We start from the raw sequence: 57,671 nt of genomic DNA on the forward strand, positions 1-57,671 counted from the left end.
GAGCTATCTCCACGAGAAGGAAAAGATCGAGAAGCGCTGGCCCGCGGCCGTGAACTTCATCCGCGAGCATGGGCTCAACGAGTTCTTCGGGCCGGAGTCGGCCGATGTGGGCATCCTCGTCCAGGGCGGCATGTACAACGGCGTGATCCGCGCGCTGGAACGCCTGGGCCTCGCGAACGCCTACGGCGACACCGACGTGCCGCTGTACGTGATGAACGTCACGTATCCCGTGGTGGACGCGGAGATCGTCCGCTTCTGCGACGGCAAGCGCGCCGTGCTGATGGTGGAGGAAGGCCAGCCGGACTTTCTCGAGCAGAATCTGCACGCCGTTCTGCGCAAGGCCGGCGTGACGACGGACGTGCACGGCAAGGACGTGCTGCCCATGGCCGGCGAGTACACGGGGGCGGTGATGGAATCCGGCGTGCGACGCTTTCTGGAGCTGGCTGCCCCGGCGATGCTGCACGCGGCATCCATCAAGCCCGCCCCTGCACCGGCGCCCGCCGTGGCGCCCGCGGAACTCGCGGCGCAGGTGCATCCGCGTCCGCCCTCGTTCTGCACCGGTTGCCCCGAGCGGCCGGTCTTCGCCGCGATGAAGCTGGTGGAGCGCGAGCTGGGGCCGCATCACGTGAGCTGCGACATCGGCTGCCACCTCTTCTCCATCCTGCCGCCGTTCAACATCGGCGCCTCGACGATGGGCTACGGCCTCGGCTGGGCAGGTGCCTCGGCGCTCAACACCAAGGCCACGGCCAGGCGCACCATCAGCATGATGGGCGACGGCGGCTTCTGGCACAACGGACTCACGAGCGGCGTCGGCAACGCCGTCTTCAACAAGACGGACAACGTGCTGCTTGTGGTGGACAACAGCTACACGGCGGCCACGGGCGGACAGGACGTGCTCTCCTCCAAGGCGGAGAATCCCGATCGCGCCACACGCAACCCCATCGAGAACGCCGTGCGCGGCGTGGGCGTGCAGTGGGTCAGGACAGTCACGCACACCTACAGCGTGGCGCAGATGCGAGACACACTGCGCGAAGCGCTCACCACCAAGACAGCGGGACCCAAGGTGGTCATCGCCCAGAGCGAATGCATGCTGAACCGCCAGCGGCGCGAGAAGCCGCTGATGCGCAAGGCCATGAAGGCCGGCAACCGCATGGTGCGCGAGCGTTTCGGTGTGGACCCCGATACCTGCACCGGCGACCACTCCTGCATCCGCCTGTCCGGCTGCCCTTCCCTGACCATCAAGCCCAATCCCGATCCGCTGCGGCGGGATCCCGTCGCGGCGGTGCTCGACAGCTGCGTGGGCTGCGGCCTGTGCGGGGAGGTATCGCACGCCGCCGTGCTGTGCCCGTCGTTCTACCGCGCGGAGATCGTGAACAACCCCACGGGCTGGGACCGCTTCAAGGCGCGGGTCCGCGGCGCCGTGATCGGCTGGCTGCAGAACCGCATCGACCGCCGTCTGAGCGGACTCGCGGCATGACGGCCGCGCCGGGACGTTCCCTGCGCATCGCGATCCTGGCGATGGGCGGCGAAGGCGGCGGCGTGCTCGCCGACTGGCTGGTGGACATGGCCGAGCACGCGGGATGGCACGCGCAGACGACCTCCGTGCCGGGCGTGGCGCAGCGCACCGGCGCGACGATCTACTACGTCGAGATCCTGCCCGATCCCGAACCGGGCCGGCTTCCGGTGCTCGCACTCATGCCCTTCCCCGGCGACGTGGACGTGGTGATTGCCTCGGAACTCATGGAAGCCGGGCGCGCGGTGCAGCGCGGGCTGGTGACGCCCGACCGCACGACCTTCATCGCGTCTTCGCATCGCGTCTACTCCATGACCGAGAAGACCGCCATGGGCGACGGCCGCGTGGACGCAGGCAAGCTGCTCGACGCCTGCAAGGCGAGCGCGAAGACCTGGATCTGCGGCGACTTCGCCGAAGCGGCGGAGCGCGCGGGGAGCGTGGTGAGTTCTGCGCTGCTCGGCGCTCTGGCGGGCAGTAAGGCGTTGCCGTGGCCCGTGGAGGCGTTCCGCGACGCCATCCGCCGCGGCGGCGTGGGCGTGGACACGAGCCTCGCCGCGTTCGACGCCGGCCTCACGCTGGCGGCCGCCCCCGTGGCACCTGCAGTCGGAATTCCGGAAGGTCCGAAGCCGGGCCCGAGGCTGCAGGCGCTCGCACAACGGATCGCCCATGGGTTCCCGCAGGAGGTCCGCCCGACGCTGGAGGCCGGCATCGTGCGCCTGGCGGACTACCAGGACATCGACTACGCCATGGAGTACCTCGACCGCCTTGCGGCCCTGGCCAAGCAGTTGTCCGCCTCGAATTCGCTGGATCCTCGCCTGTTCGAGACGACCGCCCGGCATCTCGCGTTGTGGATGACCTACGAGGACACCATCCGGGTGGCGGACCTGAAGACCCGCCGCAGCCGCTTCGCACGCGTGAGCCGGGAAGTCCGCCTGCGGGACGATCAGTTGCTGGACGTGAGCGAGTTCATGCACCCCCGCGTGGAGGAAGTCGCCGACACGCTGCCGGCCGGTCTCGGCCGCTGGCTCCTGCGCACCTCCTGGGCCCGGTCGCTGACGGGCCGCGTCTTCGGCCGCGGGCGCGTCGTGCGCACCAGTTCGCTGCGCGGCTATCTGCAGCTGTATGCCGTTGCCGCGCTGCGCCCCATGCGCCGCCGCACGCTGCGTTTCGTGGAGGAAACGCGGCGCATCGACGCCTGGCTCACCCGCATTGCGGAAGTCGCGGCCAGGGATCTCGACCTCGCCATCGCCCTCGCCGAATGCCAGCGGCTGGTCAAAGGCTACGGCGACACGCACGCGCGCGGCCTGGCCAACTTCGAGACCGTGATGTCCGCGGCGCACCGTCTGCAGGGCCGGCCCGGTGCAGGCGCGGCCGTGCGCGAGCTGCTGGAGGCAGCGCTGGCCGACGAACGGGGCGACAAGCTCGGCGAGGCCAAGGCCCGGCTCGCCGCCTGACGGACACCGCGGGCACCGGGTTTGCCCCAGGGCGGGCGTACCGGACACCGGACCCGCTCCCCTTCGAGGCCGGACCCGCGAACTCCCGTGCGGGGCGGATGTCTGGACGAGAACAGGAGTCCTCGCGGCCATGGCTACCACAGAACAGGAAATTGCCCGCTTCATCTACCTGGAAGCCCGCCTGCTCGACGAAGCACGCTTCGACGAATGGCTGGCGATGTTCACCGACGACGGCCATTACTGGATGCCGCTGTCGCCCCGGCAGACGGACCCCGAGCACGAGGAATACCTGATCTACGAGGACGTGGAGCTGCTGCGCTCCCGGATCGACCGGCTGCGCAGTCCGCCCGCGTTCTCCCAGCAGGCGATCGTGCACGGCCATCACCTGCTGCAGGTGCCCCAGCCGGAACAGCTGTCCACCGGTGGAGACGAGGTCGTCACGCGCACCCCCTTCGCCTATACCGAATCCCGCGGCGAGACCCTGCACCGGTACTGCGGCACGACCCTGCACACACTCAAAGTGGTGGATGGCCGGCTGCGGATCCGGTTGAAGCGCGTGGATCTGCTCAACTCGGACAGCGCCCTGCCCGCCTTCCATCTCATCATGTAACGCTGCCCAGCGCGCGGGCGATCAGGCGATAATCGGCCGTTCCCCGGACCCCACCGGGGAAGACGGTCGAACGCCCGGGTGCCGCCACTGCGGCGCCCCGGCAAGGCCCTGGACGGCCTTCCCCTCTGGTTCCTTGCTAAGCGGGCGTTCCTCCGACACCGATTCTACGAACCGGAGAGCGGCCGGAAGCCCTTTCCACGCACTGGAGCAGACGATGGCCGCAGCGAAGACGCCTTTCCACTGGGACGACCCCCTCCTTCTCGATCGGCAGCTGACCGAGGACGAGCGCATGGTGCGCGACTCCGCCCGCGCCTACTGCCAGGAAAAGCTCGCGCCCCGAGTGCTGGAGGCCTTCCGCCACGAACAGGCCGACGCATCGATCTTCCGCGAGATGGGCGAGATGGGCATGCTGGGCTCGACCATCCCCGAAACCTACGGCGGCGCCGGGCTCAACTACGTCTGCTACGGCCTCATCGCCCGCGAGATCGAACGGGTGGATTCGGGCTACCGCTCGATGATGAGCGTGCAGTCGTCGCTGGTGATGGTGCCCATCAACGAATTCGGCACCGAAGCGCAGAAGCGCAAGTACCTGCCCAAGCTCGCGACCGGCGAGTGGATCGGCTGCTTCGGCCTGACCGAGCCCAACCACGGCTCCGACCCCGGCTCCATGGTCACCCGCGCCAAGTCCACGGACGGCGGCTACCTGCTGACCGGCAGCAAGATGTGGATCAGCAACTCGCCCATCGCCGACGTGTTCGTCGTGTGGGCCAAGACCGACGACGGGCGCATCCGCGGCTTCGTGCTCGAGAAAGGCATGAAGGGCCTGAGCGCCCCAGCCATCCACGGCAAGTTCGGCCTGCGCGCCTCGATCACCGGCGAGATCGTGATGGACGAGGTGTTCGTGCCCGGAAGAGAACGCCTTCCCGGACGTGCGCGGCCTCAAGGGCCCGTTCACCTGCCTGAACTCCGCCCGCTACGGCATCGCCTGGGGCGCGCTGGGCGCGGCCGAGGCCTGCTGGCACGCGGCTCGCCAGTACACCCTGGACCGCAAGCAGTTCGGCCGACCGCTCGCGGCCAACCAGCTCATCCAGCGCAAGCTGGCCGACATGCAGACCGAGATCACGCTCGGCCTGCAGGGCTGCCTGCGCCTGGGCCGCATGAAGGACGAGCACATCGATTCCGTCGAGATCACCTCGATCATGAAGCGCAACTCGTGCGGCAAGTCGCTCGAGATCGCGCGGACGGCGCGCGACATGCTGGGCGGCAACGGCATCTCGGACGAATACGGCGTGATCCGCCACATGCTCAACCTCGAAGTGGTGAACACCTACGAAGGCACGCACGACATCCACGCGCTGATCCTCGGGCGCGCGCAGACCGGCATCCAGGCCTTCGCCTGAGACCGGCCCGCACGCCGACACGACGAACACACAAGACACGGGAGAGAGAAGGATGGTTCGAGCCAAGAAGCTGCTGGGCGCCCTGGCCGCGTTGTTCGCCACCGCGCCGCTGACCGCCGCCGCGGATGTGACGCTGACGGCCTCTGCCTGGGTGCCCCCCACGCACGCCATGACGACCACGCAGGCGTGGTGGTGCGGCGAGGTCGCCAAGGCGACGTCCAACCGGGTGAAGTGCAACATCCTTCCCAAGCCCGTCGCGGCGCCGCCGGCCACCTTCGATGCCGTGCGCGACGGCCTCGCCGACGTGTCCTTCGGCGTGCACGGCTATACGCCGGGCCGCTTCGTGCTGTCGCAGATGGTGGAACTGCCCTTCGGTGGCGCCAACGGCGAGATCAATTCCGTGGCGTACCAGCACGTGTACGACAAGTACCTCGCCCGACTCAACGAGCACAAGGGCGTGAAGGTGCTGGCCGTGTTCACGCACGGCGCCGGCGACATCTTCAACACCAAGCGGCCCATCCAGTCCGTCGCGGACCTGCAGGGGCTCAAGTTCCGCGTCGGCGGCGGCATCGTGAACGAGATCGGCAAGGCGCTGGGCACCACGGTGATCCTGAAGCCCGCGCCGGAGTCGTACGAACTGCTCTCCACCGGCGTGATGGACGGCGTGTTCTTCCCCGCCGAATCCATCGAGTCGTTCAAGCTGGAGAAGATCGTCAAGCACGCCACGACCTTTCCCGGCGGCCTGTACAACACGAGCTTCGCGTTCGTGATGAACGAGGACGCGTGGCGGCGCATTCCCAAGGCAGACCAGGACATCATCGCGAAGCTGACCGGCGAACCGCTCGCGCGGGCCTTCGGGCAGGCGTGGGACCGCACGGACAAGTCCGCGCACGCGCTCATGCAGACCACCGGCGTGAAGATGATGCCCGCGCCCAAGGCCTTCATGGACGAGATCCGCGCCAAGACCGCTCCGCTGGAGCAGAAGTGGATCGCGGACGCCAAGGCGAAGGGCCTCGCCAATGCCGAGCAGGTGCTGAAGGAATTCCGCGCCGAAGTCGCCAAACCCTGAGGCCCCCGGCTCTCCACAAACCCCACCCTCCGGCACACCGGCCGACCACGTGAAGACGTTCGAGCGCATCCTCGGCGTCGTCGCGGCCCTCGCGCTGTTCGCGATGATGGCGCTCACGGCGGCCGACGTGATCGCCCGCAAGGCGTTCTCGTCGTCCGTGCCCGGGGGCGTGGAGATCACCGAGCTGCTCATGCTCGCCGTGATCTTCGTCGGCATGCCGCTCGCGTCGCTCAAGGGCGAGCACATCATCTTCGACCTGCTGGATCCGATCCTGCCCGCACGGATCAAGACCTGGCAACACCGCATCGCGAACGCCCTCTGCGTCGCGGTGCTCGTCGGCTCGTCGTGGCTGGTCTACGGCCGCGCTGGACGCGCTGCCGAGTATGGCGATTCCACCGCCCAGCTCGGCCTGCCGCTCTACGGCTTCCAGTACGCCACGGCCGCGATGCTGCTGCTGGCGGCCGTGATGCACCTCTACCTGATGGTCCGCGCGACGCCCTCGTCCGACACCTTCCACCTGCCGCCCGTGGGAGGCGAGGATGTTTGAGTCGGCCGTGGGTTTTGCCGCGATGTTCGCCCTGGCGCTGCTGCGCGTGCCCATCGCCTTCAGCATGGCGATCGTGGGGGTGGTGGGCATCGGGCTGATGCGCTCCTGGCCGGCGGCGTTCTCGTCCACCGCCACCGAGATCCTCGACATCGCCAAGTACACGCTGTCCGTGCTGCCGCTGTTCGTGCTGATGGGCAACTTCGTCACGCGTGCCGGCATGTCGCAGGAGCTGTACCGAACGGCCTACCGTTTCGTCGGACACCGGCGCGGCGGGCTGGCCATCTCCATCATCCTCGCCTGCGCCGGCTTCGGCGCCATCTGCGGATCCTCCATCGCCACCACGGCCACCATGGCGAAGGTCGCCATGCCGGAGATGCGGCGGTTCAACTACCGCGAATCCTTCGCCGCCGGCGCCATCGCGGCGGGCGGCACGCTGGGCATCCTGATCCCGCCGTCGGTGATCATGGTGATCTACGGGATCATGACCGAGCAGAGCATCGGCGCGCTGTTCGCCGCGGGCATCGTGCCGGGGGTGCTCGCCACCGGTCTGTACATCACGGCCGCCATGATCGTCACCGCCCGCAACCCGGAACTCGGCCCGCCCGGAGAGAAGTCGACCTGGGGCGAACGGTTGAAGGGTCTGCGCGACATCTGGGCGGTGGCCGTGCTCTTTGCCATCGTGCTGGGCGGCCTGTACGGCGGCTGGTTTACCCCCACCGAGGCGGCGGGCGTGGGAGCGGCCGGCGGATTCGTCATCGCCCTGTTGCGAGGACGCATGAGCTTCGCGGTGATGGAGCACGTGCTGGTGGATTCCGCGCGCACCACCGCCATGCTCTTCACCATCGTGATCGGCGCATCGCTGTTCGCCAACTTCATCAACTTCACGACGCTGCCGTCGGATCTCGATGCCTTCGTGAAGCAGTTCGCCGTGAGCCCCACGCTGGTGATCCTGGCCATCTGCTTCGTCTACATCGTGCTGGGCACGGCCATGGAATCGCTGTCCATGATCCTGCTCACCGTGCCCATCTTCTTCCCGCTCGTGCAGGGGATGGGCTTCGACCCCATCTGGTTCGGCATTCTGGTGGTGTGCGTGGTCGAGATCGGCATGATCACGCCACCGGTGGGCATGAACATCTTCGTGCTGCGCAGCGTGGTGCCGGACGTGCCCACGCATGCCGTCTGGCGCGGCGTGCTGCCTTTTGTCGCGGCGGATGTCGTGCGGCTCACGCTGCTGGTGGCCTTCCCCGCCATCAGCGTGTGGCTGCCGCGCACGCTGGGACTGTGATTCTTCGAACCTCGAACGGGAGAGAGCAGATGAAAAGCAATCGAGTGCTGGTGCCGGTGGCCGCCGCCGTCGCGATGATCCTCACGAGCGGATGGGCCGCCGCCGTGGAACCGGAACAGGTCCTGAGCCGCGCCGCCAAGCGCATCCCCTCGCCGCCGTGGTCGGCAGGCGACGAGCAGGGCATGGCCAACCAGATCGGCGCCGGCACCTGGATGCGCTGCGCCTGGCATCTTTCGCAACCCAAGGCGCGCTCGTACGAGCTTTCGTACCTGCGCTCCAACACCATGCCCAAGTCGCCCTTCAGCGGCCCGTACAACCAGAAGTACAAACCCACCGGCGGCATCCCGTTCAGCGCCCACGCGTTCAACGGCGAAGAACTCGACGCCGGCGCGGAGCCGGCCGCCCAGGCCACGCAGATGGATGCCATCGGCCACTTCGCCTTTCTGCCCGAACCGTGGAAGATGCAGCCGCCCTTCCCCTCCGACACCGCCACCTACTACGGCGGATTCAAGCAGTCCGAGGTGAAGCCCACGCCCGACTCGCCGCTGCTCAAGCTGGGCATCGAGAAGGCCCCGCCGCTCATCACCTCCGCCATCCTGCTCGACGCCAAGACCCACGTCGGCGGCGGCAAGCCGCTAGAGGCCGGCCGCGGCGTGACGGCCAAGGACATCGAAGACATGCTGGCCGTGCAAGGCCTGAGCGGCCGCGGCATCCTGCCCGGCGACGTCGTCTACATCCGCACCGGCTGGGGCGACAATTGGCAGGATCCGGACGTCGACAAGGTCTACTACTTCAAGGCGCCCGGCCTCGCCTACGACGCCGCGAAGTACCTGGGCGACAAGCGCATCGTCGCCATCGGCCTGGACACACCCTTCATCGACCCCGTGCCCGAAGGCATGATGCAAGGCAAGGCCTTGCCCGCCGAAGGCACCCCGCCCGGCCTGCCCTTCGTCGTCCACCACCACATGCTCACCCAGATGGGCATCCACCACATCGAACACGCCAACCTCGCGGCCATCGCCAACGACAAAGTGTGGACGTCCTGCACGATGATCCTGCCGCTGCGGGAGAAGGGCGGTGCGGGTTCGGCGGTCAGGCCGGTGGCGATTGGGGTGCCGGGGCAGTGAGGAAGTTGAGGCACGCCGGGTGTGAATAGTTCACATTCGGCGGTGGTGGGGCGGGGGCATACTGTGGTTGAGGGGAGTGCGGGTTAGCGGCATCCGAACGGGCGGGGGCTTGGGATGCGTGGACGAGGGATTGATTCGGGAGGGCTTCGAAGCGTTCTTACATGTCATTCGACGGAAAGAATTTTGTCGAATGGGTGAGACTTGTCGTTGGGCGGCCTGAGGGACGCGCACACGCAGTAATCGCTGAAAGCGCAGGTCAGCTCAGACGAGTGGAGGGATAAGTGTTCAAGCAAAGCCGCGCTCATCGCTGTTCTCCTGGTTTCCGCTTGCGCGACGGGCTCAGCCGTGGTCACCGGCACGAAGCGGCCAGCGATCGCGCCTTCTGCCGTTCAGCTTTATTCGACACCACCGGCTGAGTACGACGTCGTTGGTATAGTCGAAGCCTCCTCAGACGCGGGGCTGACCGAACAAGGGTCCATGGACTACGCTGTAGAAGAGCTTAAGAAGCAGGCTGCCGCCATTGGCGCAAACGGTCTCCCAATAACCTCAGTCGGTGAACGCAGACTTGCTCCGGCCATCGTGGCGGAGGCGATTTGTGTCAGGAAGCAGGATGCGCCCAACGGTCCGGTTGCAGCGGACCGTTGGGCACCATGCACGAGGTCGCTACCCACTCTCACCCATGAACGAAAAGCTACTCAAGGGTACCTTGAGTACGCCAGTACCGAGGAGGCATTTGCAGTTCTCTTCGTAAAGAAGCATATCTCTCGGGCCAAGGGGCATTGGGTCGACATTGTCGACTGCGAACGCTACGAGATGTCTTCCGACAATCTGCATTTCCGATTCGTCGATGGCGGTCTGTTCAAGAGAAGGATTCAACCGCAGTATCCGCCCAGGTCCGACTACACCTTCAATGGCGAATTCAAAGAGAGAGACTACTACTTGATGACGCGCGCCATGATGGGAGACCGACACAAAGACATTGAGCAGCAAAGTCCAAGAACATTCCTCAGTCCAGTTCAAGATAACTGGTGAGTTATCCCAAGGTTCGTGGCGCGGACAACTACTTTCGAGAAGACGCGAGATAAAGGCCCTTGGCAAAGAACCTTAGGGACCGGACTAATCCTCTGTGGGATAAGGCAATGCAGTATGTCGACGAGCAAGAGTTCGTTTGCTGAGATTAGACAGCTGTCCATCGTTTAGCATGGTGCCCACCTTCCGTCAACCGGGCGCCCGGCAAGCGGCGCTTGCCGGTACCCTCCGCGCTCGCGCTCGGTCGCCGGTCACGTTGAGGCTGTAGAAAAACCCCGTTCTCCCCTTGATCGCCGATCTGGGCCTCGGCATCATCGTCGCAACAGCGTTGCTGCGGAGAAGTCGCCGATGCCGAACTTCCGATCCGTCGACAGGAACCTCAAGTTCATCGCCGTCGACTTCGACGCGCAGATCCTCCCCGGCACCTTCGAGCACGCCGTCAGTGTGCTGGTAGATCAGGAACTCGACCTCACGCCGTTCATCGAGACCTACCGCAACGACGCCACCGGCGCGCCCGCCTATCACCCCTCGGTTCTCCTCAAAGTCATCCTGTTCGGCTACAGCCGCGGCCTGATCAGCTCCCGCGCCATCGCGGCGGCCTGCCGGCAGCACGTGCAGTTCATCGCCCTGAGCGCAGACAGCCAGCCGGACTTTTCCACCCTCGCAGGCTTCGTCAGCCGGCACGCTGAGGCGATCCAGTCGCTCTTCACCCAGGTGCTGGTCATCTGCAACCGCGAAGGCCTCATCGGCCACGAGATGTTCGCCATCGACGGGGTCAAGCTCCCGAGCAATGCGGCCAAGTCCCGCAGCGGGCTGCGCGAGGACTTCGCCCGCGAGGCGCAGAAGGTGGAACACGCGGTGGAGAAGATGTTGGCCGAGCACCACCGACAGGACGCCGCGAAGGTGGAGCCGGAGCAGGAGCAGAGGAAGCGCGAGGTCGAGAAGATCGAGCGGCTTCGAACGCATGCGAAGCAGATCCGGACATGGCTGGAGAAGCACCCCAGGGACCGCCTCGGCGCGAGCGGGAAGCCGGTGCTGAGCAACCGCACCGACAACGAGTCGGCGAAGATGTCCACGGACAAGGGCGTCGTGCAGGGCTACTGCGGTGTCGCCGCCGTGGATGAGAAGCACCAGATCATCGTCGCCGCCCAGGCGCACGGGACGGGCTCGGAACAGGCACTGCTGCCGGGAATGGTGGAAGACCTGAAACCTGTTCTGACGCCCGAGAGCGTGATCGTGGCCGATGCGGGTTACCACAGCGAAGCCAACCTCGCCCACCTGGAGTCCGAGAAGGTCGAGGCCTACATCGCCGACCGTGGTTACCGGGACCGGGACGAGCGCTACGCCGGACAGGAGAGGCACAAGGCGAAGGAAGACGCGCTCTGGGACAAGAGTCCGAAGGACCGGAAGCCGAAGCAGTTCCCGCCCTCGGCCTTCACGGTTTGCGATGACCTGAGTCACTGCATCCGTGCCCTGCCGGGAAGCGCCTCTACCGGAGCGGCGGCAACTGCAACCTCGGCGGCCGCGGGCGATCGAGTTCAAGGGGACACAGACGGCGTGCGGGAGCTGCAAGCTGAGACAGCGCTGCCTGCGCAAACCGACAAGACACTCTCCGTCAGGTCGCGCTATTCCTCGGCAAGCATGAGCCCGCGCCGGAGCGACCCATCGAGCGCATGCGCCGAAAGATCGACACCGACCAAGGCCGAAGAATGATCACCCGCCGCTTCGCGACGGTCGAACCGGTGTTTGGGAACCTGCGGCACAACAAGGGGCTTGACCGATTCACGCTGCGAAGCAGGAAGAAGGTGGAGGGGCAGTGGCGGTTGTACTGCCTGGTTCACAACATCGAGAAGCTGATGAAGGCGAGGCAGGCGAGATGAAGGGCGATGTGGAAACGATGATCGAGAGAAGCGCGGCAGTAGTCGCGATCGCCGCGTGCGACAGTCGCAAACATCATGGAAAACGGTGTCCACGTATGATCGATACCGTCCGGCCGCGCAGACGGCTTTTTCTACAGCCTCGTTATGCGGCATCCCACATGGTATCGCTACCGTCCATCAACTAGTTCAAGTGCCCAGACCGGTGATGGACCAGGCTTGGTTGAAATGATGGAAGTCCGTCGGCGGAAGCTCTCGTCCGCCGTATGGATTCCACTGCGCTCCGTGGACCGGGTGGAGAGGTCGGAAGAATGGGGCACCTGGGTTATCAGAGCGAGTTCTATGGAGTGGGGACTTGGCAGTTCCTCTTTCTCAGCGAGCGGCAGCTGAAGTGCTGGGCTGGATGGATGTTGGGATATCGCATTCCCATGCTGGGGTAGTTCAAGACGGTCGTTACATTCCTGCCGATGTATACGAAGACCGGGGCGTGTCCGGATTGCATCTAGTCCTTGAGCAGCGAGGTAATAAGAAGCGATCCGCAGGAATGGCACCTTCATCAGGACCTTGTAGTAACGACCCTCGGGCTGAAGCGGGAAGGTGACAACTGAGTGCGCCCGGACGAGGATATCTCCAGTGGTGCGGCTCTACCGCAAAGCTGGTCAATCGCCTCGCCTAATCGAGATCGCGCTAGCCACTTGCGCGACTACCTGAATGCTCGAGGAGATGGCCCTCTATGTAACATCTTATCGCGATCTCACACCTTGATCGAAAGAGATGCTTCGCACATCAACTGGCCGTCGGAGCCTTATCGCAAAGAGGAGGGGCTGGACCGATGGGAGGGGCGTATCACAGCGATCGCGCCCGGTGGGATGCCATACGGAGCCAAGACCGCTGTTTTCCATGTTGCTCGCACGGATGTCGATGCAGACGAGGATGTACCGAGTTTCGACTTTCCAAAGGATGAGGACGTGACATCCGAATCTTGGGAGATCGAACACAAGGGAGAGAAGCTTTACCGCATCCAGGGCGAACTCTGGCGCAACGAATGGATTGAGCCAACCCCCACTAGTCCCATTATTCGAGGTGACAGAGGCGATCCAGGCGTGGCTTTTGTCGTCGATGCTTCCGGTGCACGGAAAAGCGAGCACGCTAGTGAGGAAGCAGATGGCTTTGGTTTCGACCCGACGTGATGCAAGCCCTTGCTCATCGGCGGGGCGGGTCGCTGAGCTGGTACACCCGCGATACGGGGAAGATAGAGGGGGCGCCAGGTTACGGCGTTACCTTCGGCGTCAACGCGATCGGACTTGTGAACGTATACGCCAAAGACATTGCGCTACTCCCGGAGTGGCTGCAGCGGGTATGGGCTGGGTACAACGTCGGACCAGATGGGAAAGTTTCAGACAATTGATTGCTTCTCAAATGCGCGCGGAGCCAGCAGATACGCAGGCCCCTGGCAGTTCCGGCGAAGGACTACCAACTGAACCACGCCGGGCAGAGCGGTTTGGGATATGGCTGCTGCGCGAGCATGAGACCCACTCAGACTTGCTTGCGCGAACCCATCGGTTTCGGGCGATAGACCAGGCCGGCCTGTATGCCCTGGCGAAGGACGTCGCAAGACTAACTGCCGATTCGTTCGATACAGACGCAATGCAAACGATCGTGAAGCCACCGTCTGGGAAGAAGTGGGGTTCGTTGAAGCGCTTGAGAATCTCGTGGCGACGTGCATACCGCCCGCTGAGGCGGCAACAATCATGGCGCCACTCTTTGGCGTCTACGACCTGCGCGTCGCCGATGCGCACCTTCCTAGTCGGGACACAGGTGAGGCGGTGCTTCGTATGGGAATTGACCCGAGCAGTCCTTTCGTCATACAAGGGTTCCAACTCCTACACCAATGTGTTGATGCAGTTTACCGGGTGATCCACCACCCAGCCACTGCTGCACCCGCCAAGCCCTCTATCTGAGCCATTAGGGTGCATCCGGGGGGGGGCAGTCTACCAGGAGGGCGATGGACAACACAGGCAAAAAAACCCCGCATGCACCTGACCGGCTACAGCGGGCTTCGCCCGCCTCCAGAATGCTGATGTGGTATTGTTCGATCACAACGATGACGGACCGTCGGAATCGAGTGGAGTGGGACGTAAGGTTTAAGGGAGGGAGTGTATCGGTAACCCAATAATCCCCAGTTGCGGTAATCGAATTCTCCCCACCCATCGATGCCAAGGAGGCACAGATGGAAGTGGAAGGACGTATTGAAGAAGGTTTGGCCTCGGGGTGCTCTGCGCCTGTCGAGAGTGGCCGCGTTACCGTGTCCGCGGGCAGTAGGGACGGGGAGAACGCGGTGTTGGGGAGTCATCAGTGGGAAGCGATTCGTGAGCGCCGCGCCAGCGGCCAGAGCGTCTCGGCGATTGCCCGGGAGTTCGGGGTGGATCGCAAGACGGTACGTCGGTGTTTGCATCAGGAGCAGTGGCAGCCGTACCGTCGGGAGCCGTCGATGTCGACGATGCTCGAGCCGCACCGGGACTGGCTGACCGAGCGTGCTCCACAGGTGCACTACTCGGCGCGGATCCTGTGGCAGGAATTGCGTCAGGATCGCGGCTTTACAGGCAGCTACGAGACGGTGAAGCTGGCGGTACGGCCGTTGCGGGCAGCGGCGAGCGTGGCAGGGTTGACCCAGCGACGCTTCGAGACGGCTCCGGGCGAACAGGCCCAGGTCGACTGGGGTCAGGCGCGAGTGAGCCTCGGAGGCATCAGGACGACGGTACACGTGTTCGTGATGACGCTGGGCTACAGCCGCAGAGCCTACGCCGAGGGCTATGCCGACGAACGCATGGGGGCGCTGCTGGCGGCTCACGAGCACGCGTTCGCCCATTTCGGCGGTTGCTGCGAGACGCTGCTCTACGACCGCATGCGCACCGTGGCCTTGGGTGAAGAACTCGATGGCAGCGGACACACTCGGGTGCGGTTCAACACGACCTTCTCGGCGTTCGCGGCGCACTGGGGTTTCACCCCGAGGGTGTGTCGCCCGTACCGGGCCAGAACCAAGGGCAAGGTCGAATCGGGCGTGAAGTACCTCAAGCGCAACTTCCTGCCCGGTCGGCGCTTCCGCGACCTGGAGGATTTCAACGCCCAACTGGCCACCTGGCAGGCCGAGATTGCCGACGTGCGCGACCATGGCACGACCCACCAGCGCCCGATCGAGCGCTTCGCCGAGGAAGCCCGTGCGCTGATTCCGACTGGCGCACAGGCCAGTTTCCTGCAGGCGATGGTTCGTACCCGGGTCGTGGCCGAAGACTGGCTCGTCTCGGTCGATGCCAACCGCTACTCCGTGCCCTTCGCCCTCATCGGTCAGAGTGTGGAGGTCGTGCGCGAGGGCGGCGTGTTCGTCATCCGCCATCGCGGCCGGATCGTCGCCACCCATCCGGTCCTGGCCGGCCGGGGGCAACTGAGCGTGTCTCCCGAACACGGACCCGGGGCGGTGCTGCGCAATGCCCGTAGTCGCTACAGCACCGCCGTCCCCGGCAGAGCGCTGCATCACGACGATCCAGCGTGCGAGGTCGAGATCCGCGATCTGGCGGTCTACGAGCATCTGCTCCCCCACCCGACGCAGGAGCACGCATGATGGCCAGGACCGCGATCCGATCGGCTGCCCCTGCAGCCATGACCACCCCGGCCCAGCTCGAACGTCTCGGCGAGCACCTGCGCAAGCTGCGTCTGCTCAAGAGCGGCGAACGCCTGGAGGCGCTGCTGCAGCATGCCGCCAGTCACGAACTGCCCTACGCCGATTTCCTCGAACAGGTCCTCGGCGAGGAGGTTGCCGCCAAGACCTCCAAGAACATCGCCATGCGTACCGCCATGGCCCGCTTCCCCTTCGTCAAACCCCTGGAGACCTTCGAGTTCGCCTACCAGCCGTCCCTCGATCGCAAGCAGGTCCTGGAACTGGCCAGCTGTCACTTCATCGAGCACGGCGACAACGTTATCGTCCTCGGCCCTCCAGGCGTGGGCAAGACCCACCTCGCGGTGTCTCTCGGCCTCAAGGCCATCGAGGCCGGATATCGCGTGCTGTTCACCAGCGCCGCTCATCTCATCGCCACCCTCACCAAGGCGCTGGCCGAAGGCCGATTGGAGGAGAAGCTCAAGCTGTTCACCACGCCCCGACTGCTCATCATCGACGAGATCGGCTACCTGCCCATCGACCGTCAGGGCGCGAACCTGTTCTTCCAGCTCATCAGTCGGCGTTACGAACGCGGTCCCATGATCCTCACCAGCAACCAGAGCTTCGGGGCCTGGGGTGAGGTCTTCGGTGATCGCGTCATCGCCACCGCCATCCTCGACCGGCTCTTGCACCATGCCGTGACTCTGAACATCCGCGGCAACTCTTACCGACTGAAGGAGAAACTCAAGGCCGGTCTGATCCGTTCTCACGATTCCGAATCCCAACCGGGTGGGGAGATTTGAATTACCACACTGGGGAATTCTGGGTTACCGTTGACAACCGAGGCCCAGACCGGCGATCAAGGGGGAGAACGGGGGGTTTTCTACAGCCTCAACGTTCCGGGCTGAGGGGTGCCGGCGCGCGCAGCCTGACGGGCAGCAACTTATTGGGCGCTCCCCTCGAGCCCGTTGTTAGGCCGCGTCAGGCATCGATTCGTGAACAGGCAGCCCTTCGCCTGGACCGGGGGGCAAGACGCGGACTTCGCACACCGGCTGCTTCTGCGCATTCCAACCATGTAGTACGGCGGATACAGTGAGGAGGGCGGTGCCCCATTGAACGTACTCCCCGACCTCAGGTATGCGAATAAACGCTACTGATCCGTTCACGAGGTAGGTGCCGGTCTTCGCGTTCCGAATTAAGGCAGATTCCATGATTACCCTTCGTTGGCTGTGCTAATAGAGAGGTGGCTTGCGCGCCTAGTACCTTATCAGCGGCACGCGAGCGCCGCCACCTATGCGTGGATTCCGCGCTGAATTCATCAGTAGCTTTGCGGATGTTGTCTGCGTGGAAGACGGGTTCAGCCGACGGCGGCGCAAGTTACGAGGTCTGACGAGGTGCGTCAGCGGCGGGCCAGCAGGAACCAGCAAAGCACGACGACGCATCCTGGCGCGTCCGCTGCCCAAACAGTTAGATACCACTTTCATGCAGGACTCCGAGTAGCTGCAATGAGCCAGCCAAGACGATTACAGCTAGTGCTCCGTAGCTCACCAGGTTCGCCATTAGTATGGACCGCCGAACCAAAGCCGCGTCAACGCGCTTCAGCATCCGCTTCCCGACCTGATACTCAGCAAACCATGAGGCGAAGAAGAATGGCACCATCAGCGTCAGGATTGCAGAGGGAATCATCCAATGACTTGCCCCTTCGTACGGAAGGAGCCAAGCCGCCTGCCAAGTGACTGCGAGGAACTTGGCCCAAGGCGTGTGAAGGCCATGAGCACCGTCACCTCCGGACCATACCTCCAGACCGAGTAGAGCGGCCCAGGTTAGTGGCATGCCGACCAACGTAGACAGAACGTTTCCGACACAAGTCACGACAGTAGCGCGACCGAATGATATTGGCAGGCTTCGCGTCACTACCATGGACTCGACCAATACCACGGGCGCTAGCGCCACAAGCATCCAGGGCAGCGTGATGAAGATCATCGGCAGACCAACGTTTGCCGATGCCGGCATAGGGATGGTCGCTAGTGCAGCAAACAGCGCAATCGAAACGTGCCTCGAACTGAAGCGCATCGAAATCTGACGGTGGCACCGATGAGTTTCAGGCGACGACGACGGCGGGCAAAGCGCGCCGTTGGCGGGCACCTGGAAACGCGGGTTGGCTATCGCTGCGTTGGTCGCCATCCTTCAATCGTCGTCGAAGTCCTGAGGACTCGAGTAGTCCTCTAATGAGGATATGGCCGTATCCCCATGTCACCTCTCACCATAATCAGGCCAGGCGTTTTCGGCGTAATCAGGCCAGCGGGATGTGGAGGGACGGGCATCTCGCGAAGGGTTAAGGATGGCCAGCTTTGGACGAGGACGCAACTGTGCGGGACTTCGGTAATGCCTTGGGTGCGCGGTAGGACTGGCCGTCGAGCACCAGGCAGTAGGCGTTGTGGCGCAGGCGGTCCAACGTGGCCGAGGCCAGAAGGCGGTTGGCGGGGAAGGCCTGGTCCCATTCGGGGAAGTCGAGGTTGCTGGTGACGATCGTTGCGGCGGTTTCATAGCGCTCGGCGATCAGATCGTGCAGATCCTCGTCAGCGGGGGGGCGCAGGGGTTTGAGACCGAAGTCGTCGATGATCAGAAGGGGCACGCGAGCGAGCTGAGCGAGCTTGCGTTCGAAGCCACCGGTGGCGCGAGCGGCATTGAGGCTCTGAGTCAGACCGGTGCAGGTGGTGAAAATCACATCCACGCCCTGCCGGACGGCACAGTGGCCCAGCGCCTGGGCCAGATGACTCTTGCCCGTACCACAGGGGCCCACGCACGGTCAGATCGTGTGACCTTCTCTCCACGCCTTACACCCCACGTTCGCGGCAAGCGGACAAGCCAGCGGAGCTGGCGCAGGTACGCTTGACCAAAAGGTTAGAACTCATTGGCCGAACCTCCGAAATGCGTTGAGCGAGCCGCCACCGACACGTAACGGCAAAAGTAACGCAAGACCAAGGCGCGCCGCCAAGTAGCCGACGAAAACGACCATCAGCCAGACCCAGGACGATCTGAGGACAAGCAAGCCAAACAACACGAACAAAACAGACACAATGGCGGCGATCGGCGACAGCCAAGGATTTGCAACAAGCCGCACGCCGCAAAGCGAGCAAGGCACGTACTCGCGGAGATGCAGCAATGCCCGCCCCACCAGCGGGATTCCGTGTCCGTCGCATGCCGGGCAAGTGAGCATGAGTTCTAACGTCGCAGCTGGCGGGCCGCCCGGCGCCGAAGTAGGCGGGGAACCGGCAATCAAAGCTTGCCTGCGGTCCCCTCGTGCGTAGGGTTGGGCCACATTAGTCGGATATCCACGTGTGCCTCCACCTGCGATGGACGTAACAATGGGCGACGCCAGACGATTCCAATGTCCCGAAGATCGCGGCAGAGTTGGGGCAAGACATTACCTCCAATTCGCCCGGCTGCATTGGGCCATCGAGCGCCTTGAACCGCCTGTACACGCCAGACTCACCAGCCTCAACGTAAAGCCGATGCCGCTCTCCGGGAAACCTACCCAGAGTCTTGAACTGCCAGCGGTTGCCACGCGCTAGGGCGACAACTACAAGTCTGCCTGACCCACGGAGCGCAGTAAGGCCAAGCAGACTGTCCTTCTTTCCATCTCCGTCAAAGTCTCCACTGGCGACGCCGAGACAGCCACTCTTCCTTTCTTTGAGATACCACTCGATGTCCTTTTCCAGAACAACGGGGTAGGGTCTTGCAATCCAGCGCTTAACCGACCTATTCGAAGTTCGCGCGGAGCTCTCCCTGAGTCGGTGTCCTTCGGAGCTCGTACGCGGCTGTCACCGCGAGAAGTGCCGTTATAGCGACCACTGGTGAGCTCGATGCGGAGAGGGCGGGACATGGGCGGATTCTGGTTGAGGGAATGTGTTACTGCAAGACCGGACCCCATCGTGCGCCACGGGGCCCCTCTCTTCGTGTCCTGGAAGACTGAGCCACCTCTCGTTGTGCCTACTCGTTTCGATCCCTGGTGTCTCGCGCACCAATGAGAAAAATCAACATTCCCAATATAAATCCCAGCAACAGGTACCCCGAATCGGCCAACCAATCGATCCAAACAAACGCGTTCGCCACTAGAACCCCAAGTAGGGCCACAAGGCGACCCCGAACTTGGGGACGCGAAACAACGCTCAGAAACATCTGCAGTTGAACGTATAGGTTTCGCAACCATCCTCTCCTGTGGAAAACCCAGCGCCCGCGCCTGGATAGTCGGGGCCGGGTCTTGAAGTCCAGCACTTAACCGGCCTATCGAAAGTTCGCGCGGAATTCTCCATAAGTCGGTGTCCTTCGGAGCACGTACGCGGCTGTCACGGCGAAAAGTGCCGTTATAGAGACCACTGGCGAGCTCGATGCGGAGAGAGCGAGACATGGACGGATGCTGCGTCGGGGCATGTGCTAGTGCGAAACCGGACCCCATCCTCGGCGCAGACTCAGTCTGAGCGTACGTGCGTGTACGCAGTGCACGGCGCTCTTTGCTTAGTAGTAGACAGTGCCGTTCCGTCGTTTGAAAAACTGGTAACTGGGCTGCCATCCTGTACGGTTCGATTTCGCACTCGCATCCACGCAGAAGCATATGTCACCATTGTCCTTGACATGGTACGCCTCTGCCGAAAAGGTCAGCTCGATGCCATCGACGATTCTTGAAAACGAAAGCGTCTCTGCGGGATCAAGAAGCCGGTCATAAGCCATCGATTCGAATTCCTTGCCGACGACCGTCACCTCACGTCTCAAGAGCTGGCAGACCGGGTCCTCACGACACCTTTTCTCCACATTGTTCCAGTACCAGTTCGAAAAACGCTCTAGAAGGCGCCTGAGCATTGGTTCTGTCCTGGATGCACGTTACTTCGTCAACAACCTGGCCGTGACTTCACATACATACCGCCTGCTAAGGAACGTGATTGTCCAGATCAGCAGTACGATGCTGAGGAGTACGAAGAACGGGGTCGGGTCAGGCCCAGATCGGTGATCTAGCGGTGGAAGGGGGTTTTTCTACAGCCGCAACGTTCGAGGTGAGGCGGGGCCGACGGCGATGCGCCAAGCCCGACGGGCGGATGATGCGCAAGCCCGGGTGGCGAGCTTGGCGCATTGCCGTTGGGCTTCGCCTCGACCGAGGGGTTAGGCCGCGCCGGCGGCGAACTTCACAGCCAGTGCTTGATGGCGTACCAAGCAGCACCAATGATGAAGACAAGAAGGAGCGGATACACCAGGCACCCGCACCCGTTGCCGCCGCCCGGGATGGGTTTGCCGTTCTCGTCGAGTGGAGGGGGGCCATCATAGGCGGGAAGTTGGGGTTGACTCGGGTCGTAGACTTGCACGAGTTACACCTTGCGAATGAAGTCGCTGATTGCAGCGATGCTTCCATGCCCGAAAAAGTACATGCCCGCGACGGCAAATGTGATGCATAGGCGCCGCAAGTTTGTTCCAAGCGAGCGACGGTTCTCTACGAACGCCTGCTGAGATAGGTAGGCAAGTCCTTGGGCAACTACTCCGGACAAGGCGCCGAGAACGAGGAGCACGAGTGCAGTACGAAGGAACGACATAACAAGCGCTGCCTGCGCCTGATCCTTGGACCAAACTTGACCAAAGAACGCCAAGAGGGCGATCACCGCGCCGCCGTTCAGTAGAACGATCCCTCGTAGGGCATCTTGGGCAAATGCAATCTGGGCGGTTCCACGGACTTGTGCAACGGTTTCTTCTTCGGGCGGCATTTGCGGGGCCTAACGTGAAGGTGACCGACACGTTGCGGCAAGGGGCACGGTGCACGATTTCCAACGGCGCCGTGCGGCCCCTTGCCGCAACGTGTTGGAGGCGACCGACCTGTTAGCTCGCACCGCTATTGCGTCCACAGGAGACTCTTTTCCGCGTCCGGAAGATTCGAATTCACTGAAGCAGGAATGTGCGGGGATTCTTTCGCTAAGGAATCGATCCGCTGTCGGATTGCCTCCAGCCTAGTTAGATCCTCCTGCGCTTGCGCCAACCAAAGCTCAAGTTCTCGGCCTATGGCGTTGTACTTGGAGCCAGCAGCCCTGTGCTTTTCAGCCTTCTCGTTATAGCCAAGGAACGATTGAAGGCCGGAGAGAATCGCCGCTGCAATGCTCATTGCACTGACAGCGATCTTCCACCAGAGGTCTGGACTCGACTGAAGGGTGGCAAACACGGACGTTCCCACAATCGTCGCAAAGACGACAGTCGGCAGCCCGAACACGAAGTTCAGGCTCGAAAAGCGCTGCGCGGCTTTGTAGTGGCCGTATGCCACGTTTGAGGCACGTTGGTACCAGCGAAGGGCGACAGTTCGAGATGACATGATGTGTGCGGGCTAACAAGGCTGTGGAAAAAGCCGCCGACGCGGCCAGACGGTATCGATCATACGTTGACCGCATTTCCGGCGACTTCGGCGACCGTCCGCGTGCATGTCGCGATAACTGTCTCCATACCACCCCTCATCTCGCCTGCCTCGCCCGCATCAGCTTCTCGATGTTGTGCACCAGGCAGTACAACCGCCACTGCGCTTCCACCTTCTTCCGGCTTCGCAACGTGAACCGGTCGAGCCCCTTGTTGTGCCGGAGGTTGGCGAATACCGGCTCCACCATCGCGAAGCGGCGGGTGATCATCCGTCGGCCTCGCTCCGTGTCGATCTTCCGGCGCATCCGGTCAATGGGACGCTCGGGTGCGAGGGTGCGCTGGCCGATGAACACCGCGATCGATCTCGGGGAATGCTGAGTCGGCTCTCGCAGGCAGCGCTGTCTCATCGGGCAGTTTGCACAGCTGTCCTGCGCGGCCTTGAACTTGATCGCCCGCCGGCCGCCGATGTTGCAGTTGCCGCCGCTGTGGTGGAGCTTCTTCCCGGCAGGGCACACAGCGTGGGAGTAGTCCTTGGCCACCGCGAAGGCGCTCACGGGAAATCGGCCCTTCTTGGGCACCTTCGGCCTCTTGTCCCAGAGCGCATCTTCCTTCGCCTTGTGCCTCTCCTGTCCGGCGTAGCGCTCGTCGCGCTCCCGGTAGCCGCGGTCCGAGATGAAGGCGTCTACCTTCTCGGACTCCAGGTGGGCGAAGTTGGCTTCGCTGTGGTAACCCGCATCGGCCACGATCACGCTCTCGGGCGTCAGAACAGGCTTCAGGTCTTCCACCATCCCCGGCAGCAGTGCCTGCTCCGAGCCTGTCCCGTGGGCTTGGGCGGCGACGATGATCTGGTGCTTCTCGTCCACCGCCGCCACGCCGCAGTAGCCCTGCACGACGCCCTTGTCCGTGGCCATCTTCGCCGACTCGTTGTCGGTGCGGTTGCTCAGCACCGGCTTGCCGCTCGCGCCGATGCGCTCCGTGGGATTCTTCTCCAGCCAGGTCCGGATCTGCCTGGCGTGCTCCCGCATCCGCTCAATCTCCTGCCTCTCACGTGCCCGCTGTTCCTGCTCCGGTTCGACCTTCGCGGCGTCCTGCCTCCGGTGCTCCGCGAGCATCTTCTCCACGGACTGTTCGACCTTCTGCGCTTCCCGTTCGAAGTCCTCCCGAAGACCGCTGCGGGACTTGGCCGCATTGCTCGGGAGCTTGACCCCGTCGATGGCGAACATCTCGTGGCCGATGAGGCCTTCGCGGTTGCAGATGACCAGCACCTGGGTGAAGAGCGACTGGATCGCCTCAGCGTGGCGGCTGACGAAGCCGGCGAGGGTGGAGAAGTCCGGCTGGCTGTCCGCGCTCAGGGCGATGAACTGCACGTGCTGGCGGCAGGCCGCCGCGATGGCGCGGGAGCTAATCAGTCCGCGGCTGTAGCCGAACAGGATGACTTTGAGGAGAACCGAGGGGTGATAGGCGGGCGTGCCGGTGGCGTCGTTGCGGTAGGTCTCGATGAACGGCGTGAGGTCGAGTTCCTGATCTACCAGCACACTGACGGCGTGCTCGAACGTGCCGGGGAGGATCTGCGCATCGAGGTCGACGGCGATGAACTTGAGGTTCCTGTCGACGGATCGGAAGTTCGGCATCGGCGACTTCTCCGCAGCAACGCTGTTGCGACGATGATGCCGAGGCCCAGATCGGCGATCAAGGGGAGAACGGGGGTTTTTCTGCAGCCTCAACGTAGAGCTGACCGGCACTGCGCGGCTCTATCGCGCAATGTCCAGCAACCTAAGGGAGCGCGGTCGAGCGCCATGTTAGGCATTGCTCGGGGTATCCTTGACTCGTCCTCTAAGGAATTTTCCCGAAGCCCCCTTTAGCTCGCTTCTGTCAATTAGTTTGCCTTTGAACTGAAAATCCTGATCAATACGAACTATGAGCAACTGCTCAAACTTTCCTTGGCGTTTGACGAGTACACGGTCGTTGGTTTTCTCTGGCGAGATGGTCTTCACCTCCAACAAGCTTTCCGTTAATTGTGCCGTCAGAACCCGCTTCATGTGTTCCATGACGGCGAAGGCCAAACTTGATCTCTGCGTAGATTTCCCCGAGTTCTCCCCATATCTGCAAGTACCTACCCGTGTTCTCGAAGTGGCGTGTAGCACAATCAACCAGATCGCAAAAAATCTCTGCTTGCTGTAGGGCGCTAAAAGGAAATCCATCTCGGCTCTTAAGGGGGGCGACTGGCTCACCCGGGAGGAACGTTTCTTCTGGTGCATCTTCAAGCTGAGAATCGACCCACTGTCTGTCTATGTATTCCCATTCCCAAGGCGCAGCGCCGGAGCCAGCAGCATCGGCTATTTCCTGTGCGCTGTAGCCGCGCTCATTCATTTCGTGAAGAAAATCCCAGTCGCTCATGCCAATCTTTGCCTAACGAGGCTGTAGAAAAGGCCGCCGATGCGGCCAGACGGTATCAATCATATGTGGAGCGGGATTCGGCGACTTTGATGCCCATCGAGGTCGACTTTCACATCGCCTCCGCGCGGCGATGAACTTGAGGTTCCTGTCGACGGGTCGGAAGTTCGGCATCGACGACTTCTCCGCGGCAACGCTGTGGCGATGATGATGCCGACGCCCGGATCGGCGATCAAGGGCAAATAGAGGCTTTTCTACAGCATCAACGGTCTGCATGACCGGGCGCCGTCGGGCGAAGCGCGACGGCGCCCGGTCGGTGCAGACGTTAGAGCACGATTTGCTTCCGAGGACAAGGTTCCGTGTCTACACAGCCAACGTGCGGAACTCTTCAAGGCAGTCGATAAGCGTCCGAATTTCTGCGGGCACTTCATCAGGCCGCATCGATGCGACTATGGCAGTTCCGGATAAGGTGACCTTGTATTTGTCTTGAACGTGCTGGTTCAGGAGAGAAAGCAGTTCCTTACCCGGAAGCACGTTCTTTCGCTGAACCCACTGACTCCAGATCTCCTCGAACTCGTCTAGCAAGCGCTGGGTTATCGTCGCCGGATCCAATGCCGGGCTCTTGCTCTTCTCGAATGGAGAGCGCTTCGCTTGGAACTGGGCACTTATCCTATGCTTCAGGGGTTCAGATAGCGCAACCAGGATCTGCTGAATGTCTTCGTCGCAAGCAACTTTCTGCTCACTTCTCTTGTTGTGCTCCTCGATCTGGCGATGCAGCGCGCGCTCGATGGCTGACGCCTCAAGAAGGTAGTTCTCAAGTTCTTTTCTCTCGTGAATATGCGCGAACATCGAGAACTTGGAAAGCTCGGCTTTGGTGGTGGAAACCTCCCGCTCAGAGCGGTAGTCGCGGTCAAAAATGACAGCCTTCAGGAGTTTCCCACCCAGGGTCAGCTCCATGCCCGTGGCTAGGTCACTGACCTTTTGTGGGTTGTACCCCTCCACGGGAATGACGGCGAAGTCCGCTCGATTGGCGACGGCTTGCCTTCCAAGTTTACGGGCGAAGGCCCGAGAATCTGGAAATCCTTCCCTTCCACGAACAAGCGCGCCTCGCCTTCGCGAGCTGTGTCAGGGTGGGGTTAAGGTTAGAACCCAGTGCACCGAACACACTCTGGAGCTGTGCAGGGTCTTTAATGCGCTTCGCTGACTGGCTCTTCTTGTTTATGACGAGGAGGTCGCCTGGATCTGCCTCCGAAATGATTTCAGTCGAGTGCGTCGCGAGAATAACGTCGGACGGAATGCCCTTCAGCAAGCCGACTAGCTGCCGTTGAAGGTCTGAGTGCAGGTAGATGTCGGGCTCGTCAATGATAAGCAAGGACGCGCTCTTGCATCGGACTATGAAGGTCAGAAGCTGACACCAAACCTGGAACCCAAACCCTGCCCAATAAATCTCTCGGGGGAAACGCTCCTCCGGACAGAACATTGTCAGCAGGGGCTTACTCCCGCCAGTCTCCACTTCCGGATGCTCGATGTCCATTCCCGGCCAGGTCGACTTCACAAGGGCCCTGAACTCATCGAAGTCTTCCGGGTAGTGATACCAGATGTTCCGAAAGTTGCGCGCGGCACGATGAGTGAGCAATGCTCGACGGGCCGCCTCCATCTGAAAGAGAGGCTCGTCGTGCTCGACCGGTCCAAGGACGGGTACAAACCCGACAGTCACTCTAAACTCTTTCCTAAAATCCCCGGGGCCCCGGACGGTCGGCCTGATGTCTTGCAGACCAAGTAGCAGAGGTTCTGCTCCGGAAAGACGAGTTGGAGGCGGCTTCCACCAGATAGCCTAAACTCCAACTACAGCTGGCTGGCTATCGTCATAGTCGGAGAAGATGTTCTCTGTTGAAACAGGTAGATCATCCAACGGTATCTGATAGCCCCACGTCTGCTCGTGCGGCAGACTAATAAATTCCGGTTTTCGAGACGAGGCCTTTCGAATCCCTTCGGACAGGATGCGGAACGCCCCGAGAATCGTTGACTTCCCGGAATTGTTTGGGCCTACAAGAACGTTGAAGGCTCTTAGTGAAACAGAGTACTGGCGAAGAGCCCTTGTGGGGGCGCAACAAAAAAAGTTTATCTGCTGAAGGTCCGGCGCACCTCGCAACGAACCGCGCTATCCGGGCTTGTACCGCTGTGCAGCGTCTGCGGAGGGCGGCCACCGTCGACCGAAACATGACGCGCCACCACCCCCCCCCTCTGTGACGCAAGACACGCGTCCACCAGACGTACAAAGTGCCACGGCCCCGCCCATCGACCACATGCATCGATCAGCACAGCATTCCAGCCCACATGCCCTAGCCGTCCCCGCCGTGAACGCCTTGACCGGCGGCCATCACGCCCCGAATCGGCTCAGACGCAACGGCTCCTGACCGGATGGGCCGGATGCGGTAGGTCCAGTGAGACATGAGGCCCTGTGGCCTGCAACCCGCAGCAGGCAGGTCCGCCCAAGATCGACGCGTTTCTAACGCATCCTGCTACTGCTGGCAATCCGCCCAACATTGCCAGGGGTGGGCGCTCAGGAAGGATTCCCGGGACTCCGCCGGTTCACGTGATGGGTTGAACCCCACGTCCAAGCGGTGCGCACCAAGAACAAGGTCGGCGATGAAGACGCAGCCCAGCAGCAAGCTCTGGGAGCGCTCATCCCGGCAAGCGGGACCGCGCGCTCAGGTCACCCGCACCAGCTTCTGGAAACAACGGAGCTCGTGATCGGGCTTCTTGCCGAACAGGATCGCCCAGTAGGTATTGGCGACTTCGGCGACGTAGATATCGCCGCGCGAGTCCACGGCAATGCCGTGCGGTGCGATGAATTGACCGAGTCCCTCGCCCAGCGGCCTCGTGCCCAGGTAGGCCAGAACCTCGCCCTGCGCTGACACGACCGTCACGCGCGGGCCCAGGTTGGGTACATCCCTGGTCAGTGTGGCAACGGTCTCCGGGCCCAGCTCGCCAATGAACGCGAGCGGTGACTTGCCCCTGGCCACGAACAATCCGCAAGGCCGCGCCAGGTTGTTCCACTGCCCCTGATAGGCGCCGTTGCCGTCAAAAACCTGCACGCGGTGGTTCTCGCGGTCCGCCACGTACACCCAGCCGTCGTCGTCACACGCGATGTTGTGGACCAGGTTGAACTCGCCCGGGGCCGTCCCGGGCGCGCCCCACGAGAGCAGCAGCTTCCCGTCGGGAGAGTACTTGTGCACCTTCGCGTTCTGATAGCCATCCGAAACGTAGATATCGCCTCGGGGAGAAAGCGCCGTATGCGTGCAGCGGTTGAACGGATCCCCGCTGAAGCGCGCCGCCGGCACCTTGGGCGTGCCGATGGTCATCAGCAGCTTGCCGTCCGGCGTGCACTTGCGCACGGTGTGCCCGTGATCGTCGGTGAGATAGAGCAGATCGTCGGGACCGATGCTGGCGCCGTGGGGATTGGTGAAGCCGATGTCTTGCCCCCACGAGCGCAGGTAGCGGCCATCGCGATCGAACACGATCACCGGATGCGGCCCACGCGTGAAGACGTAGACGTTGTCCTTGCTGTCCACGCAGACGGCGGCGGCATCGCCGTACGTCACACCGGGTGGCAGCTCTCCCCACGTCTCGAGCACCCGATAGCGATGCCGGCCCTGGCCCAGTATCGCCGGTTCCTCGGCGCCGGTGCTGCGCGATGCCAGCAGGGCTGCGGCGCCCCCAAGAGTGGCGCGACCGAGCGCGAAAGCACTGCCCACAGCCAGACCACCCAGGTATCGCCTACGCGACAACGAACATAGCGGGCACATGGACCTCTCCTCCTCGATTGATGGTTCCAGTCACCCGGCTCGTGCCGTCTACCCGACGCGCCTGGCCGGAAAATCCGGCGTGGGCGTACGGGGGAGCCTGACCACTTCCGCGTTGTAGACCCGCGTGATCACAGTCGAACCGGCTCCCGGCGAACCGTTTGATCTTACGCCGGGAGGGAACCGCTGGCGCGGATGCATCGCAATGCCGGCCCGACCACGAAGCCGCCGATGCCCGGGAGAATCTCAGCCTTCCAACGAAATCCGCTTGACGCCTGGCAGAGCAACCTCCGCCCCACCGTCGCCCAGGACGAGCAACCGCACCGGATGCCGGAACTGCGCGCGATGGGAGTCGAGCACGGAAATGCAGTGCTTCAGGTGATCAGCGGAGGACGCCTCCGCCACGATCAACGTGGCGCGACGGGGACGAAATCGGGCGAGGTGCTGGGGTAGATCGGGCGTGATCCGCAAGGTGCCGGCGTCCCAGGGGTCGCGTTCGTCCCGGCGCCGCCACCACAGGCAGTCGTGCATCTTCACGCGCAAGCGCAGAGCGAGCCGCTGCGCGCTCGTGCCGCACGCCTGCAACAGGCGCGTACCGTCGAGTTCACAAGCGAAGTCCTGCGCCAGGGCGTGAAGGGTTGGCGCGTGGCCCGTGAACACCGCGACGGAGAACCGCTGGTCCACGCGAGGCGCGGACCACGGTGCCCATATCGGCGCGTGACCGGGCCCGGCGCCGTCGAAGCACCACTGGCGTAACTCTGCTCGTGCCCTGGCTGCCGCCTGACCGCCCGCGATTGCGTGCACCGGAACGTCCGGCGACGGCGGATTCAGCACATGGCCATCGAATCGCGTGGTCAGCGTGAGGCCGACGCGCACCGTGGCGATGACTGCGAACGGCACGGCGACGGCGGCGATGGCAAGGAGGGTGGGCGTCATGACGCCAGCGCTCCTTGCGCGTGGTAGGTGGGAGTGGGCGGCGCGATCCGAAAAGAAAGAATGTGAGCGGCCCTGTTACGCGCGGCGAGAGATCCGCACGCCGGCCAGCAGCGCGAGCCCGCCGAGCAGCATCGCCCAGGTGCCGGGTTCCGGCACCGGAGCCGTGGCGCCGGTCCCGAGCGTGTTGAAGCTGTCGTCGAAGTGCTCGAACGGTTGCGATCCCACGGGGCCGGCTGCGAAGCGCTCGACCAGCACCTCGATGGTCGCGGGCAGCGGATCGCCCTGCGGGTCCGGCGTGCCGTCGGCGTTCAATATGGTCACGTGCCCGTCCGCCGCCAGCCCGGGATCGGAAGGCGTGGCCTGGGCGAACCAGCCCACGGAGGACGACAGGACGTCCAGCGGGCTGTGGACGAGATGGTCGAAGGCGATGTCGACCGTCTGGTTGAGCGCCACGCCTGCCTGCACCACGTAGGTGTACTGCCAGAGGTCCTGGCCGTTCTGGTCGGCGATGTCGGTGGCGCTGTAGAGCACCGTGACGGCCGCACCGGAACCGGCCGCCGCAACGGAAAGCGCACAGCCGGCAAGGGCCTGCGCGATGAGTCTGGTTTTCATGGTTGGTCTCCTGGGCCTGTGCGGCCTCGACGTTCTTGGTTGACGAAATCGCGCACCACTCCGCCGCTGGCGGGATGTTGCGCCCACTCATTGAAACTGATCAATAGCCGGGCCTGCCTCAACGCAACCACCTCAGCAGTCGCAGCGCCTGCCGGAAATCCTTTCGCCAGTCGACGGCCGAGTTGCCGGACAAGAGACTGTTCAGACGGACGCCGACCGACGCCGGCGTTTCGTCTTCCGCGGCCGCTCGAGTCGCGCTCGTGCCAAGCGACGTCGAGGGCCGGGCGACCTGCGGGACCAGCGGACGGGCAGCGGTTTCCGGGACCGCGGTGGCCTGCCCGGCAGCGACCATGGCGGCCGGATCGGGCGCTGCCGCCATCTGCATCGTCGTCTCCGGCGCGGCCAAGGGTGCCGGCGGCGCGGGCGGCGTCGGGAATGGGCCGAGGATGGTCTGCGCGCCTAGGATCAGCGTGGCGCCCGCTCCGACCGTCACCTGGCCGTTCTGCACGACAGGGGCGGAGAAGCGCAGGGTCCCGGAGGTCACCTCCACCGTGCCCGTGTTGGTGAGCGTCGAATTGAGGATCTCGAACGTCCCCGTTCCGGCGCTCTTCCGGATCACGCCGGTGTTGCCGATGGTGAGCGTGCCCGGTGCGCTGGTGAAGTGCTGCCAAGCCGTATCGCCGCGGATGTCGAACGTGCCGGACACGTTCAGCGTGGCGGCGCCTTCCAGGTCGAGCAGGTCCCCGGTGCTTTCCTCGACGAGCGTACCGCGCACGTCCAGCGTGCGGGTACCCAGGAACTTGCGGCTGCCGCCGGCGAGGGTGAGGTCCGCACCGGTGTCGATGCGCGTGGTGCCCCCGCCCGTCATGAAACCGGCCGTCCAGCGGCTGCCGGTGCCGGTGATCGTGAAGAGGCCGGTGCCGGTCAACGTTCCCAGCGGGCCCAGATTCAACCGTTCTGCCGTCACGGTGGTCCCGTTGACCGACAGCGTGCCGCCCAGGGAACCGCTCAGGTTTCGCAACGACAGCGTGCCGGCGCCCGTGGCCTTGGCGCCGTCGTTCCACGTCTGCGTGCCGTACAGGAACGCGATGTCGGTACCGCTGTCCGCCCGGAACTCGCCGATGCTGACGCCGCCGTCACCCCCGAACGCAAGCTGCCCGGCCTTCGCGTGCACGAGGCCGGTGTTGTTCAGGGCCGTGTGCAGGAACTCGAACTGGCCGGTGCCCGCGCTCTTGAGAAGGCTGCCGGTGTTGTTCACGACCAGCGTGCCGGGACCGCTCGAGTAGTCCTGCCACGCCGTGTCGACGCGGATGTCCATGGTGCCGGCGATGTTCAGCGTGGCCGCGCCCTCCAGATCGAGCAGATCGCCCGAACTGGATTCCACGAGCGTGCCTTGCACGTCGATCGTGCGGTTGCCGAGGTACTTTCTTGCGGGGCCGCTGACGGTCAGCACCGCGCCCGCCTCGATGCGGGTCGTGCCGCCTCCGGTCATGAATCCGCCCGTCCATTCGCTCTCGGTGCCGGTCAACGCGACCGTGCCGGTGCCGGTCAGCGTGGCGAGCACACGCAGATCGAGACGGGGCACGTCGATGCGTGCAGCCGCCACGTCGAGCGTGGCGGCGAGGGATCCGGTCAGGTTGCGCAAGGCGATGATCCCGTCGCCCGTGACCGTCACGCCCTCGTTCCACACGTGCGTCCCGTACAGGAAGGCGATCTCGGTACCGGTCTCCGTGACGTACTCGCCGTCGCTGCTGCTTGCTCCGCCCAAACCAATCGTGCCGGACTGCACCTCCACCCGGCCCGACTGGTTGAGCGTGGTGTGAAGAAATTCGAACTGCCCGGCGCCCGCGCTCTTGCGGATGACCCCGGCGTCCGCGACGGTCAATGCCAGACTGCCGCTGGCGCTCGAGTAGTCCTGCCAGGCCGTGTCACCGCGGATGTCGAGGAGGCCCGAGAGGTTCAACGTTGCCGCACCCTCCAGGTCCAGCAGATCGCCCGTGCTCGATTCCACCAGTGTGCCCTGCAGATCGAGGATGCGCGCACCCAGGTACTTGCGGTTGCCGCCGCTCAGGGTGAGATCCGCGTCGGCGAGAATCCGCGTCGTGCCGCCCCCGGTCATGAAGCCGGAGGTCCACGTGCTGCCCGTTCCGGTGAGCGTTACTGTTGCGTTCCCCGTCAGCGTGCCGCCCGCCAGGTCGATGTGCGCCAGCTCGATGCCCGCATTCACAGTCAGCTCCGCGCCGCTCAGCAGGAGCCGCCCCGCGCCGGAGACGGCCGTGCCTTCGTTCCACCCGACGTCGCCAGAAGCCAGCTGGAGGACCGCACCCGAAGCGAGATCGATGCCGCCCGAGTTCGCGCCTCCGCGCACGAGCAAGAGCGTTCCCGCATCGAGATCCATCGTGCCCCGGTTGTCGAAGACCCACTCGAGTCGCGATACCGTGGCGGAGGTCTTGCGGTACGTGCCCAGGTTCACGAACCTGGCCGGATCGCCGGCGAACCAGTCGCGCACGATCGTGTTGAACGCGTTGTCGTCGACGAACGTGCCGTGGTTGGTGAAGGTCGCGGGCCCAGTGTAGAAGTCGTTGTTGTTGGCGCCGGTGGCGCCGCGCCAGGTCGTGGTGCCGTACGCGTGGACCGAGCGTCCACCGGTGAGGGCCTTGTCGCCCGCGCCGGAGATCGCGAGATCGCCGCGGAAATGAATCGTGCCGGTGCCGTCCATGTTGCCGTCCGACCACGTGGCCGCTCCTGCGACATCCACCACGCCGGATCCTTCGAGGAAGGCGTAGTTGGCCGTCTGCAAATAGGTTCCGACTTCGAGCGTGCCGTTGGCGGTGAGGGTGCCCCCGATGAGGGACAGTTGACCGGCGAACACGGTCGTCCCCGTATGGATCACGTTGGTGGTCGTATTGAAGGTGCCCGCCACTTCCAGGCGGCCGGTGCCGCTGACCGGCGTCCCCTCCAGCCTGTGTTCGCCGCCGCTCAGGCACAGCGTCGCGCCGGCATCGATGTCGATCGCGCCCTCGCCCGTCGTGCCACCGCCGGACTGCAGACTCAGGATGCCGCCCTCCACCTCGATGCGGCCGGTGTTGCGGAATGCGATCTGCAGCGTGGAGGTGCTGCCGCCCAACTTCCTGTACGTGCCGCTGTTGTTGAAGACCAGCGGCTCGCCCGCATACCAGTCGCGCACGATCGTGTCGAACGCGTTGTCGTCGATCCACGTGCCGGCGTTGTTGATCGTCCCGGGCCCGGTGTAGAAGTCGTTGGTATTGGCGACGGTGGCGCCGCGCCACGTCGTCGTCCCGAAAGTCTCGATGATCCGCCCGCCGCTCACGGCCTTGTCGCCCGCGCCGGAGATCGCGAGATCGCCGCGGAAGCGGATCGTGCCGGTGCCCTGCATGTTGCCGTCGGACCACGTGGCCGCGCCCGCGACGTCCACCACGCCGGTGCCGTCGAGAAAGGCGTAGTTGGCCGACTGGGCGTAGCTCGCGGCGTTCAGCACGCCGTTGGCGAACAGCGTTCCACCGACGAGCGACAACTGCCCGGCCAGCGTGGTCGTGCCCGTGTGGATCACGCTCGTGGTCGTGTTGAACGTGCCCGCGACCTGCAGCGTGCCGGGTCCGGTCACCACCGCATCTTCCAGATGGAACTCGCCGCCGCCGAAACGCAGCATGGCACCGGCCGCGATGTCGATCGCGCCCTCTGCGCCGGACACGCCACCGCTGTCGAGGCTCAGCACGCCAGCCTCGACGCGAATCGTGCCGCGGGTGTCGAACTTCATCTGCAGCGTGCTGGTCCCCGCGCCGGTCTTGCGATAGGTGCCGGTGTTGTCGAACGTCGCCGCATCGCCCGCGTACCAGTCGCGGACGATGGTCGTCGCCACGTTGGCGTCGATCCACGTGCCCGCGTTGTGGATCGTGGCGGGGCCGGTGAAGAAGTCGTTGGTGTTGGCGGTAGTCGCGCCCGCCCAGGTAGTCGTACCCAGCGTGTTGACGACACGCCCGCCCGCGAGCACCTTCGAGGCTGCACCCGAGATCGAGAGATCCCCCAGGAACGAGAGCGTGCCCGTCCCGGTCACCGCGCCGCCGGTCCACGTGGAGTCTGCCGCGACATTGATCGATCCCGACCCGGTCAGCGTGCCGCCGGAGAGGGCGAGCGACTGCACGTCCAGCGAGCCGTCCACCGTCAGCGTGCCTCCGGCGAGTTCCAGCAAGCCATCCACGTTGCCGCCCGTGGGCGCATTGAATGCGCCGCCAGTGATCCGCAAACCGTCGTCGAGCCGGAGTTCACCCGCAACCGTCAACGCGCCGCCGGTCACCAAGAGCCTCGCTTCGCCGGTCAGCGTGGCGACCGTCACGGTGCCCGTGCGGAAGGTGATCCCGGCGCCTTCCGGCAGCCCTCCCACGAAGACATCGTCGTCCGCCGTGGGCACCGTGCCTTCGCTCCAGTTCGCGGCCACGTCCCAGAAGCCGCCGGCGGGGCCGATCCATTCGGTCGAGTAGTTCTGCACCGTGAACGCCGTCTCGACGGCGGCGGTTCCCAGCGGGTTCCCGGCACGATCGGTGATCGCGCCCGCCTCCAGCACGAAGCGATAGCTCCCCACGGCAGGCAACGGCGCCCAGGTCAACTGGACCTCCCGCCCCTGCTGACGGAACTGCACTTGCGGGTCAGGCACCGCGTTACCGTCCGGGCCGATCAGGCGGACGGTGGCGCCGTTCACGCTGGCCGCATCGAGCGCTTCGGAAAACAGCAGCGTGATGGACCGCAGGCTGCGGCTCTTCTCGTCGCCTTCTTCGATGCTGCTCTCGACGAGCGTGGGACCGAGGGTGTCCGGGACCAGGGTCACCGTGACCGGCGGCGCAAGGCCGACGTTTCCACCGGTGTCCGTGGCGCGGACCTGCAGCGTCACCGTGGTGCGCCCGCCGTTGGCGGCCAGGGTAGGCAACTGTGCGGACAGTTCGAACGGGAAACCCGTGTCGGTACGGACCGCCAGGCCGTTCAGCAGCAATTCCACGGAGGCGACCTGCTGGTCGTCCGTGACCGTCACAGGCAGTTGCACGGTGCTGCCTTCCTGCACCTGGATGCCGTCGGCGAGCGGATCGACGTCCAGCGCGGCGCCGTCGGCAGACAGGACCGGCGCGAGCCCTTGCATGTCCGAACCGAGGTAGCTCACGATCTGCAGATCGGAGCGGCCCGCCGCGATGAAGGCCAGTCCGCCACCGATGGCGATGTCCGCAGGCGCGTCGCCAAGCGCAAAGCGCGCGATGCGCGTCTGCGTGTCCGAGAGGTCGCGCACGTTCATCACATCGACGGCCTGGATGAGACCGCTGGGCCCGGCGATGCGCCCGCCGGAAATCAGCAGTCCGGACCCGTTGGCGGCGAGCGTTCCCGTGACCACCGTGGGATCGTCCGCCCCGCTGATCAGGACCATGGCGGAGGGATTCGACACGTCGACGGTCGAGAACCCCTGGCTGCGGGCATCCGGCGCCGCGCCGACGTAGGCGACCCCGCCCCCCACGAACAGCGATGCGGGCGAGCCGGGAATGGAGATCGAACCGCGCCGGTCGAACGTGCCATCGCCGATGTCGTAGGCCGTCAGCGCGCGCGTGGCGTCGAGCGTGAAGAGCGTGTCTCCTTCGCGTTCCAGCGCGGCAATCCGCGACGAGGTCACCACTGCGGCCACCTTCTCGCCCGTGAGCAGGTCGTAGGCGCGCAGTTCGGTCCCTACGGCCGCGTAGATCACACCCTGATGCACTTCCACCTGGCTCGCGTTGATCGCGTGCGTCTCCAGCAGCCGCGGCGCCGAGATGTCCGAGATGTCCACGCGATGCAGACCGCCGGAACCCGACGCGATGGCCGCCACGCCCAGCGCGGCGTCGATGCTCACATCCACCGCATCGCCGGGCAGATCGATCTGTCCCACGAGAGTCGCAACGTTGTCCGGCGAGACGGTCGCGATGGCGAGTCCGTGCGTTCCCGTCGCCACGAACACGGTCTGCCCGGTGCCGCCGTCGAGCGGACCCGCAAGTTCCACCGCCTTGGCCTCGCCGGGCAGTGCCAGCGACCCGATGACACCCGTCCGCGCCACGCGCCCGTCCAGCGGATCCAGCCCCAGCGCGAGTTCGCGGAAGTCGTCGATGCCGTCGCGGTCGCTGTCGGTATTGCCGGGTGCGAGACCGAGGATCGACTCGATTTCGTCCGTCAGTCCATCGCCGTCGGTGTCCGTGCCTTGGCTGCCACGGAACACGAGCGAACCGGTGATGTCCTTCTGCCCGCCGGAGGCAGGCGTGGTGCCCTGGCCCCGGGCCACGAGGCCGGTCGCGGGATCGAATATCAGGACCGTGTAGCGGCCGTCGGCCGGGCCGAAGAATTCGAAGCCGCCGTCGTCCTCGCTCACCAGCCGCACCACGCCCGCGCCGTCCGCCCCGGTCTGCAGCATGACGTGGTCCGATCCCCAGTCCACGAGTTCGCCGGCCGCGATGCCGGTGCCGGAGACGGTGAGGCGGAGCAGCGGATGCAGCGGATCGTTCGTCGTCAGCTCGAAGACGCCTCGCTCCAGCCCCGCCTTGGACGCCGTGTAGCGAAGGCCGATGTCGAGGCTTGCGCCGGCCGCGAGCTGCAAGGGCGTCGTGGCCAGATTGGCGGGCAGCCCCGTCAGCGAGAACTGGCCGCCGCCTTCGATCGTGCGCAGACCGGTGATCGTCAGCGGCGTCGCGCCGCGGTTCTCCAGCACGTAGGCCTGCGCCTGTTCGAGCACCGAACCGACCGCGAGGCCGCCCGCCGCGTTGTTCCGAGCTTCCAGCGCCGCATGGCCCGACGAGGTCTGTGCCGAACCGGAGAGCCGGTACTCCACCGTGCCGGCCGGTCCGTCCGTCTCGACGATCAGGCGCGCATCGAGATCGACGGGCGCGAGGGGATCGAAGGACAGCGTGAACGTCTGTCTCTCGCCGAACGCGATGACATTGCCTCCGGCGAACCCGGACAACCGGACCGCGCCGTCGCCATCGACGACACGGACCGATTTCACGACGAGGCCCTGGCTGCCGAAGTTGAGCAGATCGAACGACCGGGTCGTGGCCGATCCGCCCGGGCCATCCGCGATCAGCGCGCCGAGATCGATCTCGCCGAACACGGCAGCACCATCCTGCGTGTCCTGCAGCAGCGGAACAGGCACCTCCGCGACAGGCGTCGGAACCGGCAGCGGAATGTCGTCCGGGAGGTTGTCCTGCAGCTGACCGCCGGTCGCCTTGTAGCGGGTGACCAGCAGACTCAGCGCAGCATTCGCGTCGGCCGTCGTGTACTCGAGGTTGAGCGCCATGCGCAGCGTCGCTGCAGTGCTGTTCGTGAAGGTCTTGGTGCCGTCCGGATCGGTCCCCTGCGCCATGATGTCACCGGGGAAGATTCCGTTGGCGTGCACCAGCCCGAGCGTGTGCCCCGCTTCGTGGGCGATGTTCTCGGCCAGGGCATTCACCAGTTCGTCGTGCGAGGGTGTATCGAGGAGGTTGCCGGGCGACTCGTTGACCAGCGCCTCGTAGACCGCGAACGCGTCGTGGTGCAGATAGCCGGGATGCCCTGCCCCCTCGTTGTTGATGTACGAATCCATCAGGAACATCCGCTGCGCGCTGCTCAGCCCGTTGTTCGTCTGGAAGACGTTCGCCACCAGGGGGGCGATCTCCAGGTCCAGCGGCGCCGCGCCGAGCGTCTGCGCCGCCGACGGATTGAACGGACGTGCGTTGGTGGCCTTTGCGTACGCCGCGATGGTTCGCGCGCTGATTGCCGGAGACTGCGCACCCACGACCGAGATTCCGTCGAAGCCCGCGTAGTACCGTCCGACACGCGCGATCACGTCGTTGATGACCTGCTGCCGGCCCGCCACTGTCTCCAGCTCGGGCACGACGCTGTCGTCCAGCGGATTGAGCACCGGCGTCTTCTCGATGAAGATGGAGAGCAGCATCGTGTCGAGACTCGAGCGGTCGACCGCGACCTGGTACGGCGCCGTGCCGACGCCGTTCAAGGCGATGCTGGTGCGGTTCGGTGCGCCACCGGGCGAACCGGGCGTGACGATCTGCAGCGAGGCGCCTGCGGAATGCACCGCGGACGGGTCGAACGTGAGGGTGACCCCGCCGCCGGAGAACGACTCCTGGAAATCGGACGACCCCGACAGCGTGGCCGACACCGGCGCGGACGCGAATCCGGAGACGAACTGGATGTTCTTCGTGCGCGACACCGATCCGTCGGCGAGCGTGTCGGAGAACCGGATCGTCGTGTCCACCCGGTCGTCCGTCGCGTCGATGTACCGGCCCACGTGCGAGGTCTTCTCCTCCGTGGTCGAACGCGTGCTGCCGTTTTCGCCCTTGCCCGGTTCCACCAGGGTCTTGGCGATCTTGAAGGCGTTGGTGAAGAGCACGTTGGTGGCGAACGAGGCGATGCCCTTGCCGCCGGAGGGCGCGGTCACGTCGGCGAGCGGCAGGTTCTCGACGCCGAACTCGTAGGTGCGCGGGTCGCCCGCATTGAGCCGGATGCTGCCTCCCGTGATGGGCAGGAGGCTCCCTGCCGTCTCCTTGAGGTACGCGCCCGCATTGCCGTCCGGCTCGATGGTGATGACCAGGTACGGCTGCTGGTCCTCCGGCAGCAGGGGATCCCGCTCCGGCGCCTTGAAGGTCGCGAGCACGCGCGGGTCGGAGCCGTCGCCATCGCTGAAGTCCGTGTCGTCCGGCGGCAGGTTCATGCCGCCTTCGAAGTCGCCGGGGAGCAGCGCCGGAAGCAGCCCAGCGGACAAGCGGGAACCGCGCGGTGTCCAGCCGTGCCAGCCCGGCTTGGTGATGCCCTGCCCCGGATCGGTGGTGATGGTGAGTCCGTCGGCGGACACGGTGGCCGTGCCTTCGATCACCAGCCGGCCGGTCGTGTGGTCGAACGAGAGGAAGTTGACCTTCTCCCCCGGCGCCGCGCCGAACGTGTTGGGCATGGTGAGCTGCAGCGGCGTGTTGAACGCCGCCACCCCCGGCGCCTGGATGGTGATGTCGAAGGTGTGCTGCAGCACGCCCGGCGGCAGCATGTCCCGCACGAGTTCGGGCGGCACGGTGCTGATGCCCACCTGGCCCGCATCGATCACGTTGCCGTGCTCGTCCACCAGGCTCCCGGCCTCCACGACCAGCTGCAGTTGCGCGCGCTGCGCTTCGCTCAGATTGGGGGCCGCCGCGGCGTCCACGCCGATCACCGTGTCCTGCGTCGCGCTCACGTCCTGCAGGATCGATTCCGGCAGGCGTGGCAGGTAGACCTCGCGACGGTCGGCATTGGCCGCGCGCTCCTCGCGCGAACCCATCGTGCCCATCGCCGTGTTGACCGCACCGGCTTCCAGGACGAGATCCATCACCATCTCGGGCCAGAACGTTCCCGCCGGTGCATTGGTCGCGGTGCGCCCGTCGATGGCCAGCTTCACGGTGCCTGCCGGCACGTCGAGCAGTTCAAAGTTGCCCTGGGCGTCGGTGTACACGAACCGGTCTTCCCGTCCGAGGATCCACACTTTCGCGTGCGCGATCGGATTCAGGAACACGTCGTCGGCGGTATGGATCACGCCGTCCGGCCCGCGCCGCATGTCGTCGAAGGTCATGGGTTCGAGGTCCGCACCCGGATCGACCACCTTGCCGACGAGGCTCGTACGGATCACGACCGGCGTGCCATCCGTGCCGGTCACGGTGGTCGGCGGAATCGAGGCAGTGCTCGCCGTGGTGAACCGATACGTGAAGCCGCCGCCCGCCTGCCCGTTGCCGTCCGCATCGAGCAGCGAACCGTCGCTGGCCGCGCGGATCAGATCGCCGTTCACGTGCACGGTGATGACCGCCCCGCCCGGCATGGGCGCATCGAAGAAGAGCCACGCGAAGCTGGCGTCCTTCGACGGCACGATCGTGGCGGCGAGCTTCTGCCCGCCCGGGCCGGTCGCGTAGAAGCTCTCTGCAGTAAGCGTGGACACATCCACCGCGCGCGAGAAGGTGATCTGCGGCCGGAACGTCACGCCCACGTCGTCGATGCCGGTGTCCGGCGTGGCACGCGTGATCGTGGCGAGCGGCCGTGCGGCCAGCGTGACGGATCGTTCCACCACCGTGTCGTTGCCCGCGGCGTCGGTCGCGACGACTCGCAGGACGTGCTCTCCCGCCGCGAGGTCGCCCAGCACGAGCGGCTCGTCGAACGCACCCGTCGCGATGTCGAACGCGAGCGGACGCTCGGTCTGACCACCGAGCGCATAGCGCAGGCTCACGATCGCGGAGCCCGTGCCATCCGCCGATCCGGCCATGCGCGACGCGGCGCTCACGGCACTGCCTTCCGCGAGATCGTTCAGCGTGACGACGGGCGCGCGGGTATCGAGAACCCACGCGGTCTCGACCGTCCGCACATTGCCCGCGAGGTCGGTGGCGGTCACCGAGAAGACGTGCGCTCCGTCCGCCGAGCCGTCGAGCGCGAGGGCAGACGTCACACTGAAGCGGCCCAGTCCATCGAGGGCGAGCGGCTGCGCGGTTCCGTTGTCGATGCGCCACTGCGCACCGGCGACGCCGGACAGGTTGTCCAGCACCTGCCCGCCGAAGGTCGGGTTCGCCGCCACGACCGGCGCAACACCGGTGATCGCCACGGTCGGCCCCTGGGCATCCTCCACCGTCGCGAACCGCTCCAGCACCGCTTCTGCCACCTGACGTCCGAGCGCCTGCCCGATCTGATTGGTGAACTCGTAGTGGATGCCGCCGTAGACGCGGCTGCGCCCGGCTTCCTGCGCCGCTTCGGTGAAGCTGTCGAAATCGCGCGTCACCCCGGGCAGGGTCTCGCTGGTCGTGGAGAACGCCGTGTCATCGCCGAACGTGGCGGCGAGGATGGCCGCGGCGGCCGCGCTGAAGGTGGAGTGCCCCGACGGGTACTCGGGATGCGCTGGCGTGATGAGCAGCGACTGCCACGCGGCATCCGCTTCCGTGGCTGCGTTGCCGTCCGTGTCGGCTTCGCGGATGGCCGTCTCCGGCCGCCACAGTCCGTAGGCGTACTTGGCGTCCCAGCACGCGATGGCCGCGTCGGCGAGCGCCACGTTGAGTTGCGCGAACAGGCGCGCGTTGGCGGTGAGGCTCTGTCCTTCGGCGGCGGCGACCTGTGCCGCGATCGCGTTCCAGTGTCCGGGCGGCGTGAAGCTGCCTTTTCCATCGGCCCAGAAGTGGGCGATCTGCGTCTGGTCTTCCGTGCGCGTGCTGTTGTCGGCACGGCCCAGCGCCTTGATCTCGTTGACCGACGCCGCGTAGGCCGCGGAATCCAGCGCCGGCGGCGGCCCGGGGCGGAACTGCCCGGGCGTATCGAGCACGAACGGCGTGACGTCCTGCCACTCCGGGTGATCGGGCACGTCGAACATCGGGCCGGTGGGCCGCCACAGACCGGGCGTCTCGCTGCCCGTGTACTCGACGAACGCTCCAGCGCCGTCGTCCGCACGCGCGGCGAGGATCGCGTCGGCGACCGCGATACCCAGCGCGATCCCGGCGTCCTCGGCGGCGCCGTCCGGCACGTCGCCGAGCTGCGCGGTCAACGCCGCATCGAATACCGCCTTCTGCGCTGGATACACGTGCGTCAGGATCCGATGTGCCGCCGTGGCCAGCGCCGCGGTGACATCCGCACCCGCGGCGCTCAGGCGGACGAGAAACGCCGGCGAGCCTTCGATGGCCGCCAGCGCGTCGTACTGGGCGAGGCTCAGCATTGCCAAGGTACGCGTGGCGACGGGCGGATCGGTCACGTCGAGCTGGATCGCGCGCAACGCGATCGCGTTCCACGCGAGCACGGCATCGGCCGAGGTCTCGGCCACGCGCGTGAGCGTGCGCGTGAGGGTCTGCGTGTTCCCGGCGATGTCGGTGACCGTCACCGCGATCGCGTTTTCGCCGAGGGCCAGGGCGACGCCCGGCAGCACGAACGTGCCGTCCCCGCCCGCGCGCGTTCGCAGCGGGCCCGTGAACACCATGGCACCTGCTTCGACCGTTCCACGCAGGACCACGCTCGCAGCGGCGGCCACGCCGTCGTCTCCCCCCTTGGCGTCGGCCAGGGTGAGTCCGAACGCCGCTCCGGGAGCCACGGACGTGTCCAGTTCGAAGGCGACTTCCACGGCGGTCGCCGCATTCCCTGCCGCGTCCAGCGCCGTGAGCCGCAGCACGTGCGCGCCATCGGCGAGCTGTCCGCCTGCCACCGTGCCGAGCCGGGCGTGATCGAGGATGAAGCTTCCGTCCGCCGCCACCGCCTGGCTCACGTCCACCGCTGTGCCGCCGAAGCTGGCGAACAACCTCGCGGGTCCGCCGCGATCGGTCAACGTGCCGGCAATGGAGGCGTCGTTGGTGATGCCGTCGTCCGGGGACTCTCCTGTGTCAGTTTGCAGAGCCGCGACGATGACCGGCGCAACGCCATCAGGGGACTCGGTGAGGAACGCGGCCACGTTCGCCGTGGGCACGAGCACGCCTCCCACGCGGACTTGCGGAGGGAGCGTCGCCGCGACGATCCGGCTTCCCGTGACCGGCCCGCCCGCCAGGAACTCCTGGATGCGGCTCGCGCCGGGAAATGCGTCGTCGCCATCGTCGAAAGCGCCGCTGACCGGATCGACCCCGACGCGGATCACGGTGTCACTCACCGCGCCGGTCACCCGGACCCGATTGAGGTTGCCCGGACCGAACGTGTCCGCGTCGCTGCCCGTCCCGCCGAAGGCGCCATTCGTTCCCAGCGTCGTACCGATGTAAAGATCGGCGGCGGAGAGATCGCCACCCACCGTGAGCTGCTGCAGCGCGGAGGCGGCGAGCGTTCCGCCGAAGTCTCCCTGCGTCGCGATGGACGTGACCGCCGCGGCGAATGCGCCCAGCCATTCGTCGGACACGCTGCCAGCGCGCAGTGCGCCCGTCCTGCCCAGCACATTCCAGGTGCCGTCGAGGTCGCCGCTGATGGTCGCGTTGCTCAGCGTCAGTCCCGCGACCGCGCCGCGCAGGAGGAGCCCGCCGGAGAAATCGCCGGCGACCGTCAGTGTGCCTAGTGCGTCGGCGGTGACGTTGCCGCCGATCACTTCGGCCAACGTCAGATCCGCGATCGCGCCGGTGGCCTGCACACTCCCGGCCAGCATCCCGGCGCTTGCGGCCAGACGGCCCAGCGAGCCGCTCACGTCGATGGCGTCGATGACGAAGGCGCCGTCGCCGCCAGCGGCAGAGATGTCTACCCCGCTGTCGGCGGTCGTGCCGCGCAGCAGGAGGCGCAGACGGAGATTTCCGTCGTCGCCCTGCACTTGCTCCACCTCGCCTTCACCCGGTCCGGTCAGCAGCACTTCGACGACGGTGCCGTCCGTGTCGACCACGGACAACGGCGCACCGGGAGCCAGATCCGCGCTCAGCAGCACGCGGGGTTCGAGGGATTCGAACGAAAGGCGTCGGGAACGCCGCGGGTCCGGCGCCGTGGGCGCCTGCGGCCGATCGAACGCTTCGTGCAGGCAGCGGATCAGGGAACGCATCCGCGCGCCGACGGGCGCACGGGTGACGTGACGGAGAGGACGGTCGGACATGGTCTACCCCCGGAGCAGGAGGGCGGCGCGCGGCCGCCGGCAGTCGAAAGCACGAGTTGGGCGGATGGCGTTCAGCCACCCGCGCAGCGGTCAGGCGCGTGCGTGCTTGCGGCGTCGTCTTCGGCTGGGGTGCAGGTCTGCGCGGCGGCAGCGATACGGCGAATCAGGGCGCGGCATGAAGGTCTCCTGTCGGATGTGACAGTAAGTGATTGTTGTTTTCGATATGGCCGGTCCGAGCGATGCGGATCGGAGACTGCGCTTCATCCACCCGTAGGCGCCGCCACGTCTTGAGCCCTCGGATGGGAGCGGCTCGTTGCGTCGCGAGTTGATACGGGCCGCGCCGGCCGCTCATGCATTCCGCATCGCGCTCCGGCCAGGGGCAGGTGTGGTCGATTGTAGCCGAGCGTTCCGGACGGACGCATCGGGAAAATGAGTTGACGGAGGCAGCAGGGGTGGAAAGCCACGAACCCGCATCGATCGATGGCTGGGAGCGACGCGGCAGACCTCGGCACTGCAACCGCGCCTACGGCACAGGAACCCCCGTGCGCATGAATACCGGACCCTATCCCGGCCCTCCGAATCCGACAGAGGACGACGGCACACCGCGCCTGAAGCCAGCGCGCGTAGCGGCGTTGCCGCCGCGCCGGACCGAACCCCGGATCGGTCCTCTCAGGTCTGCCGCCGTGAGAGCGCGGCGCTCTTCCCCAGGAGAAGAAGGCCGCCGGCGATCAGCAATGCCCAGGTCTGGGGTTCGGGGACTGGCGGGGGGACTTCCGTCAACAGCACGCCGGAGTCGGACGTGTAGGCAAGGCCTGACGGCAGATCGAGGGTAATGGCGGACGTGTTGCTGAAGTCCACTTCGGCATGGCCCTGGGAATACAGTTGCAGCGTGTACGAGAGGCTGAAGGACCGGTGAGATGCGCTGATCTCGAACGGCAGCGCGTAGGTTTCGTCGAGGGAAGCGCTCTTGGCGGTGTCCCCGGCCTGCACGAGCACGGTGCCAGTGTTGAAGTCTGCCCGCGATGCGAGCAGACCTGTCGCCACGTCGTGCACGAACAGGCTGCCGCTCACATAGGCCTGTCCGTTGAAGGGGCCGCCGTGAGGGAACACGTCCACGTTGCCATGGACCTTGAAGTGCACCGTGCCCGTGACGGAGCCTGCGATGTCTCCGGTCACCGTGAATACATCGTCCGCATAGATGGAGGCCCGTGCGACATCCAGGCCGCTGGGTGAACCGTTGCTGGTGGTGACCGCGTGCGCCCGTCCCAGACCGGTCGCCCAGGAGAAGCTGGCGGAGACCGCGTTCGGAGCGTCGATCGACGTCGACGCGGCGGCAGGTCCGCGGTCGTTGTCCTCCACCTTGTCGGTCCCGTTCCCGGACCAGGCGTCGCTGAAGATCCGCACATCGCTCGCCTGCACGGTGGAGATCCCCCACAGCAGACACACGGCGGCGCAGGTGCCGCTCAATCGGCGGGTCCGGCTGCGCGACTTCTGTACGTGTTCAGCGATGGCGCCTCCCGGTTGCAGTGACAGGAACGCATTCATGACAGTCTCCTTTTGAACCGCTCCAAGCGGCTTTCGTGATAGCAAAGGTAAGCCCTCCCCTCTTACCGATCGGTTACCGATGGGAAAGATTCGGCGGTACGCAACCAACAAGTTCGTTGACCATTTTCGACGAACCAGCCCTCCTGATTCGGTAGAACCACGCGCATTCCGGACAATACGCGGCCGGTGATTCTTCGGGTCTTGGCAGCGAGAATGGCCTGACAGACCACAGACAACTGCCCGAGGGAGATCGGTCAGCAATTTCGTCCGACGTTCGGCACGCTGTCCACGCGCCCTCCACACGACTCGCAGCAGAATCCGCCGGACCTGTCACCGAATGGCCGGGCTGGTTGTTCGCGCCCGATTCTTCCGGCGCCCGCCCTCGCTGCCCGGCATACATGACCGCCAGGTCCGCTGAGCTACCATCGCGCATCCCGCCCGAGAAGCCGCGTCGAGCCCGAACCGAAGCGCATCCGGGCCGGGAAACGCCACGGAGAACAGCCCCCTTGCCCCGCTTCCTGCACACGGCCGACTGGCAGATCGGCCGGCGCTACAGCCAGTTTCCCGACGAGGACGCCGTGCCTCTGGCCGAGGCACGCCTGGCGGCCGTGGAGACGATCGCGAAGCTCGCGGCGGAACATGGCGTGGATGCCGTGCTCGTGGCCGGCGACGTGTTCGACGCGCAGACGGTCTCGGACCGCACCGTGCGCCGGCTCTTTGCCGCGCTGGCGGCGTACGCGGGACCCTGGGTGATGATCCCCGGCAACCACGATGCGGCACTCACGGAAAGCGTGTGGTCGCGCGCCCATCGGCTGGGCGCCGTACCGCCGAACGTGCATGCGGCGCTCAAGCCGGGCATCGTCGACTTCGAGGCACAAGGCTTCGCCGTGCTCGCCGCCCCGCTCACGCAACGGCACACGCACGACGATCTCACGGCGTGGTTCGATACCGCCGAAACACCCTCGGGCAGGGTTCGCGTTGGCCTCGCCCACGGCAGCGTGGAGGGCGTGCTGGCCGAGGACATCGACTCCCCCAACCCCATCGCGGCCGGCCGCGCCGTCTCCGCGCGTCTGGATTACCTCGCGCTGGGCGACTGGCACGGGTGCAAGCGCATCGACGAGCGCACGTGGTACAGCGGCACGCCCGAGCCCGATCGCTTCAAGGACAACGAGCCCGGGTTCGCCCTGCGGGTGGAGGTCGACGGTCCGGGCGCGATCCCGCGGATCACCCGCCTGGAAACGGCGCGGCACGCGTGGGGAAACTGGAGTCACGCGATCGGCGTCCCCAGCGACGTGGATGCGCTCTGCGCCCGCCTTTCCGGCGTCAGCGCCCGTGACGTGCTGGACATCCGCGTGGAGGGGCGCGTGGATCTGGATGCGCTCGCCCGTGTCAGCGAAGCGCTCGACCGTGCCGTGGCGGTCGCCCGCGCGCTGAACGCGGATCTCTCTCTGCTGCGTCTGCAGCCCACGCCGGAGGACATCGCCCGCCTGAACGCCGACGGCTACGTCGGGGACACCCTGGCCGAGCTGCGTTCGCTGCAGGAAGGAAGCGATGCGGCTGTCGACCCCGCCGTGGCCGACCGCGCACTGATGCTGCTGGCCGGCATGCTGCTGGAACGTCACGACGGCGCGGCGGACGCATGAGACTCGCGCGCATCCGCGTGGAACAGCTGCGGCAGTTCCGCGAACCCTTCGAACTCGCCGGTCTGGAGCCGGGGCTCAACGTGTTCGCCGGTCCCAACGAAGCGGGCAAGAGCACCCTGGTGCGTGCCCTGCGCGCGGCCTTCTTCGAGCGGTACCGTTCCAACAGCGTGGACGATCTGCGGCCGTGGGAGGACGCCGCCGCCTCGCCCTCCGTCGAGATCGACTTCGCGGCGGGCGGGACGGACTACCGGCTGCGCAAGACGTTCCTCCGGCGGCACCGCTGCGAGTTGTTCGCCGGTGCGCGCCGTCTGGAAGGCGAGGACGCCGAACGCGAGCTGGCGCAGCTGCTCGGCTACGACTACGCGCAGCGCGGCGCGAGCAAGGAGGAGCACTGGGGCATCCCGGGCCTGTTGTGGATCGAGCAGGGCGCCACCCATCGCATCCACGATCCCGTGAAGCACGCGACGGACTATCTGCGCAACGCGCTCGGCGAGTCGGTGAGCGAGATCGCGTCGAGCCAGGGGGACGACGTCATCGAGCGTGTGCGGCGCGAGCGGGCGAAGCTGCTGACCGCCACGGGGCAGCAGACCGGCGACTACCGCAAGGCCATCGATGCGTTCGACGCGGCCCGCGAGCGCCTTCAGGCACTGGACGACCGCACCGCGCAATATCGCCGGCAGGTGGACGAGCTGGAGGCTCTGCGTCTGGAAGACGCGGCGCAGGCGCGTGCGAAACCATGGGAGGCCGACGCGCGTGCCGCGGACGAGGCCCGGACGAAACTCGCCGAACTGAACACCTTGCGCGACCGCGTGGCGTCGAACGCCGCCCGGATCGACCCGCTGCAGAAGCACGCGATGCTCTTGCAGCAGAAGCTTGATTCGCACGAGGCAGCCCGTGCGGCTTCGAGGGACCGCGAGGAGGCTCTCGCCAGGGCGAAGCTCGAGGCCGAACGCGCCGAGGCGTCCGTGGCGCGCTGGACGGCCGAACAGGCGATCGCGCGAGCCGACGAACAGCGCGCCGCGGCAGTGCTCGCCGCGGTGCGCGATCTCGAGAGGCGTGGAGAACTCGCACGGCGAGTGCAGGATCTCACCCGGCGCATCGGCGAGACTGAGGACCGCCTGTCGCGTGCGCAAGCTCACCAGGCACGCGTCCTCGAATTGCGCCGGCTCGCGGCGGCGTCCTTCATCGAGCCCGAGTTCGTATCGACACTGCGCAACCGCCATGAGGCATTGCGGGATCTGCGCATGAAGCAGGCAGCGATGGCCACGCGGATCGTGTTCGATCTGCGGCCCGACGCGCGCCTGACGCTCGATGGCGAGACCCTCGCGGAGCGAGGCGAACGCCTCCTGACCGTACCCGCCCGGCTCGACATCGCGGACGTCGGCAGCATCGCCATCCAGCCCGGCGGCACCGATCTGGCCGAGCTCGCCCGAGACCTCGCCCGGTGCGAGGACGACATCGCAGCCGCGCTGCGGAGCATCGGGGCGGCTTCGCTCGAGGAAGTGGAAGAGCGCCGTACGAAGCACGAGGATGCGCGCCGGGACGCCACCCACACGGAGAAGCTGCTTCAAACCGAGGCGCCGCGTGGAATCGACGCACTCCGGACGGAATGCGAGGAGATGCGGGTTCAGCGTGAGACCGCAGAAGCGCAGTGGGCGAGCCTGCCGTCCGCGCCTGCGGAAGGATCTGACGCGCCCTCCCCGGCCGACGCGAAGATGCGCCACGACGCTGCGCTCCAGCGCCTGGCCGACGTCGAGAACCAGTTGGTGCGCGAGCAACATGCGCGGACTGCCGCGGCATCGCGTGCGGACGCGGCTGCACGGGAGCTGGCGCTCGCCCGCGCCCGGATCGAAGACCCGAAAAGGGCGGAAGAGGAACAGCAGGATTTTCGCGCGCTCGAATCGGCGAGAAGCGAACTCGCCACGCTCACCCGCGAGGTGTCCGCTCAGCAGGATGAACTCGCCCGCGCCCACCCGGACATCCTCGAACAGGACGTGGAACGATTCCGGCGCAGCGCGGAACTCGCGCAGCGGGCGTTTTCCGACCGCCAGGGGAGGATGCTGCTCCTGCAGGGCCAGCTCGAAAGCGCGGGCGCCGAAGGCATCGAAGAAGAGCGCGCGGGGCAGGCCGCGCTGGTCGAAGCCGCCACGCGCCGGTTGTCGGAGCTTCGACTGCAGGCGCAGGCCCTGGATCTGCTGCTGAAACTGCTGGAAGCGAAGCGCGCCGAACTCACGCGCCGTCTGCAATCTCCCCTCCGCCGCCACCTCGACCGCTACCTGCAACTGCTCTTTCCCGGCGCAACGCTGGAGCTGGGCGAGGACCTCGTGCCGCAGCGGATCACGCGCAAGGACGACAGCGGCGACACCTCAGGCGACGTGGAATCGCTGAGTTACGGCGCGCGGGAGCAAATGGGTGTCATCACGCGGCTCGCCTACGCCGATCTGCTGAAGGAAGCCGGACGCCCCACGCTCATCATCCTGGACGATGCACTGGTCCACAGCGACGACCAACGGCTGGCGCAGATGAAACGCGTGCTGTTCGACGCTGCGCACCGCCATCAGGTGCTGCTGTTCACCTGCCATCCGGAGGCGTGGCGGGATCTGGGGGTGGCGCCGAGGCGGATTGGGCGGGATGCCATGGCGGGGTGAGGGGCAGTCCCATCGATGTTGCTTATTTGCATTACTTGTTGACGATCGATGCAAATAGACAACATACTCGGCCATGCCTCGCCATCAGCCACCGCCCACCCAGGAACAGTCTGTCCTTCGGCTCGCGCGCACGCGCGGACTGCTTCAGACGCGCGACGTCGTGGCGTCGGGGATACCCACTATCGCCCTGACGCGTCTCGTCCGCAACGGTCAGCTAGTACGCGCGGGACGAGGGGTCTATGTCCTCCCCGGGCAACAGGGGAGTGCCCACCGCTCGCTTGCCGAAGTCGCTTTGCGCGCGCCTCGCGGGGTCGTTTGCCTCCTGTCCGCGCTGAGTTATCACGAGATCGGTACCCAGGCTCCTTTCGAAGTCTGGCTCGCGCTCCCCGCGGGTGTCGCCGCGCCACGGCTCGCCTCGCCCGCGATCCGGGTTGTGCGGATGTCGGGGGCCTCACTCACGCAGGGCGTTCAACATGTCGAGATCGATGGCGTGGAAGTGCCCGTGTTCGATCCGGCGAAGACAGTGGCTGATTGCTTCAAGTTCCGGAACAAGATCGGCCTGGATGTCGCACTGGAGGCACTGCGCGAGGCATGGCACGAACGCAAGGTGAGGGCTGATGCGCTCTGGAGCTATGCCAAACTGAACCGGGTCGCCAACGTCATGCGTCCGTATCTGGAAGCGCTGGCGTGAGTGCCGCGGCACGGGCCGCATCCGTACATTCGCGCCTGCTCGATGGTGCGCGCGAACGTCACGAGGACTTCAATCTCATCCTGGGACGCTACGCCGTCGAGCGCTTCCTGTATCGGATCTCCATCTCTTCCGCGCGAGATCAATTCGTTCTCAAGGGCGCGTTGCTCTTCGGCTTGTGGTTCGATGTGCCGCACCGGCCGACTCGCGACGCAGACTTCCTCGGGTTCGGCGCCATGGACGCCAACGCATTGACCGAGACGATTCGCGAGGTCTGCAGGATCCCGGTCGACGACGGCATGAGCTACGACCCTGCAAGCGTGACGACCAGCGAGATCCGCGTGGAAGCGAACTACGGTGGCCTTCGCGTCAGGCTGCGGGGTCAACTTGGCAAGGCGGATTCCGCGGTTCAACTGGACGTCGGCTACGGCGACACCGTGATTCCGGAGGCGCTCGAGGTGGAACTGCCCGGGCTCCTGCCCGATCCAGCCTGCCCCCCGTTTGCGTGTCTATCCGCGGGAAACGGTTGTCGCGGAGAAGCTCGAGGCGATCGTCAAGCTGGGAATGATCAACAGCCGCATGAAAGACTACTTCGATCTGCATGCGCTCCATCGAGAGAGCGCCACGGACGAACGCGATCTGGTGCGCGCCATTGCGGCCACTTTCCATCGACGAGGAACGCCGATCACCGACGAGATCCCCATAGGTTTGACGTTGGAGTTCGCGCGAGACCGTCAGAAGCAAGCCCAGTGGGCGGCGTTCGTGAACAAGAACCGTCTCGAGTCTCCGCCGCTCGAGGATGTGGTCAGGAACATCGCCGCATGGTTGCGACCAGTCTTGCGCGAGGCCAAGGGCGAGCAAGGCCCCAGATCATGAGCCAGTTCCTCATTCTCGAGTGCGAGCAATAGGCCGTGCGCGACGTGATCCGCAGCGCAGAGAGTTACGTGCATCCCCATCTCGTGACGCATGCTTCCACGCCTGTGTGTGAGAGCGGTCGGTCGCGTGGTCCGACACGCACGCCCCGTCTCTGAGGCTTCCAGGCGGGCCCGGGTAACCCCACACCGCGTGAGTAGTCCCGCTGACCGAAGATCCCGTCGAGCCATCGCACGTCATGGCAAGGATTCTGTTCGCCGGAAACGGCTGCCGACTTCGCTTCCCGCAACGGCCCTCGACGCGGCGGTCCTGACCCGCAGTCCCAACAGCATCGCCGACATGAACGGTGTGGACTGGACAGTGGGCGGGATCGAGATGGCGGTCGACGGACCCGTGACGGTCTGCGGCCGCATGGCGGGATTCACCTGCGGTTACACGAACGATCCTCCCGGGGCCACGCTCACCATCGCCCCGCCTGTCGCAGGCGGCACGGCATTCACCACCCAATACGTCGATGTGAATCCGTACCGGGCTTCCTACCTGATGGCGATGACGGGGACCTTCCAGCACATGGGCCTGGTTTCGGCTGGCCGGTTCGAAGTCACACCAGGCAGCAAGCTGAACGACACACGACCCAATTGCTTCAAGTTGCAGATGCTCGATGTGACGTGGCTGCACCACGGCGTGATCGAGGTGAACCTCGGCGGTGGCGCCGGCATGCTGGAACTACGCAACAGCACCTTGGGCAACATCGGAATTGCGCCATACCTGACCGTCGGCCACAAGCGCGCGTCCTGTCACGCGTAGGGTGCGTCTCAAGTTGCGACCGGACCGGCGGGAGGATCCGGATGGCCCATGGTTTCGAATGGCGGTTCCGCCCTTTCGGACTTGGCACTGGTCCCAGTTTGCAGAGGAACTTCTCTTGAATCCGTTACACATCGGAACATCGTCGAGAATGTTGGTGCGCGGTTCTCTGTCGATAGCAAGGGCGGCACCGCGGAGCCTGAGGAGCGTCACGCTCGCGGCATCGGCGGAGGGCTCGGAACGTACCAACACCGTGAGACGACTCGAATGAGAGTTACCAAGCGGTGGTATGGAATCGAGTCTCGACGTTCCGGGGCAGGTCTGCTCACCCGCGCCTCGTGGACCCATGGCGATCCACGGGGCGTCTTATTGCATGGCTCACGCAGTTTCAAGGTCCACCGCTCGCCTTCGAAAGCAAGTCGAAACAGCGGTTTGCGTTGATTTACTTTAACGACTCAACCTAAAACAAAGAGGTTTCTTGTTTTAGGTTGTCTCTCATGCGCCGCCCCCCACCCGGCCGCTATGTCACCGTCGCGAGAGCCGGAGAGTCGCTTCGTGCGTTCGCCCCGGTGCCGCTCCCGCCGGAGCCACCGGTCGTGTCGCCCCCCGGGCTGCGAAAGCGCTTCGATGCAGCGCTGGTTGCCCTCGGGCGGCTGGACACCGTCTCTGCACTGCCGCCCAACGGGGCCGATGAACGGCTCGACCCCGTAGCACCAGCGGTCACTGTCGATACGGGCCTCGAGATTCCGAGCGCGCACTCAACAGCGCACCCGGACCTTCATTCATGCCTCGGGACCCTCACCGACACCCCAAGGGATCCTCGTTCCCCGGGGTGTCGTCCTTTCAGCCCTTACAACTTCGCCAGCAGCCTCGACAGGTTCTTCAGCAGACTGCCTCCACCCGTCCCCGTCGAACCGGAGCCGAGCTGGTCGAGCCGCTGCGTGAGGTCCTTCGCCCACGCGGTGTCCTTCCACGCGGGCGTGGTGCTCGGCGTTGTCGGCGGCACGGTCGGTGCCGTCCCGCTGGTCCCCGGGTTCCAGGTCTCGTTCCAGTTCACGTTCGAACCGGCGGGCGGTGTCACCAGCGGCACCACGGCAGGCTGCGCGACTGCTGCGGCGGGAAGCGCCGGGATCTCCGGCCTGGCCTGTCCGGCCAGGAACTGCATGAACCGGTTCGAGTCCAGCGTGGTCACCTGACCGTTGCCATTGAGGTCCCCCACGATCGACGGGTCGATCGTGCGGTAGGCGGCGAAACCGCTGTCGACACCCTGGGCGACGTTCTGCAGCAACGTGAGATCCGCATTGCCGTAGGACCGGTTGGCATCGGCATCCATGAGGTACGCCGCCACGTGGAGGGCATCCTCGCCCATCGCCTCGACCGGGTCGCCGCCGTCGCCTGCCACGACGACATCGCGCAGATCGAGCACCTGCGCGGCGCCGTACGTGGCGCCGGCCGGCACACGGGACACGATGTCGATCGGCGAGACGGCACCGGCCGGCAGCGGCGCATCGAACTGCGCCTGAACGCGGATGCCGCCCGCCACGGCCGTGCGGCTCACGGTACCGGCGAACCCCGTGGCCAGGCGCACGTCCTGCACTTCCAGCATCGCCGCGTCGAACAGCAGCGTGAAGGCGATGCTCTCGACGCCCTGTCCCTCCGACACCCGCACGGGCAAATGCAATCCGCCCGCGATGTTGTTGGGGACCACCACGTCCTGTCCGGGGCCGCGCAGCACGTCCGGGAGGGACAGGGTGACCGCCGGTGCGGCCGGCACGCGGAACGCGGCGATGTAGTCATCGCCCACCGTGCCGTCGGCGTTGCCGTCCAGCACGTTGCCCGAGGCATCGCGCAGACCGCCCGTGCCGGCTCGCACGGTCAGCGTGTAGCTGTCCGCCGCCAGCGCACCGCCGGTCCGGACGAAGGACAGGCCCTTGCCGTCGGCGTCGAGCACGAGCGATCCCTTCACCGCACCCGAGGTCATGCCCGCCAGCGTGAGGTCCGCGGCGCCGAGACCCGCGCCGGTGGCGTCGTACAGATTCAATGCCGAGGCATCGAGCGCGCGATCGAAGCGCAGGTGCACGCCGCTCTCCGTGGCATCGATCTCCGTCACCCGCAGCGTCGCCGCGGGGGCCGTGCTGGCCGCTGCACCCGGCAAGGCAGGGATCTCGGCCTGGTTGAGCAGCGCGTTGCCAGACAGCAGGAACTGGCTCTCGCGCGAGATGATGGTGGCGTCGCCCGTGGCCAGCGCTCCTGAACGGTCGACGTCGCTGATCACGATGGGATCGACGTTCGGGTAGAAGCCGAAGCCGGTGTCGAGCCCGCCCACGATGCGGGAGACACGCTGCCCGTCGAGGCTGGTGTAGCGCTGGTCGCCGGTGCTGTCGCCGAAGTACGCCGCCACGTGCAGACCGTCGTCTCCCGTACCCGCCGCTCCATCGACCACCACGTTCGCAATGTCCAGCACCTGCGCGGCACCGTACTGCACGCCGGCCGGCACGGAAGCGCGCACCCGCAGAAGCTCCACGCTGCCCACCGCGATGGGCGAAGCGGCCGTGAGGGTGATGCGGTACTGGCCTGCCACGCCGTCGACGCGCACGCCGCTGCCTGCAGGCGCACCCTTGCCGAGTTCGAACGCACTCACGTCCAGCATGGCCGGGTTGTAGACGAGATCGAACGCGACGGAATTCACCGGCACGCTGGTCGACAGCGTGATCGGCAGGCCGCGTCCGGTGGCCGGAACGTCCGCCGACTGGCCGGAGGCGCGTGTCACATCGGCGATGGCCACCGTGGCGGCGTGTCCGATCACCGTGAACTCGCCGGCGAAATCATCGCCGGTCACGTTGTTCCAGTCGCCGTCCAGCGTGCGGCCCAGATCGTCACGGAAGGCGTTGTCGCGGCTCGCGAGCTGCACGGTGTAGCTTCCGGCGGCAAGTGCGCCACCGGTGGCGACGAAGTCCAGCCCCTGACGATCCGCATGCAACACCAGCGAACCGCGGATCGCGTTGCCCGAGGAATCGCGCAGCACCACATCGGGCGCCCCCTTGGGACTCAGCGCGGTGTCGAAGACGTTGATCGGCACCGTGTCGAACGTGCGGCTGAAGCGGACTTCGAAACCGCTGTCGTTGCCCGACAGATCCGTCACATAGAGGTGATCGTTGACCACGTCCACCGTGAGCGGATCGGCGCTCCACTGGCCGTCCTCGTCCTTGGCGCTCACGTGGATGGTGTGCGTGAGGTCGGGCCGCGCATAGACGTGGCTCGCACCGGTGGCAGACCCCGCGAGCGTCTGAGCCGGTGTGCCGTCGCCCCAGTCGATGGTCCATTCCGTGATCGTGTCGAGGCCCGGATCGGTGGCACCGAACGTAAGGGCGTAGGGCTGGCCGGACAGCGCCGTCGCCGCACCCTGGACCGTCAGCACGGGGGCGACGTTGCCGACATCGATGGTAAACACCGTGTCGACTTCCACGGCGCCGTCGCTCACCCGCACGGTGAACTGGTACGACGCATCGCCGTCCGTCGCCGTCCAGTGGAATTCGCCCGTCGCGGCATCGATGGTGGCACCGTGTGCGGCACCGACGAGCGAGAACGCGAGCACGTCGCCGTCCGGATCGGACGCCTCCACGGCCACGGTGATGGATTCGCCCTCCAGCGCATTGCGCTCGGCAGGCTGGGCCACGACTGGTGAGGCGTTGCCTCCGATCACCGCGATGGACACCGTGGCGTCCTCGGAGGAGAGCGAACCGTCGCTCACGCGGTAGGTGAACGCGTCGCCGCCCGAGAAGTTCGCCGCCGGCCGGTACTCGAACGAGCCGTCGCCGCGGTCCACCAGGGCGCCGTGCTCCGGCGGAGTCACGATGATCACCTCCAGCGGGTCTCCGTCAGGATCGCTGTCGTTGACCAGGAGATCGATCACCACGGCGCCGTTCTCGTCGACGTCGGCCTCGTCGTCCCCCGCCACCGGCGGGCGGTTGCCGGAGGCATCGAGCACGAAGCGCACGTCGTCGATCACGATGCGGCTGGCGGTGTCGCCGAAGCCGATCAGGTCGAAGAAAAGGCTCGCGACCGATTCAGGGGCCAGGCCCGTCAGATCGATCTCGACGTCGACCGCGCCGCTCGTATCCAGCAGACCGCCGTTGCGGTCGGTGAGACCGGACACGGTGACGCGGTCGGCGGCGAAGGCGTGGCCGTCGCTCTGCAGGTTGAAGAGCGAATCGGTGTTGGCGAGCGTCGCGGTACCGACCAGGGGATCGTCGTCGGCATTCAGCAGCGCCACTTCGAAGGCGTCCACCGGTCCGTTGCCGTTGGCCTGCAGGTCCACCTCGACCAGCGTGAAGCGCAGGGCCGTCGCGCGGTCCGGAATGATGAAGCTCTGCGCGAGCCCGGACAGGAAGCGGTCGTCCTCCGTGAGCACCCCGCGTCCGCCGGTCACGGCGGCATCGCCGGTACGGGTCCAGCCGAATTGCGAGGTGAGCGGGTCGGACACGGAGAAGGCCCCGTTGGTCAGGCCCACCGAGAGCGGGCCGGATCCGACAAGGAGCTGGCCCACCGTGGGGATGGCCACGTTCTGCACCGGCTGGCTCGGCTGCACGACGACCGGTGCCTGAGGTGTCGCGACCGGGGTTGGGGTCTCGTTCGCGGGCAGATCCGTCGAAGACGGCAGCCGGCGCACGCCGGTCCCGAGCGTTCCGGTCATGAGCGACACGGGAGTGACGCTCACCGGAATGTCGTCCAGACCCAGCGCGTGACCCATCTCGTGCGTCAGCACGGTGAGCAGGTCATAGCGGCCGAACGCCACCGAAGACGTCGAGGCGCGGTACTGACCCGCCGTGGTCACGGCCGTGAACTCGGCCGAATCGAGAGGCGTCGCGTCCACGAACCAGCCGTTGCCGGCGGCGTCGCGATCCACGCGGATCACGCCGCCGTCGAACACGGCCAGGGCGCTGCCGGTGAGATCGGTCACTTCCACCGTCACGGACGGCAGCGTCGCCAGCGCATCGGCCGTGCCTGCGGCCTGCAGCCACAGGGTGCGAGCCTCGTCCATCAGCGACTCGACCTGCGCCAGCGTCACACCCTCCACGGTCTCGGCGGTTGCGGCTGCCTCGCCCAGCAACGGGGTGCCGGCTGCCGTGTCGGTGAACTGGAGGTCGTCCAGCAGCATGATCTGGCTCACGCCACCCACCACGCCGGCGAAGGCGCCGCCGGCGTACTGGATCGCGCCGCCCACGAATTCGGGCGCCCAGTTCTCGATGAGATCGATGTCCAGCAGGTCCTGCAGGGACTGGCGGAATTCCTCCGTCACCCCCATTCCCTTGTGCTGGATCTTGATCGTCGACACGGTGCCGGCGAAGCCCACCGGGATCTCCACCGAGTAGTCCTTGCCCGAGAAGAGTCCGGCGTCGATCGCCTTCTCCACCGTGACCGAACCGGTCGAGTTGGTGAAGGTGATCTCCAGCTTGGAATCCGGCAGGAAGGCGAGCGGCGTGTACACGTTGAAGCGCAGGAACTGCTTGCCCTGCGGGATGTACATGCGGTTGTGCGTGATCGTGTCCAGGCTCGTGTTGTTGTTGAGGTATCCCAGCAGCGCGTCACGCATCGTGGACAGGCCGTCCGGAATCACGTTCTCGATGATCTTCTCGAGCGCGTCCCCGGCCCCCATCACCAGCGCGTAGTCGCTGGGCATGTTGGGCAGGAAGCTCACCGCCTGGTCGATGCCGAAATTGAGGTAGGCCTTGATGTTGTCCACGCCGATGGGCAGGCCGTTGGGACCCGGCGCGCCGGTGAGCGCGTCGTTGATGTTGGGGCCCGGCGCTCCGGTCTCGGAGAAGATCTGCGTGACGATCTTGTCGAGGAGCTGGATCGCGGCGTCTCCGGCCTTCCACACCGCATTGGCCGCCTTGAAGTACTTGGCGATCGCCACGTCCGATGCAGTGCCGAACTTGCTGATGAGCGTGTTCTGGATGAATCCCACGCTGGGCGGCTGGGGGAAGTGCAGCAGCTTCTGCCGCGCGGTGGCGAAGAGCTGATCGATATAGCCCTCGATGGCCCGCTTGGCGAAGGTCTTGAACAGTTCGGTGGGCGATGTCTCGACCACGAACAGGCCGCCGATGTCGATCTCGCCGAACACGGGCACGTTGATGGTGAAGCCCTTGCCGCCGTGCATGGACCAGCCGGGCAGCTCGTAGGAGATCGGGAAGCGCCCGTACTCGGCCGGAAGATCGTCGGCCCCGCTGAT

Annotated in this window: 26 protein-coding genes and 7 pseudogenes (2 of these 33 cut by a window edge); 19 read left to right on the forward strand and 14 right to left on the reverse strand. The window is 65.7% G+C overall.

What is annotated here, in order from left to right; all coding sequences use genetic code 11:
* The 14 genes and pseudogenes from IPK20_22370 to IPK20_22435 all read left to right on the forward strand — a co-directional run.
* On the forward strand, positions 1-1,477 hold the 3' portion of the coding sequence (locus tag IPK20_22370; protein ID MBK8019155.1) for an indolepyruvate ferredoxin oxidoreductase subunit alpha. The gene continues 677 nt to the left of window position 1, outside the view; the window shows 1,477 of its 2,154 coding nt (coding positions 678-2,154); its start codon lies off the left edge, out of view; it ends in the stop codon at positions 1,475-1,477.
* A complete protein-coding gene (locus IPK20_22375; protein ID MBK8019156.1) occupies positions 1,474-2,967 on the forward strand; it encodes an indolepyruvate oxidoreductase subunit beta family protein in 1,494 nt (497 codons plus the stop codon). The genes IPK20_22370 and IPK20_22375 overlap by 4 nt, the downstream gene beginning before the upstream one ends.
* A gap of 130 nt (positions 2,968-3,097) precedes the next feature.
* Positions 3,098-3,577, forward strand: a complete 480-nt coding sequence (locus IPK20_22380) for a phenylpropionate dioxygenase (GenBank protein MBK8019157.1) — start codon at positions 3,098-3,100, stop codon at positions 3,575-3,577.
* Positions 3,578-3,791: 214 nt separating this feature from the next.
* Positions 3,792-4,977 (forward strand): annotated as a pseudogene (locus IPK20_22385) (acyl-CoA dehydrogenase).
* A 52-nt stretch (positions 4,978-5,029) separates the two neighbouring features.
* Positions 5,030-6,046, forward strand: coding sequence for a TRAP transporter substrate-binding protein (locus IPK20_22390; GenBank protein ID MBK8019158.1), 1,017 nt, complete (start codon positions 5,030-5,032; stop codon positions 6,044-6,046).
* Between the two features lie 49 nt (positions 6,047-6,095).
* A complete protein-coding gene (locus IPK20_22395; GenBank protein ID MBK8019159.1) occupies positions 6,096-6,593 on the forward strand; it encodes a TRAP transporter small permease in 498 nt (165 codons plus the stop codon).
* Positions 6,586-7,878, forward strand: coding sequence for a TRAP transporter large permease (locus IPK20_22400; protein MBK8019160.1), 1,293 nt, complete (start codon positions 6,586-6,588; stop codon positions 7,876-7,878). Before IPK20_22395 ends, IPK20_22400 begins: the two co-directional genes overlap by 8 nt.
* 29 nt (positions 7,879-7,907) lie before the next feature.
* Complete coding sequence (locus IPK20_22405; GenBank protein ID MBK8019161.1) at positions 7,908-9,005, forward strand: cyclase family protein; 1,098 nt, start codon at positions 7,908-7,910, stop codon at positions 9,003-9,005.
* A gap of 702 nt (positions 9,006-9,707) precedes the next feature.
* A pseudogene (locus IPK20_22410) lies at positions 9,708-10,180 on the forward strand (hypothetical protein).
* Positions 10,181-10,382: 202 nt separating this feature from the next.
* Positions 10,383-11,914: pseudogene (locus IPK20_22415) on the forward strand (IS1182 family transposase).
* 758 nt (positions 11,915-12,672) lie between these two features.
* Positions 12,673-13,101 (forward strand): hypothetical protein, encoded by a 429-nt coding sequence (locus IPK20_22420; GenBank protein MBK8019162.1) that lies wholly within the window; start codon positions 12,673-12,675, stop codon positions 13,099-13,101.
* 1,151 nt (positions 13,102-14,252) lie between these two features.
* The gene (locus IPK20_22425) at positions 14,253-15,530 is read left to right on the forward strand and encodes an IS21 family transposase (GenBank protein ID MBK8019163.1); all 1,278 of its coding nucleotides are present in this window, start codon (positions 14,253-14,255) and stop codon (positions 15,528-15,530) included.
* 77 nt (positions 15,531-15,607) lie between these two features.
* Positions 15,608-16,366, forward strand: coding sequence for an ATP-binding protein (locus tag IPK20_22430; GenBank protein ID MBK8019164.1), 759 nt, complete (start codon positions 15,608-15,610; stop codon positions 16,364-16,366).
* A gap of 1,028 nt (positions 16,367-17,394) precedes the next feature.
* Entirely contained in the window at positions 17,395-17,646 is a 252-nt protein-coding gene (locus IPK20_22435) for a hypothetical protein (GenBank protein ID MBK8019165.1), read from the forward strand.
* Between the two features lie 252 nt (positions 17,647-17,898).
* Here IPK20_22435 and IPK20_22440 read toward each other — a convergent pair.
* From IPK20_22440 to IPK20_22500, 13 genes and pseudogenes are all read right to left on the reverse strand, one after another.
* Positions 17,899-18,366 (reverse strand): annotated as a pseudogene (locus IPK20_22440) (ATP-binding protein).
* A 108-nt stretch (positions 18,367-18,474) separates the two neighbouring features.
* Positions 18,475-18,741 (reverse strand): hypothetical protein, encoded by a 267-nt coding sequence (locus tag IPK20_22445; protein ID MBK8019166.1) that lies wholly within the window; start codon positions 18,739-18,741, stop codon positions 18,475-18,477.
* A 1,340-nt stretch (positions 18,742-20,081) separates the two neighbouring features.
* Positions 20,082-20,324, reverse strand: coding sequence for a hypothetical protein (locus tag IPK20_22450; protein ID MBK8019167.1), 243 nt, complete (start codon positions 20,322-20,324; stop codon positions 20,082-20,084).
* Positions 20,325-20,923: 599 nt separating this feature from the next.
* Positions 20,924-21,313, reverse strand: a complete 390-nt coding sequence (locus tag IPK20_22455; GenBank protein ID MBK8019168.1) for a hypothetical protein — start codon at positions 21,311-21,313, stop codon at positions 20,924-20,926.
* A 125-nt stretch (positions 21,314-21,438) separates the two neighbouring features.
* Positions 21,439-21,861, reverse strand: coding sequence for a DUF4231 domain-containing protein (locus IPK20_22460; protein ID MBK8019169.1), 423 nt, complete (start codon positions 21,859-21,861; stop codon positions 21,439-21,441).
* Positions 21,862-22,045: 184 nt separating this feature from the next.
* Positions 22,046-23,578, reverse strand: coding sequence for an IS1182 family transposase (locus IPK20_22465; protein ID MBK8019170.1), 1,533 nt, complete (start codon positions 23,576-23,578; stop codon positions 22,046-22,048).
* Positions 23,579-23,746: 168 nt separating this feature from the next.
* A pseudogene (locus IPK20_22470) lies at positions 23,747-24,344 on the reverse strand (hypothetical protein).
* Positions 24,345-24,704: 360 nt separating this feature from the next.
* Positions 24,705-26,466, reverse strand: a pseudogene (locus IPK20_22475) (ATP-binding protein).
* 586 nt (positions 26,467-27,052) lie between these two features.
* A complete protein-coding gene (locus tag IPK20_22480; GenBank protein ID MBK8019171.1) occupies positions 27,053-28,150 on the reverse strand; it encodes a hypothetical protein in 1,098 nt (365 codons plus the stop codon).
* A 243-nt stretch (positions 28,151-28,393) separates the two neighbouring features.
* Positions 28,394-29,083, reverse strand: coding sequence for a hypothetical protein (locus tag IPK20_22485; protein MBK8019172.1), 690 nt, complete (start codon positions 29,081-29,083; stop codon positions 28,394-28,396).
* Positions 29,084-29,158: 75 nt separating this feature from the next.
* Positions 29,159-29,695 carry a PEP-CTERM sorting domain-containing protein gene (locus IPK20_22490; protein ID MBK8019173.1) on the reverse strand — a complete coding sequence of 179 codons (537 nt, stop codon included), beginning with the start codon at positions 29,693-29,695 and terminating at the stop codon, positions 29,159-29,161.
* 118 nt (positions 29,696-29,813) lie between these two features.
* Complete coding sequence (locus tag IPK20_22495; GenBank protein ID MBK8019174.1) at positions 29,814-43,238, reverse strand: Ig-like domain-containing protein; 13,425 nt, start codon at positions 43,236-43,238, stop codon at positions 29,814-29,816.
* Between the two features lie 669 nt (positions 43,239-43,907).
* Positions 43,908-44,783: a hypothetical protein gene (locus IPK20_22500; protein MBK8019175.1), complete on the reverse strand. Its 876-nt coding sequence runs from the start codon at positions 44,781-44,783 to the stop codon at positions 43,908-43,910.
* Between the two features lie 506 nt (positions 44,784-45,289).
* On the opposite strand from IPK20_22500, the gene IPK20_22505 reads away from it, so the two are divergent.
* The 5 genes and pseudogenes from IPK20_22505 to IPK20_22525 all read left to right on the forward strand — a co-directional run bounded on the left by IPK20_22505 (position 45,290) and on the right by IPK20_22525 (position 51,442).
* Entirely contained in the window at positions 45,290-46,426 is a 1,137-nt protein-coding gene (locus IPK20_22505) for a DNA repair exonuclease (protein MBK8019176.1), read from the forward strand.
* Positions 46,423-49,074: an AAA family ATPase gene (locus IPK20_22510; protein ID MBK8019177.1), complete on the forward strand. Its 2,652-nt coding sequence runs from the start codon at positions 46,423-46,425 to the stop codon at positions 49,072-49,074. The genes IPK20_22505 and IPK20_22510 overlap by 4 nt, the downstream gene beginning before the upstream one ends.
* Positions 49,075-49,147: 73 nt before the next feature.
* On the forward strand, positions 49,148-49,765 hold the full coding sequence (locus IPK20_22515) for a type IV toxin-antitoxin system AbiEi family antitoxin domain-containing protein (GenBank protein MBK8019178.1): 618 nt from the start codon (positions 49,148-49,150) through the stop codon (positions 49,763-49,765).
* Positions 49,762-50,638, forward strand: a pseudogene (locus tag IPK20_22520) (nucleotidyl transferase AbiEii/AbiGii toxin family protein). The gene IPK20_22515 and the pseudogene IPK20_22520 overlap by 4 nt, the downstream one beginning before the upstream one ends.
* 336 nt (positions 50,639-50,974) lie before the next feature.
* Complete coding sequence (locus IPK20_22525; GenBank protein ID MBK8019179.1) at positions 50,975-51,442, forward strand: hypothetical protein; 468 nt, start codon at positions 50,975-50,977, stop codon at positions 51,440-51,442.
* A gap of 847 nt (positions 51,443-52,289) precedes the next feature.
* Here the strand turns inward: IPK20_22525 and IPK20_22530 are convergent.
* Positions 52,290-57,671, reverse strand: the 3' portion of a protein-coding gene (locus IPK20_22530; protein ID MBK8019180.1) for a tandem-95 repeat protein. Its footprint extends 10,713 nt past the window's final position; the window shows 5,382 of its 16,095 coding nt (coding positions 10,714-16,095); its start codon lies off the right edge, out of view; its stop codon occupies positions 52,290-52,292.

The sequence above is a fragment of the Betaproteobacteria bacterium genome (assembly GCA_016713305.1).
In the GTDB taxonomy this organism is placed as follows: domain Bacteria; phylum Pseudomonadota; class Gammaproteobacteria; order Burkholderiales.

What these genes read in the sequence shown, in the direction of transcription:
- IPK20_22375 (MBK8019156.1), top strand. Translation starts at nt 1,474, where the DNA reads ATGACGGCCGCGCCGGGACGTTCCCTGCGCATCGCGATCCTGGCGATG.
- IPK20_22380 (MBK8019157.1), top strand. Translation starts at nt 3,098, where the DNA reads ATGGCTACCACAGAACAGGAAATTGCCCGCTTCATCTACCTGGAAGCC.
- IPK20_22390 (MBK8019158.1), top strand. Translation starts at nt 5,030, where the DNA reads ATGGTTCGAGCCAAGAAGCTGCTGGGCGCCCTGGCCGCGTTGTTCGCC.
- IPK20_22400 (MBK8019160.1), top strand. Translation starts at nt 6,586, where the DNA reads ATGTTTGAGTCGGCCGTGGGTTTTGCCGCGATGTTCGCCCTGGCGCTG.
- IPK20_22405 (MBK8019161.1), top strand. Translation starts at nt 7,908, where the DNA reads ATGAAAAGCAATCGAGTGCTGGTGCCGGTGGCCGCCGCCGTCGCGATG.
- IPK20_22435 (MBK8019165.1), top strand. Translation starts at nt 17,395, where the DNA reads ATGCCGACCAACGTAGACAGAACGTTTCCGACACAAGTCACGACAGTA.
- IPK20_22455 (MBK8019168.1), bottom strand. Translation starts at nt 21,313, where the DNA reads ATGCCGCCCGAAGAAGAAACCGTTGCACAAGTCCGTGGAACCGCCCAG.
- IPK20_22465 (MBK8019170.1), bottom strand. Translation starts at nt 23,578, where the DNA reads ATGCCGAACTTCCGATCCGTCGACAGGAACCTCAAGTTCATCGCCGTC.
- IPK20_22480 (MBK8019171.1), bottom strand. Translation starts at nt 28,150, where the DNA reads ATGTGCCCGCTATGTTCGTTGTCGCGTAGGCGATACCTGGGTGGTCTG.
- IPK20_22485 (MBK8019172.1), bottom strand. Translation starts at nt 29,083, where the DNA reads ATGACGCCCACCCTCCTTGCCATCGCCGCCGTCGCCGTGCCGTTCGCA.
- IPK20_22490 (MBK8019173.1), bottom strand. Translation starts at nt 29,695, where the DNA reads ATGAAAACCAGACTCATCGCGCAGGCCCTTGCCGGCTGTGCGCTTTCC.
- IPK20_22495 (MBK8019174.1), bottom strand. Translation starts at nt 43,238, where the DNA reads ATGTCCGACCGTCCTCTCCGTCACGTCACCCGTGCGCCCGTCGGCGCG.
- IPK20_22500 (MBK8019175.1), bottom strand. Translation starts at nt 44,783, where the DNA reads ATGAATGCGTTCCTGTCACTGCAACCGGGAGGCGCCATCGCTGAACAC.
- IPK20_22510 (MBK8019177.1), top strand. Translation starts at nt 46,423, where the DNA reads ATGAGACTCGCGCGCATCCGCGTGGAACAGCTGCGGCAGTTCCGCGAA.
- IPK20_22515 (MBK8019178.1), top strand. Translation starts at nt 49,148, where the DNA reads ATGCCTCGCCATCAGCCACCGCCCACCCAGGAACAGTCTGTCCTTCGG.
- IPK20_22525 (MBK8019179.1), top strand. Translation starts at nt 50,975, where the DNA reads ATGAACGGTGTGGACTGGACAGTGGGCGGGATCGAGATGGCGGTCGAC.